This is a genomic window from Cupriavidus sp. 96C5-1 (assembly GCF_057798855.1).
The window spans coordinates 1-56705 of record NZ_JBYOJU010000055.1; the positions used below are offsets into that span (position 1 = coordinate 1).

At 64.2% G+C, this 56705-nt stretch carries 54 protein-coding genes and 5 tRNA genes (1 of these 59 running past the window's edge); 16 read left to right on the forward strand and 43 right to left on the reverse strand.

What is annotated here, in order from left to right; genetic code table 11:
- Positions 1-56 precede the first annotated feature (56 nt).
- Positions 57-1294, forward strand: a protein-coding gene (locus tag AC3FOF_RS38370; protein ID WP_488725926.1) for an IS3 family transposase whose coding sequence is annotated in 2 segments (ribosomal slippage) — positions 57-408 and positions 408-1294 — 1239 coding nt in all. Because the reading frame shifts where the segments join, the coding sequence is not laid out codon by codon here.
- A gap of 148 nt (positions 1295-1442) precedes the next feature.
- On the opposite strand, the gene AC3FOF_RS38375 is transcribed toward AC3FOF_RS38370, so the two are convergent.
- From AC3FOF_RS38375 to acs, 3 genes are all read right to left on the reverse strand, one after another.
- A tRNA-Ser gene (locus AC3FOF_RS38375) sits at positions 1443-1533 on the reverse strand.
- A gap of 60 nt (positions 1534-1593) precedes the next feature.
- Positions 1594-3645 carry a VC_2705 family sodium/solute symporter gene (locus AC3FOF_RS38380; RefSeq protein WP_488729600.1) on the reverse strand — a complete coding sequence of 684 codons (2052 nt, stop codon included), beginning with the start codon at positions 3643-3645 and terminating at the stop codon, positions 1594-1596.
- 81 nt (positions 3646-3726) lie between these two features.
- Positions 3727-5709 carry an acetate--CoA ligase gene (gene acs, locus AC3FOF_RS38385; protein WP_488729601.1) on the reverse strand — a complete coding sequence of 661 codons (1983 nt, stop codon included), beginning with the start codon at positions 5707-5709 and terminating at the stop codon, positions 3727-3729.
- A 293-nt stretch (positions 5710-6002) separates the two neighbouring features.
- On the opposite strand from acs, the gene AC3FOF_RS38390 reads away from it, so the two are divergent.
- The 3 genes from AC3FOF_RS38390 (at position 6003) to murI (ending at position 9552) form a co-directional block, all read left to right on the forward strand.
- Positions 6003-6944 carry a DMT family transporter gene (locus AC3FOF_RS38390; RefSeq protein WP_488729602.1) on the forward strand — a complete coding sequence of 314 codons (942 nt, stop codon included), beginning with the start codon at positions 6003-6005 and terminating at the stop codon, positions 6942-6944.
- A 149-nt stretch (positions 6945-7093) separates the two neighbouring features.
- On the forward strand, positions 7094-8617 hold the full coding sequence (locus AC3FOF_RS38395; protein WP_017224547.1) for a fumarate hydratase: 1524 nt from the start codon (positions 7094-7096) through the stop codon (positions 8615-8617).
- Positions 8618-8739: 122 nt separating this feature from the next.
- A complete protein-coding gene (gene murI / locus AC3FOF_RS38400; protein ID WP_488729603.1) occupies positions 8740-9552 on the forward strand; it encodes a glutamate racemase in 813 nt (270 codons plus the stop codon).
- A 39-nt stretch (positions 9553-9591) separates the two neighbouring features.
- On the opposite strand, the gene AC3FOF_RS38405 is transcribed toward murI, so the two are convergent.
- Positions 9592-11892 carry an AAA family ATPase gene (locus tag AC3FOF_RS38405; RefSeq protein ID WP_488729604.1) on the reverse strand — a complete coding sequence of 767 codons (2301 nt, stop codon included), beginning with the start codon at positions 11890-11892 and terminating at the stop codon, positions 9592-9594.
- A gap of 442 nt (positions 11893-12334) precedes the next feature.
- On the opposite strand from AC3FOF_RS38405, the gene AC3FOF_RS38410 reads away from it, so the two are divergent.
- The 4 genes from AC3FOF_RS38410 (at position 12335) to AC3FOF_RS38425 (ending at position 14794) form a co-directional block, all read left to right on the forward strand.
- Entirely contained in the window at positions 12335-12991 is a 657-nt protein-coding gene (locus tag AC3FOF_RS38410) for an energy transducer TonB (protein WP_488729605.1), read from the forward strand.
- A gap of 29 nt (positions 12992-13020) precedes the next feature.
- A complete protein-coding gene (locus tag AC3FOF_RS38415) occupies positions 13021-13755 on the forward strand; it encodes a MotA/TolQ/ExbB proton channel family protein (RefSeq protein WP_017229366.1) in 735 nt (244 codons plus the stop codon).
- Between the two features lie 29 nt (positions 13756-13784).
- Positions 13785-14198, forward strand: a complete 414-nt coding sequence (locus AC3FOF_RS38420) for an ExbD/TolR family protein (RefSeq protein ID WP_017229365.1) — start codon at positions 13785-13787, stop codon at positions 14196-14198.
- A gap of 272 nt (positions 14199-14470) precedes the next feature.
- Positions 14471-14794 carry a hemin uptake protein HemP gene (locus tag AC3FOF_RS38425; RefSeq protein ID WP_017229364.1) on the forward strand — a complete coding sequence of 108 codons (324 nt, stop codon included), beginning with the start codon at positions 14471-14473 and terminating at the stop codon, positions 14792-14794.
- A 281-nt stretch (positions 14795-15075) separates the two neighbouring features.
- On the opposite strand, the gene AC3FOF_RS38430 is transcribed toward AC3FOF_RS38425, so the two are convergent.
- From AC3FOF_RS38430 to AC3FOF_RS38440, 3 genes are all read right to left on the reverse strand, one after another.
- A complete protein-coding gene (locus AC3FOF_RS38430; RefSeq protein ID WP_017229362.1) occupies positions 15076-15483 on the reverse strand; it encodes a heme-binding protein in 408 nt (135 codons plus the stop codon).
- Between the two features lie 221 nt (positions 15484-15704).
- Positions 15705-15968 carry a hypothetical protein gene (locus tag AC3FOF_RS38435; protein ID WP_017229361.1) on the reverse strand — a complete coding sequence of 88 codons (264 nt, stop codon included), beginning with the start codon at positions 15966-15968 and terminating at the stop codon, positions 15705-15707.
- A 279-nt stretch (positions 15969-16247) separates the two neighbouring features.
- Positions 16248-16568 carry a hypothetical protein gene (locus AC3FOF_RS38440; protein ID WP_035815098.1) on the reverse strand — a complete coding sequence of 107 codons (321 nt, stop codon included), beginning with the start codon at positions 16566-16568 and terminating at the stop codon, positions 16248-16250.
- A gap of 209 nt (positions 16569-16777) precedes the next feature.
- On the opposite strand from AC3FOF_RS38440, the gene AC3FOF_RS38445 reads away from it, so the two are divergent.
- Positions 16778-16864 (forward strand) — tRNA-Leu (locus AC3FOF_RS38445).
- A 146-nt stretch (positions 16865-17010) separates the two neighbouring features.
- Here AC3FOF_RS38445 and AC3FOF_RS38450 read toward each other — a convergent pair.
- Positions 17011-18096: a putative sulfate exporter family transporter gene (locus AC3FOF_RS38450; protein ID WP_017229359.1), complete on the reverse strand. Its 1086-nt coding sequence runs from the start codon at positions 18094-18096 to the stop codon at positions 17011-17013.
- Between the two features lie 124 nt (positions 18097-18220).
- On the opposite strand from AC3FOF_RS38450, the gene AC3FOF_RS38455 reads away from it, so the two are divergent.
- Complete coding sequence (locus tag AC3FOF_RS38455) at positions 18221-19129, forward strand: LysR family transcriptional regulator (protein ID WP_276266141.1); 909 nt, start codon at positions 18221-18223, stop codon at positions 19127-19129.
- Between the two features lie 24 nt (positions 19130-19153).
- Here AC3FOF_RS38455 and AC3FOF_RS38460 read toward each other — a convergent pair whose 3' ends face one another.
- Positions 19154-20395 (reverse strand): cation:proton antiporter domain-containing protein, encoded by a 1242-nt coding sequence (locus tag AC3FOF_RS38460; RefSeq protein ID WP_488729606.1) that lies wholly within the window; start codon positions 20393-20395, stop codon positions 19154-19156.
- 441 nt (positions 20396-20836) lie between these two features.
- On the reverse strand, positions 20837-22381 hold the full coding sequence (locus AC3FOF_RS38465) for a methyl-accepting chemotaxis protein (protein WP_488729607.1): 1545 nt from the start codon (positions 22379-22381) through the stop codon (positions 20837-20839).
- A gap of 395 nt (positions 22382-22776) precedes the next feature.
- Here AC3FOF_RS38465 and AC3FOF_RS38470 point away from each other — a divergent pair, with 395 nt between their 5' ends.
- Complete coding sequence (locus AC3FOF_RS38470) at positions 22777-23109, forward strand: hypothetical protein (protein WP_488729608.1); 333 nt, start codon at positions 22777-22779, stop codon at positions 23107-23109.
- A 59-nt stretch (positions 23110-23168) separates the two neighbouring features.
- Here the strand turns inward: AC3FOF_RS38470 and AC3FOF_RS38475 are convergent.
- The 5 genes from AC3FOF_RS38475 to uvrC form a co-directional block, all read right to left on the reverse strand.
- Positions 23169-23242: transfer RNA gene (locus AC3FOF_RS38475), tRNA-Cys, on the reverse strand.
- 106 nt (positions 23243-23348) lie between these two features.
- Positions 23349-23424, reverse strand: a tRNA-Gly gene (locus AC3FOF_RS38480).
- A gap of 87 nt (positions 23425-23511) precedes the next feature.
- Positions 23512-23587, reverse strand: a tRNA-Gly gene (locus AC3FOF_RS38485).
- A gap of 167 nt (positions 23588-23754) precedes the next feature.
- Complete coding sequence (gene pgsA, locus AC3FOF_RS38490; protein WP_276266138.1) at positions 23755-24357, reverse strand: CDP-diacylglycerol--glycerol-3-phosphate 3-phosphatidyltransferase; 603 nt, start codon at positions 24355-24357, stop codon at positions 23755-23757.
- 116 nt (positions 24358-24473) lie between these two features.
- Positions 24474-26570, reverse strand: a complete 2097-nt coding sequence (gene uvrC / locus AC3FOF_RS38495; protein ID WP_488729609.1) for an excinuclease ABC subunit UvrC — start codon at positions 26568-26570, stop codon at positions 24474-24476.
- A 112-nt stretch (positions 26571-26682) separates the two neighbouring features.
- Here uvrC and earP point away from each other — a divergent pair, with 112 nt between their 5' ends.
- The gene (earP, locus tag AC3FOF_RS38500; protein WP_488729617.1) at positions 26683-27885 is read left to right on the forward strand and encodes an elongation factor P maturation arginine rhamnosyltransferase EarP; all 1203 of its coding nucleotides are present in this window, start codon (positions 26683-26685) and stop codon (positions 27883-27885) included.
- A gap of 245 nt (positions 27886-28130) precedes the next feature.
- Positions 28131-28691: an elongation factor P gene (gene efp / locus AC3FOF_RS38505; protein WP_017229351.1), complete on the forward strand. Its 561-nt coding sequence runs from the start codon at positions 28131-28133 to the stop codon at positions 28689-28691.
- Between the two features lie 107 nt (positions 28692-28798).
- Here efp and nagZ read toward each other — a convergent pair whose 3' ends face one another.
- The 23 genes from nagZ to AC3FOF_RS38620 form a co-directional block, all read right to left on the reverse strand.
- Positions 28799-29848: a beta-N-acetylhexosaminidase gene (nagZ, locus tag AC3FOF_RS38510; RefSeq protein WP_276266136.1), complete on the reverse strand. Its 1050-nt coding sequence runs from the start codon at positions 29846-29848 to the stop codon at positions 28799-28801.
- Positions 29845-30294 (reverse strand): holo-ACP synthase, encoded by a 450-nt coding sequence (gene acpS / locus AC3FOF_RS38515; protein ID WP_488729610.1) that lies wholly within the window; start codon positions 30292-30294, stop codon positions 29845-29847. Before acpS ends, nagZ begins: the two co-directional genes overlap by 4 nt.
- A complete protein-coding gene (gene pdxJ / locus AC3FOF_RS38520) occupies positions 30291-31073 on the reverse strand; it encodes a pyridoxine 5'-phosphate synthase (RefSeq protein ID WP_017229348.1) in 783 nt (260 codons plus the stop codon). Before pdxJ ends, acpS begins: the two co-directional genes overlap by 4 nt.
- A gap of 19 nt (positions 31074-31092) precedes the next feature.
- Positions 31093-31971 (reverse strand): DNA repair protein RecO, encoded by an 879-nt coding sequence (gene recO, locus AC3FOF_RS38525; protein ID WP_017229347.1) that lies wholly within the window; start codon positions 31969-31971, stop codon positions 31093-31095.
- Positions 31964-32899, reverse strand: coding sequence for a GTPase Era (era, locus tag AC3FOF_RS38530; protein ID WP_488729611.1), 936 nt, complete (start codon positions 32897-32899; stop codon positions 31964-31966). The genes recO and era overlap by 8 nt, the downstream gene beginning before the upstream one ends.
- Positions 32896-33666 (reverse strand): ribonuclease III, encoded by a 771-nt coding sequence (rnc, locus tag AC3FOF_RS38535; RefSeq protein ID WP_017229345.1) that lies wholly within the window; start codon positions 33664-33666, stop codon positions 32896-32898. The genes era and rnc overlap by 4 nt, the downstream gene beginning before the upstream one ends.
- A gap of 1 nt (position 33667) precedes the next feature.
- Complete coding sequence (locus AC3FOF_RS38540; protein WP_051078562.1) at positions 33668-34072, reverse strand: DUF4845 domain-containing protein; 405 nt, start codon at positions 34070-34072, stop codon at positions 33668-33670.
- Between the two features lie 49 nt (positions 34073-34121).
- The gene (gene lepB, locus AC3FOF_RS38545) at positions 34122-35021 is read right to left on the reverse strand and encodes a signal peptidase I (protein ID WP_017229343.1); all 900 of its coding nucleotides are present in this window, start codon (positions 35019-35021) and stop codon (positions 34122-34124) included.
- Between the two features lie 87 nt (positions 35022-35108).
- Complete coding sequence (lepA, locus tag AC3FOF_RS38550) at positions 35109-36902, reverse strand: translation elongation factor 4 (RefSeq protein ID WP_276266133.1); 1794 nt, start codon at positions 36900-36902, stop codon at positions 35109-35111.
- Between the two features lie 257 nt (positions 36903-37159).
- A complete protein-coding gene (locus AC3FOF_RS38555; protein WP_017229341.1) occupies positions 37160-37435 on the reverse strand; it encodes a glutaredoxin family protein in 276 nt (91 codons plus the stop codon).
- A gap of 14 nt (positions 37436-37449) precedes the next feature.
- Positions 37450-38898 (reverse strand): DegQ family serine endoprotease, encoded by a 1449-nt coding sequence (locus AC3FOF_RS38560; RefSeq protein WP_017229340.1) that lies wholly within the window; start codon positions 38896-38898, stop codon positions 37450-37452.
- A 152-nt stretch (positions 38899-39050) separates the two neighbouring features.
- The gene (locus tag AC3FOF_RS38565) at positions 39051-40124 is read right to left on the reverse strand and encodes a MucB/RseB C-terminal domain-containing protein (protein WP_035815106.1); all 1074 of its coding nucleotides are present in this window, start codon (positions 40122-40124) and stop codon (positions 39051-39053) included.
- Between the two features lie 8 nt (positions 40125-40132).
- Positions 40133-40768 (reverse strand): sigma-E factor negative regulatory protein, encoded by a 636-nt coding sequence (locus tag AC3FOF_RS38570; protein WP_035815093.1) that lies wholly within the window; start codon positions 40766-40768, stop codon positions 40133-40135.
- 137 nt (positions 40769-40905) lie between these two features.
- On the reverse strand, positions 40906-41505 hold the full coding sequence (gene rpoE, locus AC3FOF_RS38575; RefSeq protein WP_017229336.1) for an RNA polymerase sigma factor RpoE: 600 nt from the start codon (positions 41503-41505) through the stop codon (positions 40906-40908).
- Positions 41506-41634: 129 nt separating this feature from the next.
- The gene (locus AC3FOF_RS38580) at positions 41635-42102 is read right to left on the reverse strand and encodes a hypothetical protein (protein ID WP_017229335.1); all 468 of its coding nucleotides are present in this window, start codon (positions 42100-42102) and stop codon (positions 41635-41637) included.
- 52 nt (positions 42103-42154) lie between these two features.
- Positions 42155-43387, reverse strand: a complete 1233-nt coding sequence (gene fabF / locus AC3FOF_RS38585; RefSeq protein ID WP_017229334.1) for a beta-ketoacyl-ACP synthase II — start codon at positions 43385-43387, stop codon at positions 42155-42157.
- Between the two features lie 199 nt (positions 43388-43586).
- The gene (acpP, locus tag AC3FOF_RS38590; protein WP_008644813.1) at positions 43587-43826 is read right to left on the reverse strand and encodes an acyl carrier protein; all 240 of its coding nucleotides are present in this window, start codon (positions 43824-43826) and stop codon (positions 43587-43589) included.
- A 170-nt stretch (positions 43827-43996) separates the two neighbouring features.
- Complete coding sequence (fabG, locus tag AC3FOF_RS38595) at positions 43997-44746, reverse strand: 3-oxoacyl-ACP reductase FabG (protein ID WP_276266132.1); 750 nt, start codon at positions 44744-44746, stop codon at positions 43997-43999.
- 15 nt (positions 44747-44761) lie between these two features.
- Positions 44762-45697: an ACP S-malonyltransferase gene (gene fabD / locus AC3FOF_RS38600; protein ID WP_488729612.1), complete on the reverse strand. Its 936-nt coding sequence runs from the start codon at positions 45695-45697 to the stop codon at positions 44762-44764.
- A 72-nt stretch (positions 45698-45769) separates the two neighbouring features.
- Positions 45770-46750 carry a beta-ketoacyl-ACP synthase III gene (locus AC3FOF_RS38605; RefSeq protein WP_017229331.1) on the reverse strand — a complete coding sequence of 327 codons (981 nt, stop codon included), beginning with the start codon at positions 46748-46750 and terminating at the stop codon, positions 45770-45772.
- Between the two features lie 59 nt (positions 46751-46809).
- Positions 46810-47886, reverse strand: a complete 1077-nt coding sequence (plsX, locus tag AC3FOF_RS38610) for a phosphate acyltransferase PlsX (protein WP_035815085.1) — start codon at positions 47884-47886, stop codon at positions 46810-46812.
- A gap of 313 nt (positions 47887-48199) precedes the next feature.
- Positions 48200-48379 carry a 50S ribosomal protein L32 gene (gene rpmF, locus AC3FOF_RS38615; protein ID WP_017229329.1) on the reverse strand — a complete coding sequence of 60 codons (180 nt, stop codon included), beginning with the start codon at positions 48377-48379 and terminating at the stop codon, positions 48200-48202.
- Between the two features lie 119 nt (positions 48380-48498).
- Entirely contained in the window at positions 48499-49095 is a 597-nt protein-coding gene (locus tag AC3FOF_RS38620) for a DUF177 domain-containing protein (RefSeq protein ID WP_017229328.1), read from the reverse strand.
- 230 nt (positions 49096-49325) lie between these two features.
- Between AC3FOF_RS38620 and AC3FOF_RS38625 the strand changes: the two genes are divergently transcribed.
- Both AC3FOF_RS38625 and AC3FOF_RS38630 read left to right on the forward strand, forming a co-directional pair.
- The gene (locus AC3FOF_RS38625; RefSeq protein ID WP_017229327.1) at positions 49326-49925 is read left to right on the forward strand and encodes a Maf-like protein; all 600 of its coding nucleotides are present in this window, start codon (positions 49326-49328) and stop codon (positions 49923-49925) included.
- A 66-nt stretch (positions 49926-49991) separates the two neighbouring features.
- A complete protein-coding gene (locus AC3FOF_RS38630; protein WP_488729613.1) occupies positions 49992-50723 on the forward strand; it encodes an SAM-dependent methyltransferase in 732 nt (243 codons plus the stop codon).
- 64 nt (positions 50724-50787) lie between these two features.
- Here the strand turns inward: AC3FOF_RS38630 and AC3FOF_RS38635 are convergent, their stop codons facing one another.
- The 5 genes from AC3FOF_RS38635 to AC3FOF_RS38655 all read right to left on the reverse strand — a co-directional run bounded on the left by AC3FOF_RS38635 (position 50788) and on the right by AC3FOF_RS38655 (position 54681).
- Entirely contained in the window at positions 50788-51957 is a 1170-nt protein-coding gene (locus tag AC3FOF_RS38635) for a S49 family peptidase (RefSeq protein ID WP_488729614.1), read from the reverse strand.
- Positions 51958-52026: 69 nt separating this feature from the next.
- On the reverse strand, positions 52027-52419 hold the full coding sequence (locus AC3FOF_RS38640) for a Rieske (2Fe-2S) protein (protein WP_488729615.1): 393 nt from the start codon (positions 52417-52419) through the stop codon (positions 52027-52029).
- Positions 52412-53071 (reverse strand): HAD-IA family hydrolase, encoded by a 660-nt coding sequence (locus AC3FOF_RS38645; protein ID WP_276266127.1) that lies wholly within the window; start codon positions 53069-53071, stop codon positions 52412-52414. The genes AC3FOF_RS38640 and AC3FOF_RS38645 overlap by 8 nt, the downstream gene beginning before the upstream one ends.
- Before the next feature lie 19 nt (positions 53072-53090).
- Positions 53091-54092 carry an RluA family pseudouridine synthase gene (locus AC3FOF_RS38650; protein WP_017229322.1) on the reverse strand — a complete coding sequence of 334 codons (1002 nt, stop codon included), beginning with the start codon at positions 54090-54092 and terminating at the stop codon, positions 53091-53093.
- Positions 54093-54450: 358 nt separating this feature from the next.
- On the reverse strand, positions 54451-54681 hold the full coding sequence (locus tag AC3FOF_RS38655; RefSeq protein WP_017229321.1) for a hypothetical protein: 231 nt from the start codon (positions 54679-54681) through the stop codon (positions 54451-54453).
- A 177-nt stretch (positions 54682-54858) separates the two neighbouring features.
- On the opposite strand from AC3FOF_RS38655, the gene AC3FOF_RS38660 reads away from it, so the two are divergent.
- Positions 54859-56705 carry the 5' portion of an Rne/Rng family ribonuclease gene (locus AC3FOF_RS38660; RefSeq protein ID WP_488729616.1) on the forward strand. 1237 nt of this gene lie beyond the right edge of the window, so only the first 1847 of its 3084 coding nucleotides appear in the window; the start codon lies at positions 54859-54861; the stop codon falls past the right edge of the window.

A 56705-nucleotide genomic window follows, 5' to 3' on the forward strand; every position in this document is an offset into this window, starting at 1 on the left:
CGTGACCCGTCCTGACTAAGGTTGACACTTTCCCCCCAGACAGGAAGGAGAGTCAATTGGAAGCGGTCGAAAAGCGAACTCAGCGGGACTACAGCCTGGCTTTTAAACTAGCGGTGGTGGAGCAGGTCGAAAAAGGCGAATTGACCTACAAGCAGGCCCAACAGCGGTACGGGATCCAGGGGCGCTCGACAGTGCTGGTATGGTTACGCAAGCACGGACTACAGGACTGGAGCGGCTCGTCGTCGCGTAGAGCTGCCAGCACCGCCATGGGAAACGAAACCGACAAGCCACTGACGCCGGAGCAGCGGATCAAGGAATTGGAAGTACAGCTGAAGGAGGCGAACGAGAAGGCTCGCTTGTTTGAGGCCGTGATCGACGTGATCCAGAAGGAGCACGGGGTTCGCATCGTAAAAAAGCCCTCGGGCAGGTCCTCGCGCAAAAGCTCGTCCAAGGGCTGAGCGTCAGCAGGGCCTGCCGCTATGTCGGCATCAGCCGACAGGCATACTACAAACGCCAGCACAGTGAGCGCCTGCGGCTTGAGCGAGACGCCAAGGTTTGCGCCATGGTGACCTACACTCGCCTGCGCCAGCCGCGCTTGGGCACGCGCAAGCTTCAGCACATCTTGCGCTCACCCTTGGCTCAGGCCGGTATCCAGATCGGCCGTGACCGCTTGTTCGACATACTGCGTGCGGCTCGCTTGCTGGTGGCGCCGCAGCGGGCTTATCACAAGACCACGCATAGCCATCATCGCTTCCGGCGACATCCCAACCTGCTCAAGGATGGGCCCCAGAAGGTTGTTCCAACGGGTCCGGAACAGGTCTGGGTGGCTGACATCACGTACTTGCCGACCGCCCAGCGCTTCGTCTACCTAAGCCTGGTGACCGACGCCTACTCTCGCAAGATCGTCGGCTACCACGTGCATGACAGCCTGCAGACCGAGCAGGTGAGCCAGGCGCTGAGGATGGCGCTGCGGGGCCGCAGCACGCGCCAGCCGCTGGTTCACCACTCGGATCGCGGGATCCAGTACTGCTTGACCTACTACCAGGAGATCCATCAGCGCCATGGGCTGATTTGCTCCATGACCGATGGCTACGATTGTTACCAGAATGCCATGGCAGAACGCGTCAACGGCATTCTCAAAAGCGAGTTCTTGCTGCAGCGGCCTGCCGACCTGAAGCAGGCCGCTCGCATGGTCGAACAGTCCATCCGTATCTACAACCGCGAGCGACCGCATCAGTCGCTGAAATACAAAACGCCCAATGAGGTTCATCGGGCGTCTCTTGCTACAACTTGAACGAGCAAACCGCGTGCAGCGGGGTGTCAACCTATGTCAGGACTTGACACCGGAGCCACACCCTGCGTTGAGGCGTGAATGCCTCGGCGTATCTGCTGCGCCGGAAATGGAAAAAGCCCTTGGGAACCAAGGGCTTTTTCCATGAAACTGGCGGAGAGAGGGGGATTCGAACCCCCGATAGGCTATTAACCTATACACGCTTTCCAGGCGTGCGACTTAAACCGCTCATCCATCTCTCCGAGAAGTCCGCGATTATAGCAGGCTTGCTCAGCAAATCCAGTGTTTCTTGATGCAATCCGTTAGCCGCGTCGCAAGTAAGTCACCAGGCGGTCTATCACCGGTGCATTGCGGGGCGTCAGCAGGCTCACCAGGATGGCCACGGCAAAGCCCGCCGGGACGCCGAAGGCACCGGATGCGATCGGGTCCACGCCAAACCAGCGGTTGCCGAAGAAGCCTGTCATGCGGGTGAAGAAGGGATAGTTGACGAAAATATAGTAAACGGACACCCCGAGTCCCGCTGCCATGCCCGCGACCGCGCCGGCGGCCGTGGTGCGCCGCCAGAAGATCGCCAGCACCAGTACCGGGAAAAAGCTGGAGGCCGCCAGCGAGAACGCCGCGCCGACCAGGAAGAGGATATTGCCGGGGCGCAGCGAGGTGACATAAGAGGCAAACAGTGCCACGCCCAGCAGCACGATCTTGGCGGTGGTGACCCGCCGCTGGTGGCTCGCCGTGCGGTCGATCATATGATAGAAAACATCGTGCGAGAGCGCATTGGCGATGGTCAGGAGCAGGCCGTCGGCGGTGGACAGCGCCGCCGCCAGCGCGCCGGCGGCAACCAGCCCCGAGATCACATAGGGCAGGCCGGCGATCTCCGGTGCCGCAAGCACGATCATGTCGGGCTGGATCAGCAGCTCCGCCCACTGCACGATGCCATCGCCGTTGACATCGCGGATGCCGAACACCGGCGGATCGACCTTGCGCCACTGCACCACCCATTGCGGCAGTTCCGCATAGGGCGTGCCGACCAGGTGCTGGAGGAATTCGTACTTGACCAGCGCGGCCAGCGCCGGCGCCGACACATAGAGCAGCGCGATGAAGAACACCGCCCAGGCCACGGAGTTGCGCGACTCCTTCACCGACGGCGTTGTGTAGAGCCGGGTCAGGATATGCGGCAGGCTGGCGGTTCCCAGCATCAGGCAGAACACCAGCAATACGAAATTCAGGCGCTTGGTCTTGCGCTCCCCCTCCGAAGGGGAAGGATAGGGTTCCGTCGACGGAATGCTCGGCTGGCTGCGTGCCAGTGCTTCCTCGCGCTGCTGGTTCCATTGCTGCTGGGCCGCGGCCACGTCGCGCGGATACTCGACCCGTTCGCGCTCGACCGTCTTGATCTCGCGCAGCGGCGCATTGCGCAGGCGCAGTTCCTGGAGGCGCACGGCCAGCGCGTTACGCTCCTCGTCATACGATTGCGGCAACCTGGCGATGCGCTCCTGCATCTGGATCGCCTGCTGCCGGTAGTACTCGCGCACGGCCTGCTCCGCCGGGTCGCGCTCCATGCTGCGCTCGCGCGCGTCGATCTGCGACAGCAGCTTGCCGTAGCTCAGCTGCGGCAGCGCTTCGTGATGATGCTTCCAGGCAATCATCGAGACCGTCGCCAGGAAGGCCACGATCAGCATGATGTACTGCGCCACCTGGGTCCACGTCACTGCCCGCATGCCGCCCAGGAAAGAGCACACCAGAATACCGGCCAGGCCGAAGAACACGCCGACGGCAAACTCCACGCCGATAAAGCGCGTGACGATCAGCCCCACCCCCTGGATCTGCGCCACCAGATAGACGAAGGAGCACAGCGATGCCGCCAGCACGGCAATCGCGCGCACCGGCATATTGCCGCCGGGCTTGCCGTTGCCGTAGCGCGCCGCCAGGAAGTCGGGAATGGTGTAGCCGCCGTACTTGCGCAGATAGGGCGCGAGCAGGAAAGCCACCAGGCAATAGCCGCCGGTCCAGCCCATCACATAGGCCAGCCCTTCGTAGCCCGACGCGAACAGGATGCCGGCCAGGCCGATGAAGGACGCCGCGCTCATCCAGTCGGCCGCGATCGCCATGCCGTTGAACAAGGCCGGCACGCGCCGTCCGGCTACATAGTACTCATTGAGATCCGAGGTACGGCAGATCAGCCCGATGCACGCATAGATGGCGATGGTGACGAACAGGAAGACATAGCCAAGCCAGAGCGCATCGCCGCTGGAATGCTCCAGCAGGCTCATCATGCCGATAAAGGTGAACAGGCCGACGGTGAACAGGCCGTAGTACAACAGCAGCCGGCGGCGAAAGCGCGACTGTTCGTCGGGCATGGGAAAAGTGGTTGGACGGGCGGGGTGGATGCGGCGGGAACCTGCCGGCATGGCGCGCCGGCAGGCTGGTTTGTAGCCCCGTTATTGGGCCTGTTTCAACTGATCCAGGATGGCGGGGTTTTCCAGGGTGGAGGTGTCCTGGGTGATTTCCTCGTTCTTGGCCAGCGAGCGCAACAGGCGCCGCATGATCTTGCCGGAGCGCGTCTTGGGCAGGTTGTCGCCGAAGCGGATGTCCTTGGGCTTGGCGATCGGACCGATCTCCTTGCCCACCCAGTTGCGCAGCTCGGCGGCGATCTGCCTGGCTTCTTCCTCGTTCGGGCGCGAACGCTTGAGCACCACGAAGGCACAGATGGCTTCGCCGGTCATGTCATCCGGCCGGCCCACCACTGCGGCCTCGGCCACCATCGGGTTGGACACCAGCGCGGACTCGATTTCCATCGTGCCCATGCGGTGGCCCGAGACGTTGAGCACGTCGTCGATGCGGCCCATGATGGTGAAGTAGCCGGTGTCCTTGTCGCGGATCGAACCGTCGCCGGCAAGATAGAGCGTGCCGCCCAGCTCTTCCGGGAAGTAGCTCTTCTTGAAGCGCTCCGGGTCGCCCCAGATGGTGCGGATCATCGAGGGCCACGGGCGCTTGACCACCAGGATGCCGCCATTGCCGTTGGGCACGTCCTGCCCGGTTTCATCCACGATGGCCGCCATGATGCCCGGCAGCGGCAAGGTGCAGGAACCCGGCACCAGCGGCGTGGCGCCCGGCAGCGGCGTGATCATGTGGCCGCCGGTCTCGGTCTGCCAGAAGGTGTCGACGATCGGGCAGCGCTCGCCGCCGATATTGCGGTAGTACCACATCCACGCTTCGGGGTTGATGGGCTCGCCCACCGTGCCCAGCAGGCGCAGGCTGGACAGATCGTATTGCTTCGGATGGATCTTCTCGTCGGCCTCGGCCGCCTTGATCAGGGAGCGGATCGCGGTCGGCGCGGTGTAGAAGATGCTGACCTTGTGGCGTGCGATCATGTCCCAGAAACGGCCGGCATTGGGATAGGTCGGCACGCCCTCGAACACCACCTGGGTGGCGCCGGCGGCCAGCGGGCCGTAGGCGATATAGGTGTGCCCGGTGACCCAGCCGATGTCGGCGGTACACCAGAACAGGTCGTCGGGCTTGATGTCGAAGCTCCACTTCATCGTCATCAGCGCCCACAGCAGGTAGCCGCCGGTGCTGTGCTGCACGCCCTTGGGCTTGCCGGTGGAGCCCGAGGTATAGAGCACGAACAGCGGATGCTCGGCGCTGACGGGTTCGGCCTCGCAGGTTTCCGGCTGGCCGGCGGCGACGTCGTCCATCCAGAGGTCGCGGCCTTCGGTCCAGTTGACCTTGCCGCCGGTGCGGCGGTACACGATCACATTCCTGACCGCTTCGCAGCCACCGAGCGCCAGCGCTTCATCGGCGATGGCCTTGAGCGGCAGCGCCTTGCCACCGCGCATCTGTTCGTCGGCGGTGATCAGCGCCACCGCGCCGACGTCGACCAGCCGCTCCTGCAGCGACTTGGCGGAGAAACCGCCGAACACCACCGAATGGGTCGCGCCGATGCGGGCGCAGGCCTGCATGGCCACGACGCCCTCGACCGACATCGGGATATAGATGACGACGCGGTCGCCCTTCTTGATGCCGAGCCCCCGCAGGCCATTGGCGAACTGGCAAACCTTGGCGTGCAACTGGCGGTAGGTCACCTTGCTGACGGCGCCGTCGTCGGCCTCGAAGACGATGGCGACCTTGTCGGCGTTGCCGTTGTCCAGGTTGCGGTCCAGGCAGTTGTACGAGGCATTGAGTTCGCCGTCCTCGAACCACTTGTAAAACGGCGCGTTGCTCTCGTCGAGCACCTTGGTGAACGGCTTGTTCCAGTGCAACAGCTCGCGCGCGTGGCGGGCCCAGAAGCCTTCGTAGTCGCGCTCGGCTTCGTCGCACAGCACCTGGTAAGCCTCCATGCTGGGGATCGCGGCGTGCTTGGCGAACGACTCCGGGGGATTGAAAACGCGATGCTCCTGCATCACCGACTCGATGGCGGACATTTGTTTGTCTCCTGATATGGCCTGGCTGCTTGGCTGCCAACTTACGCGCGACGCCTTACTTAAACCTGACGCAGGCAACAGCCGGCGCCGGCGCGCTGGCTGTTGCAATGCAGCATGAAATATCGTCCCGGCGAAGCATCCGCGCATGGGATGTGCAGCCTTATCCATTAGGCTAGCACAGCTATAATGCCGCGAGCCCTTTCCCGAACATGGCGCTACGGCATTGCAGGTCGCGCGGGCCGCCGCACACACCTCCGAATCCCTGCCGCTCCCATGGCTTTCACGCAACGCACGTGCCCATCCACGCCCTCTTCCTGATCGCCGCCATGGCCCTGGTCGGCAGCAATGTCGGCCTGGGCAAGGCCATCGTGGCCTATGTGCCGATCCTGCTGTTCGCCCTGCTGCGCTTTGCCATCGCCATTGCCTGCCTGGCGCCCTGGTACCGGCCGTCACGCATGCGGATGGTGTCGCGCGGCGAGTGGCTCAACCTTTTCCTGCAGGCGTTCTTCGGCACCTTCCTGTTCACGCTGCTGATGCTGGGCGGGGTACGCCTGACCAGCGCCATGGCGGCGGGCGTGATCACCAGCACCATCCCGGCCACGGTCGCCCTGCTCTCCTGGCTGATCCTGCGCGAGCGGCTATCGCGGCGCACGGTGTTATCGGTGCTGCTGGCGGTTGCAGGCATTGCGGTGCTGAACGTGGCGCGCGGCACGGATCACGGCAGCGGCGGCGAGCGCGCGCTGCTCGGCAACCTGATGATCATGGGTGCGGTGATCTGCGAGTCGATCTATGTGATCCTCTCGCGGCGCCTGGCGCAGACGCTGGCTGCCATCGAGATCTGCGCGTACACACACCTGATCGGCGGACTGCTGATGCTGCCGCTGGGCCTGGTGCCGCTGCTGAATTTCGACGCGAGCACGGTCCCGGGGCCCATCTGGCTGATGCTGCTCTGGTACGCACTGTCGGCCAGCATCTTCTCGTTCTGGTTGTGGATGAAAGGCGTGCGCCACGTACCGGCGCAACTGGCCGGCGTGTTCACGGCGGTACTGCCGGTGGCTGCCGCCACCTATGGCATCGTCTTCCTGGGCGAGCAGCCCGGCTGGGCGCATGGCGTGGCGCTGGCGTGCGTGCTGGCCGGCATCGGGCTGGCCAGCTGGCCCGGTCCGATCGCGCGCGGCGCGTGGCGCGCCGACCGTGCCACGTCGCGCGGGGCCGACTCCGGCCACGCGGGCTGACGGGCCGCGGCCGTCGGGTGCGCGCGGTCACGCGCGGTGGCGCCGGCATCACCCGAGAGACTGTCGACAAGCGCATGCAGGCCGGCAACCCACCCCGCCTGGGTGTATCATCGCGGGTTGAATTTCCCCTCGACTGTCCTCCCCATAAAATGACTGTCATCAAGCAAGAAGACCTCATCCAGAGCGTCGCCGACTCCCTCCAGTACATCAGCTACTACCACCCGATGGACTACATCACCAGCCTGGGCCGCGCCTATGAGCTGGAGCAGAGTCCCGCCGCCAAGGATGCGATCGCGCAGATCCTGACCAACAGCCGCATGTGCGCAGAAGGCAAGCGCCCGATCTGCCAGGACACCGGCATCGTCACGATCTTCGTCAAGGTGGGCATGGACGTGCGCTGGGACGGCGCCACCATGGGGCTCTCGGACATGATCAACGAAGGCGTGCGCCGCGGCTACACCAACCCCGACAACGTGCTGCGCGCCTCCATCGTGAACCCGCCCGAAGGCGGCCGCAAGAACACCAAGGACAACACTCCCGCCGTGATCCACTATGAAGTGGTGCCCGGCAATACGGTGGACATCCAGGTGGCGGCCAAGGGCGGCGGCTCCGAGAACAAGTCGAAGTTCGTGATGCTCAACCCCTCCGACTCCATCGTCGACTGGGTGCTCAAGACCGTGCCGACCATGGGCGCCGGCTGGTGCCCGCCGGGCATGCTGGGCATCGGCATCGGCGGTACCGCCGAGAAGGCCATGGTCATGGCCAAGGAATCGCTGATGGACCCGATCGACATCCAGGATGTGATCGCACGCGGCCCGCAGGACTGGATCGAGGAACTGCGCGTCGAGCTGTACGAGAAGGTCAATGCACTGGGCATCGGCGCGCAGGGCCTGGGCGGCCTGGCCACCGTGCTCGACGTCAAGATCATGGGCTACCCGACCCACGCGGCTTCCAAGCCGGTGGCGATGATCCCGAACTGCGCGGCTACCCGCCACGTGCACTTCACGCTGGATGGCAGCGGCCCGGCCAAGCTCGAGGCCCCCGACCTGTCGGCCTGGCCGAAGGTGGAGTGGGCACCGAACACCGAAACCTCCAAGCGCGTCGACCTCAACACGCTGACGCCGGAAGAAGTCGCCTCATGGAAGCCCGGCCAGACCCTGCTGCTCAACGGCAAGATGCTGACCGGGCGCGACGCCGCGCACAAGCGCATCGCCGACATGCTGGCCAAGGGCGAGAAGCTGCCGGTGGACTTCAAGAACCGCGTGATCTACTACGTCGGTCCGGTCGACCCGGTGCGCGACGAAGCCGTCGGCCCGGCAGGACCCACCACCGCCACGCGCATGGACAAGTTCACCGAGATGATGCTGGCCGAAACCGGCCTGATCTCGATGATCGGCAAGGCCGAGCGCGGCCCGGTGGCGATCGAGGCCATCAAGAAGCACAAGTCGGCCTACCTGATGGCGGTCGGCGGCGCAGCCTACCTGGTGGCGAAGGCCATCAAGCACGCCAAGGTGGTCGGCTTCGAAGACCTCGGCATGGAAGCCATCTACGAGTTCGACGTCAAGGACATGCCCGTGACGGTGGCCGTGGACAGCGAAGGCACCTCGGTGCACAAGACCGGCCCTGCTGAATGGCAGGCCAAGATCGGCAAGATCCCGGTCGCAGCGCTGTAAAGCGTGCCGCACCGCGACAGCCATGCTGTCAGCGAAAGCCGGGTCTTCCGACCCGGCTTTTTGCTACCGGCCCTCTTGCTGGCCCGACTGTCCGACCGTCCGATTGCCTTTTTATCCTCCCCGTGAACAACGCACCCATCGGCATCTTCGATTCCGGCCTCGGCGGCCTGTCCGTATTGCGCGAAGTCCGCGCCCTGCTGCCGCATGAATCGCTGATCTACGTCGCCGACTCGAAATACGCGCCTTATGGCGAGAAACCCGAACGCTTCGTCGAAGCACGCACCCTGCAGGTTTGCGAGTGGCTGGTGGCGCAGGGCTGCAAGGCCCTGGTGATCGCCTGCAACACGGCCACCATGCATGCAGTGCAGACGCTGCGCGCGCGGCTTGCGCTACCCATCGTCGGCGTCGAGCCGGGCCTGAAGCCTGCCGCCGCGGCAAGCCGCAGCAAGGTGGTTGGCGTGCTGGCCACCAGCAATACATTGAAGAGCGCGAAGTTCGGCCGGCTGCTCGCCTCGATGGAAGGCGAGAGCCGCTTCCTGTGCGAGGCGGGCGTCGGGCTGGTTCCGCTGATCGAGCAGGGCGATGTGAACGGGCCGGCCGTGCGCGAGAAACTCACGGCCTACCTTTCACCGATGCTGGAAGCCGGCGCCGATACGCTGGTGCTTGGCTGCACCCATTACCCCTTCCTGTCCGACGCCGTGCGCGATCTGGTGGGCGACCGGCTGGCGCTGGTCGACACCGGTGACGCGATTGCACGGCAATTGCACCGCAAGCTCGCCGAGCACGGCATGGCCGCCGATGCCGGCGCCGTGCCGGTCGACCGCTACGCGTCGACCAAGGATGCCGCCCACCTGCGCGCCATGGCAGCGGCGCTGCTGCACGTGGATGCGCCGGCCGAAACCGTGGTGATCGAACCCGCGCCGGCGCTCGGCTGAGGCGGCGGCGGCGCCTTTAACCGTATCGATCCGGTCCGGCTACTGGAGAAAACCTAGTGGCCGGCGCTGCCGCACATCGGGCTTGACCGCATGTTCCTGGCGCAGTTGTGCCAGGAATTCATCGGGCGTCAGCGTTTCCTCCAGCAGCACGCACTGCCGCTTGACGGTGGCGAAATCGCCCGGCGTCAGGCAATCCAGCTTCGCCAGTTCCTCGCGCATTGCGGCATCCAGGCGGCCGGCGTCGGCGTCCAGCGCTTCCTCGATAAACATCGCGGTGCGTTGCTCCACCTTCAGCGGCAGGAAACGGATCTTGAACGAGAAGCGCCGCAGCGCCGCCTCGTCGATCCGTTCGAACAGGTTGGTGGTGCAGACGAAGATGCCGTTGAAGCGCTCCATGCCCTGCAGCATCTCGTTGACCTCAGACACTTCATAATTGCGCACCGCGTTCTGCCGGCTCTGCATGAAGCTGTCGGCCTCGTCGAGCAGCAGTATCGCGCCGTCCTCTTCGGCCCGGGCGAACATGGCGGCGATCTGCTGTTCGGTTTCGCCCACATACTTGCTCATCAGGTCGGAGGCGCGGCGGATCATCAGCGGCTGCTCCAGCGCCGCCGCGATGTGCTCCGCCAGCGCGGTCTTGCCCGTGCCGGGCGGTCCGTAGAAGCAGAGCGTCCCGCGCTGGCGCGCCTTGAGCGCCTGCACGATCTTGCCCACTTCGTAGCGGGTCTCCAGGTTGAGATAGTCCAGCCGGTAGTGCGTCACCACCGGCCGCCCTTCCACTTCCGGGCGCAAGCCCATGGCGCGATCGGCATGGTCGAGCTGTCGCAATATCAGCGCCTCCACCGGCTCGGCCACGCCGGGGCCCGCCAGCTGTACGAAGCGCGCTGCCGACTGCACCTGCGCCGGCGTCAGGGTCTTGCGCGCCGCCAGCAACGCGATGAAGGCGTCGCTCACGTCCAGCGTACCGAGGTGCTTGCGGATGATGTTTTCGCGCACCAGCGGCGGCGGGATCTTCAGCTCCAGGTGAAACTGGAAGCGGCGCAGGTAGGCCGGATCGATCTGTCGAATCGAGTTTGAAATCCAGATCACCGGCACCGGGTTCTGCTCCAGCGTCTGGTTGACCCACGCCTTGCCGTTCACCGAGCCGCGGGCGTCCTCCTGCCCGAACAGGCTGGTCAGCTCGCGCGCGCTGCCGGGGAACACGTCCTCGACCTCATCGAACAGCAGCGCCGTGCGCGGACGGCCGCGCAGGAAGGCCTGCGACACCTGCAGCGAGCGGTAGCGGTCCTTGCCCGACAGGCTGTTGCCTTCGCGGTCCAGGCAATCCACTTCGTACAGTTCGCAGCCCGCCTCGCGCGCCAGCAGGCGCGCGAACTCGGTCTTGCCGGTTCCCGGCGGACCGTAGATCAGCACATTGACGCCGCAGGCATGCTGCCGCGTGGCGTTCGCCAGCAGCGCCGACAGGTAACGTGCATCGGTCTCCACATGCGGATAGTCGCCGGTGCCCAGCGTAGGCGCCGCCGCCGGCCGCGTGAAGACCGCCATCATCTCGGCCTCGTTCGCGTAGTTGCCGAGCAGCACGTGCAGCAAGCGATCCGACAGCCGCATCAGGTCGCCGAGATCCGTCACGCTGTTCTCGGGCAAGGGCTGCTCGATCAGGTTGAGCGTCTCCAGGCGAGAACCGGGCCGTAGCGAGGCCGCCACCGCGCCCGGGCTGGCGCCGGTCAGCCCGGCCAGGATCTGGAAGGCCTCCTGGCTATGCGCCACCTTGCAGTCCACCATTACCGCGCGCAGGTCGCGCTTGTATTTGGCCAGCGCCGCGTACAGCAGCAGCTTGCGTTCGTGCTCCGGCAGGTCGAGCACATGGCTGAGCATGTCGATATTGCGCACCAGCAGCACGCGCTCGCCATCCAGGCGCGCGGCCAGCGACGCCGCCGACACATCGAACACGGCGAACATGTCCTTGGCGTGGTGCTTGACGTACTCGTCAAGGTAATAGAACAATGCGCTTTCGTCGAAGGCGCTGTTCCATTGCCCGTGCCGCTCCAGAAACTCCTCGGGCGTCAGCCGCGCGGCGCCCTTCCAGGCCGGCATATCGGCGCAGCGCGCCGCCAGAAAACGCTGGACGCGCAGCACCACGCCATAGGGCCAGACCATTTCCTGGGCACTGACGGTCAGTATGTCGTTGATGTTGCTGCGCAGATTGAAGCGCGGCCCCAGCGCGCACACCACGCGCAAGGCGAACTGGGCGCACATCCAGTCAAGCGCGGAGGTGCCTGGCGTGCCGGCGGTGGCATGCAGGAGCGTAGAGCTGTCGTCTTCGGCGAAACGGGTGAAGTCCATGGCCTGGTCCTCTCGCACGGGGGAGCGCCGTGGCCGGCGCGGCGAATTGCTCTTCTTTTCCTATGCTAGCGCGCTTTGTGGCAGATCGGACATTGCCGGCAACCCTGTGCCGTGCGAGAACGCGCATTTTGCCGCAGGGCCGGGAACACTGGGGCAACCGGCGGTCAAATCGGCGTATAAAGACGGCTGCGCGCTGACGAACCATGCGTTGCACAAAAATGCCACCAAATAAGAATCATTATCGTTTATACTTGCCCCCTGACACGCTGCCCCGAGAGCGGCGCTCCCACCGGCATCCCTGTTGAAGGAGCGTTTATCATGGAATTGCTGCTTAGCTTGCTGGTCGGTTGTGGCATCTCGCTGATCCTGTTCTATCGCAAATAGGCCCTATCGCTAATAAAAGCCGGCGCAGTGCCAGTTCGCCGACATCTGCTGTTTTCTCATGTTCGATCAACGTTTTTTAAAGATCACGCTCGCCGTCCTGCTGTTTCACGCCGGCCTGCTTTACCTGATCCAGAGCGGCCTGGGGCGCAAAATCACGGAGGCCGTGATCTCGCCGGAAATCGTCGCCCGCATCATCCCGCTCGAACCGCCCCAGAAGCCCGCCGAGACGCCAAAGCCTCAGCCGGAAGCACCGCCCAGGCAGGTCAAGATCACCAAGCCCATCCCGCCGCAGCCACAGCCGCGCCCGACGCCGACGCCGGTGGCTTCGCTGCCGCCTACGCCCAACGCCGTGGAAGCGCCGCCGGCGCCACCCGCACCGCCCGCGCCACCTGCACCCGCACCCGAGCCGCCAGCACCGGCCGCGCCGGCTGCGCCGCGCACGATCGGTGCTGGCGAGATACAGTGCGAACAACCGCCGCCCGTGTATCCGAAACAGGCACAGCGCGTGGGCGAAATGGGCAAGACCACGGTGCGCATCACGCTCGATGAGACTGCCAAGCCCGTCAAGACCGTCGTGACCGTTTCGAGCGGGTCAAGCCGCCTGGATCAGGCCGCACTGGATGCTGCCAAGCGGATCCGCTGCAAACCCTATGTGAACAATGGCCGAGCCGAGACAGTCAACGTGCTCCAGCCGTTCAACTTCGAACTCAACTGATTTCAATACCGACCTCACCAGGAACCATCATGCAGGACCTCGGACTCTCTCACCTCTGGACGCAAGGCGATTTCGTCATGCGTGCCACCGCCATCATTCTGCTCATCATGTCGCTGGCTTCGTGGATCGTGATTCTCACGAAGGCGTGGGATCTGTTCCGGCTCAAGAAGATGGCGCACGGCGCTGAAAAGCAGTTCTGGCATTCCGACGATTTCGATCATGCGCTCGAAACGCTCGGCAGCAGCGACGCCAACCCGTTCCGCACGCTCGCCGTGACCGGCAAGGAAGCCGCGCAGCACCATCGCGCCAGCCAGCCGCAATTGCACGACGTGATGGACATCTCGGACTGGATCACCCGCTCGCTCAAGAGCGCCATCGACGAGGCCGTCGCCCGCATGCAATCGGGCCTGGCCGTGCTGGCCTCGGTCGGTTCCACCGCGCCGTTCGTCGGCCTGTTCGGTACCGTGTGGGGCATCTATCACGCACTGATCGGTATCGGTGCCTCCGGCGTGCCGACCATCGACAAGGTGGCCGGCCCGGTGGGCGAGGCACTGATCATGACCGCCTTCGGCCTGGCCGTGGCCATCCCCGCGGTGCTCGGCTACAACGCGCTGAGCCGGGGCAACAAGGGCGTGATCTCGAAGCTCAACCGCTTCGCCCATGACCTGCATGCCTACTTCATCACCGGTGCCCGCGTGCGCCCGGCCAGCAACCGCGCCGGCGCCGACGACAATGGCGTGCGCCTCGCCGTCAAGAACCAGTAAGGCCGCAGCAACGCAACAAGGAAGTCATCATGGCATTCGGCACACTAGATTCGGACGATGACGAAGTAATGAGCGAAATCAACATGACGCCGCTGGTCGACGTCATGCTGGTGCTGCTGATCATCTTCATCATCACCATCCCGGTCATCAACCACGCGGTCAAGATCGACCTGCCGCGCGCGACCAACACGCCCAACGATCCCAAGCCGCAGAACATCAACGTATCGATCGACGCCGGCGGCAAGATCTTCTGGAACCAGAGCGAAGTGGACGAGCCCACGCTCGAAGCCAACATCGCCCAGGCCGCGCAACTGCAACCGCAGCCGGAACTGCACCTGCGCGCCGATCGCGCCGTGCGCTACGAGTTCGTGGCCGAGGTGATGGCCGCCGCGCAGCACGGCGGGCTGGGGAAGATTGGCTTTATTACCGAGCCAAAGCACTGACGGCGGCAGCGCGTCGCGCCATGCGGCACCGACATGCCGCATGCGCGGGAAGATCGAAAAGGGCACTCCATGGAGTGCCCTTTTCGTTTGCCGGAGCCGCTCGCGGTATGCATTGCAGCGAAGCGGGATGCTGCTATGGGACGCGCAAGCAGAGACTGAAAAAGTCTATTGTAATGATAACGGTTCTCATTTAATATGAGATCACCTTGAACCCGGTCTTGTCAGTACGCAGTCCCGCGTGCCGCCACAGACCATCGGACCGGAGCCTGCCGATGAGCACCCTGCCGCTGCCGCAACCGCATGTCACCCGCCGCCGTCTTTCCCTGCGCCGGGTCGAAGTCACACCCAACAAGTCCCATCAGGCGCGGCGCGAGAGCCCGGCCAGCGCGGCGATCGAATCGATGAAATCCGCCGTGGCTGCCTTGCCCGCCCGGCTCGAAGCCCTGGTACGCGACAGCCTGCCCGCCGCGCCGGCAGGCAACGCAGTCCCCCTGGACACGCTGATGCGCGGCAACAACCTGCTGCCGATCCTGCACAATGGCGAGGTCTATACCCTGCGCATCACGCGCTATGGCAAGCTGATCCTGACAAAATGAGATCGTCGCGTGCCCGCGTCAGCGACACGCGGAGGTTCGGCTTGCACAAGCGCCCTCCCCCGCAAGGCAATGGCCATGCAGGCGGAAACGATGTGATGACGAAAGGACGCGAGGGGGGAAGCATCTCCGGCCACCGGAACCGGCAGCCCGGCGGCGAAGCCTTTCGGCAGGCTCCGGTCTTGGGCAAGGCAATGCTTTCGATGCGCAATCAGAAACTAGCGGTGCACCAGTGAGCCAGGCTCATTGCCGCACCGCGACCTGCCTTGCTGCGCAGGCCTGGCTCAGACGCCCAGGGCGGCAATGCCGGCGCGCGCGATCTGCGCGTCTTCGGTCGATTTCACGCCAGATACGCCTACCGCGCCGACCACCTGGTCATTGACGACGATGGGCACGCCGCCCTCCAGCATGCCTTGCAGCACGGGGGCGGTCATGAACGAGTGGCGGCCGTTGTTGATCATGTCTTCATAGACCTTCGACTCGCGACGGCCCAGCGACGACGTACGTGCCTTCTCGGTGGCGATGTAGCCGGAGATCGGCGCAGCGCCGTCCAGGCGCTGCAGCGCCAGCAGGTGACCGCCATCGTCAACGATGGCAATCGAGACTGCCCATTGGTGATTCTTGGCTTCGACCTCGGCCGCGGCCAGCACCTTCTTCACATCATCTGCCGTCAGCACGGTTTTCTGCTGCATACCACTCTCCTCGAATATCAGTTCGGTGAATCAGTTCAATGAGCCGGAAGTATAGCGCGCCAGGGCCCGCGGCATGACCACGGCCGGGCCCGCCAGGCGGCCGGATCCCCGCGCACCGCCCAAGCAAAAGACCCGCACCAGGCGGGTCTTTTGCTTATGCAGAGCGTTGCTTCCTGCAAGTGCCGGCGCCCTCAGGGCCCGCGAACCTGCATAGCGCGGGTTCAGGCTCCGTCGCTGAACTGGTCGCGGCGATCGCCAACCTTGGCGCCATCGGTGAACGGGTCCACCTTGCCCATCTTGGCGCCATCGGTGAAGGGGTCCACCTTGCCCATCTTCGCGCCGTCGGTGAAGGGATCTACCTTGCCCATCTTGGCGCCGTCGGTGTAAGGGTCTGCCTTGGCGATACCGGCGGCAAATGCGGAGGCGGAGAGTGCGGACAGGGCGGTCAGTGCTGCGATCGCTACCAGGCTATTCTTGATCTTCATGGTCGGATTCACTTGGGAATACTGTGTGCTGGAGAGGGCACCAGATGTCAGAGCTTTGTGGAATCTTGTCATCACGGTGTCACAGCGAGAGTATAAGGGGAAACCCTAATAACGATATAAGCACCCGTTTGATCTGTCTCTTCAAATTTTTTGACCCCATTGGCAACGATGGAACCAATTCGCCACACCTGCCTACAGCGCCCCTTCCAGGGGGGCCACCATAGAAAAAGGCCCCGAAGGGCCCTTTCCCGTGATCTGCGCATGGCAGATCGTTCAGGCTTATCGCCAGTGGCGATGCTCGCGATGCCAGTGCCCCGGCGGCCCATAGTAGCCGCGGCCATAGTAGGCCGGACCATAGTAGGCCGGACCGTAATACACCGGGGCCGGCCGCACCACGACAGGCGGCGGACCATAGTAGACAGGCGCCGGCGCCATCACCACCGGGGGCGCGGCAACATAGGCCGGCGGCGGGTAGTAAGCCGGACCGCCGACGACAACGCCAGGCAGGCCGATGCCCACGCCAATGCTCACATGGGCCATTGCCGCACCCGATGCCAGCCCCCCGAGTAAAGCGAGTCCTGCGAGCAACCAACGTTTCATGATCCTTGCCTCTTGCAAGTCGTTATTCGATAAACCGTATTGTAGATTCCTGGGAAAATCCAGGTGAAACCGCAGGCTCAACATTGTTACCAGGCGTAACAAGCGCCACTTGCCCATGCAAGCTGCCGTATGGCCCGGCCATATCGCTGCAAACGCCGCGCGGAGCTTGCATCACCGCGCCCAACCGACCACAATACCGGGCTTGCCGTGCGGCCGTGGAGAAATTGGTAGACTCAGCAGACTTAAAATCTGCCGCCTTTACGGGCTTACGGGTTCGACCCCCGTCGGCCGCACCAGCATCCATCCCAGCGTGGTACGCCCTTCCCGGTCAGAGGGTTGCAGCCATCGCCGATGGCACGGCCCATGTTCTGGACCATGCCCCCAAGTCACTTCCCCTCTGTGCACCCGGGCCTGGCCGCCGCCAGCGCACCAGGGCGCGGGCTCAGGCCACCGCCGCGCACAGCAGCGCGCCGCTGACCATCAGGAACAAGAACAACAGCCCAGCCAGCAGCAGCGGCTTGCGCCCGGCGCGCAGCAAAGTGCCGATCCGGGTATGCAGCCCGATAGCCAGCATCGCGCAGGCCAGCAACCAGTTGTCGAAGGCCAGCAGCGAGGGCTTCCACTCCTGCGGCACAAGGCCGGCAGAATGCACCGCCATCACCGCCACGAAACCCACCGCGAACCACGGCACCGCTTTCAGGATGGCCCCCCATGGCCGCTCTGCGCTGCTCTTCTGGCCTTCCGCGCCCCCCTTCGGCCACAGCGCCAGTACCAGCAGCAGGGGACCCAGCGCCAGCACACGCACCATCTTGGTCACCACAGCGGCATCCGCAGTGGCATCGCTGACCATCTTGCCGGCCGCTATCACCTGCGCCACTTCATGCAGCGTCGCGCCGGTGTAGATGCCGAACACGCGCTCGCTGACTGCCCAGTGCAAATGCTGTGTCGCCAGCTCGAAGAGATACGGATAGAGCAGCATCCCCGCCGTGCCGAACAGGACCACGGTGGCCACCGCAACCGCGGTCTGGCGGTCATCCGTGCGCACCACAGAGGCCACCGCGATGGCCGCGGCGGCACCGCAAACCGCGCTGCCCGCGCTGACCAGGATGGCTTCGCGGCGTGTCAGCCCCAGCAGCGAGGAGCCGATCCAGATCCCCACCAGCATTGTCGATACCAGCATGACCAGCGGCACCAGCACGCCAGCCGGACCGAGGTCGATGATGGCGCCGAAGGTCAGGCGCAGGCCATACAGCGCCACGCCGAGCCGAAGCAACTGCTGGCGAGCCAGCTGCATGCCCGGCCCCAGCGGGGTCAGCCAGCGCTGGGGCAAGGTGTTGCCCGCAACCATGCCGGCAAACATCGCCAGCGTCAGCGCGCTCATGCCAAGCTTGGCGATGGCCGGGTGCGCCGAGAAGACCATGGCCAGCCAGGCGATAAAACCCAGCGGCACCAGCGTCAGGAGCCGGGTGGACCAGGAGGGCGGCGCGATGCCGAGACTGACGGCTGGGGACGACGGAGTGGATGACATGGCAAGGGTCCTGCCCCTGCGGCCTGGCGGCTTCGGGGCGTATGTTGATCATGTCCCGAGGGTACTGAGCAGGCGAAAACCTGTAAAACAGGTAATATCGCTATACATTACCTGAAATACAGATATGACCCAGCGCCCCCTTCGCCTGACCTTGCGCCAGCTCTCCGTCTTCGTCGCGGTCGCGCAGCATGGCAGCACCGTCGCCGCCGCCGACGCACTGGCAATGTCGCAATCCGCGGTCAGCGCCGCGCTGGCGGATCTCGAGGGCGCGCTGGGCGGTGCCCTGTTCGACCGGGTCGCGCGCCGGCTGAGCATCAACGAGACCGGCAGGCTGTTTTTTCCGCGTGCGCTTTCGCTGCTGGATCAGGCACATGAACTCGAGCGCTTCACCGTCCAGCCCGGCGTGCAACTGCGCATTGCCGCCAGCAATACCATCGGTAGCTATATCCTGCCGGGCCTGCTAGCGGGATTTCGCAACGCGCAAAACGGCTCTTGCGCACTCGACATGCGCATCGGCAACACGCGTGACGTTCTGCAGGCGCTGCTGCAGTTCGAGGCCGATATCGGTCTGATCGAGGGCACTTGCCACGAGCGCGACCTGCGCAGCGCGCACTGGCGCGACGATGTCATGGTGGTGGTGGTGGGCCCAGCCCATCCCCTCGCCAGGATGCCCGGCGACCTCGCCGCCCTGCGGGATGCCGACTGGGTCGTGCGCGAGCCCGGCTCGGGCACGCGGGAAATCATCGAACAACGCCTGGCGCCGCTCCTGGGGGAGTTGCGCTTTGCGCTGGAACTCGGCAATACCGAAGCGATCAAGCGCGCCGTGATGAGCGGCTTCGGCGTGAGCTGCCTCTCGCTGCAGGTCGTGGAAGACGAATTGCAGCGTGGCACGCTGGTGGCGCTGCGCGAGGGCCTGCCCGAGGTGGTCAGGCCGCTGCAGCTCGTGGTCCACCAGGACAAGTATCCCACGCAGGGCCTGCTGGCCTTTACCGAGTATCTGCGGCGCGAGGCCGTGGCGGCGGCCGGCCGCTGAGCCGCTGCGACGGGCTGCCGGCACTCAAGCCGGCTGCGGATCGCCCTCGCCCTCGCCCTCCTGCTTGGCGGTGTAGCGGTCAAGCATGTAGAACAGCAGCGGATTCAGCACGATGGACAGCAGCGCACCGGCCAGGATCAGGGCCTGGCCACGCTCCGGCAGAATCTTGAGGTAGACGCCGAGACCGGCAAGAATGAAGGAGAACTCGCCGATCTGCGCCAGGCTGACGGCGATGGTCATGCCGGTACGGGTGGAATGCCCGAACGCCCGCACGATGCAGAGGGCCGCAACCGATTTGCCCACCACGATGATGAACAGCGTAGCCAGCACACCCCAGGGATCGGTGATCAGCACCATGGGATTGAACAGCATCCCGACCGAAACGAAGAACAACACCGCGAATGCATCGCGCAGCGGCAGCGATTCCTCGGCCGCGCGATGGCTGAATTCGGATTCCGCCAGGACCATGCCAGCAAAGAAGGCGCCGAGCGCAAAGGACACGCCGAACAGGGAATAGGCACCAAAGGCCACGCCCAGTGCCGTGGCCAGCACCGCCAGCCGGAACAGCTCGCGGCTGCCGGTCCAGACGATGCGCTCCAGCATCCACGGAATGAAGCGCCGGCCGATCACCAGCATCACGGCAACGAAGGCGGCCACCTTGCCCAGGGTGGATAGCACGGTCAGCAGGATATCGCCCGAACTGGCCGAGGCGGCCCCCGAACCGGCCTCCCCGGCCGGCGCAAGCAAACCCGCGAGCGCCGGCAACAGAACCAGCGTCAGCACCATCGCCAGGTCCTCCACGATCAGCCAGCCCACCGCGATCCGCCCCTGCGGCGACTCCACCAGATTGCGCTCTTGCAAAGCCTTCAGCAGCACCACCGTGCTCGCCACCGAGAGTGCAAGCCCATAAACCAGGCCAGGCCCCCACTCCCACCCAAAGCCCCAGGCCACGCCCATGCCCAGCACGGTAGCAATGGCGATCTGCACCACCGCGCCGGGGATGGCGATCTTCTTCACCGCCATCAGGTCCTTGAGCGAGAAATGCAGGCCGACCCCGAACATCAGGAGAATCACCCCGAGCTCCGCCAGTTCGGGCGCCAGCGCCTGATCCGCGGTGTAGCCAGGCGTGTGCGGGCCGACCACGATGCCCGCGCACAGGTAGCCGATCAGCGGGGGCAGCTTGAGCCGGTTGGCCAGCGCACCCAGAATGAAGGCCAGGACAAGACCGCCGACAATGGTGCTGATAAGCGGGGTAGCGTGATGCATGCGTGCAGGGTTCCTCGTGGGTGGCCATGATGGCGTTGACTGGATAACCCCGCCCGCCCCCAAACACAGCTGCAACGGGGACACGAAGCACAGCCCCCGTAGCAGCGTGAAACGCCGGGCAGGGACCAAGGGAGCCGCACTGATTCAGGGAAAACGGGAACGGGAGTCTTGCAGCAGCGCAGGGGCTTCAGCGGGCCGCCGGTCCGTTCGGACGACGATGGCACGCCGTTCAGGCCAGATGCATCCTGAACGCCCCGCGAAGACTACGCTATGGAATGTAACACGATCGCCGCTGCGGCAATGCGAGGAATCGAAGGAGGATATGCCCGCTCATAGCGCTTCGGAGTCATCGGGCGGCGTTCGCCTGCAGCGGGGACCGGCACCGCAAGCCATTACGCGCGATCGCCATGCACGGGCGCCCGGGCGGACGGCACCGGCGCGCTAGTTCACGGTCACGCGGAAAGTCGCCACCGTATCGCGTAGCTTGTGAGCCTGTTCGTCCAGCGACTGCGCAGCGGCGGCCGCCTGCTCCACCAACGCGGCGTTCTGCTGGGTAACCTGGTCCATTTGCCCCACAGCCTGGTTGACCTGCTCGATCCCCGTACTCTGCTCCCTGGAGGCCGCGGCGATCTCGCTGATGATATCGGACACTTTCTTCACGGCCTGCTGGATCTCGCTCATGGTTCGTCCGGCATCTTCAGCCTGTGCCGAGCCCGTGCGCACGGTATCGACTGATGTGTCGATCAGATCCTTGATCTCCTTGGCGGCGCTGGACGAGCGCTGCGCCAGGCTGCGCACTTCGCCGGCCACCACCGCGAAGCCACGACCCTGCTCCCCGGCACGCGCCGCCTCCACGGCGGCATTGAGCGCCAGGATATTGGTCTGGAACGCGATGCCTTCGATCAGGTTGGTAATTTCCGCGATCCGCGTGGAACTGACGTTGATTGCGCCCATGGTATCCACCATCTGCTGTACCGCCGTGCTGCCGTGCTTCGCCACATCCGCTGCACTGTCCGCCAGGCCACTGGCCCGCCGTGCGTTGTCGGCATTCTGCCGCACCGTCGCGGTCAGTTCCTCCAGGCTGGCGGCCGACTGCTCGAGCGACGCCGCCTGCTGCTCGGTGCGCGACGACAGATCCGAATTGCCCGCCGCTATCTGATGCGCCGCAGTGCTCACTGAATCGGTCGACAGGCGCACTTCGCGCAGCGCTGATGCGACCCGCTCGATCAACTGGTTGAACGCCATCGCCGTGCGCCCGATCTCATCCTTGTGTTGCACCGAGGCACGACGGTCCAGGTCCAGCGAATCGCTGACATAGTGCAGCGTCTCCTCGATGTCCGCCAGGCTGCCATGGATGCGGCGATAGAGCGAGTAGCCCATCGCACCGCTGGCGAGTAAGGCTGCGGCAATGATCACAGAAACCAGGGTCAGCGCCAGTTCATACGCCTTTTGGTTGCTGCCGACCACTTGCTCACCCAGCCCGGCGTTATAGGCGACGTGCTCGTTGATGGCGGCGCGCAGAGCGGTAAGCGCCGCCGGCAGCGCGCCACCCGTCAGCATGCCCCGCGCTGCCCCGACATCGCCGGCCGCGAGCAGTTCCATGAAGCGCTCCCGTTCCGCACGAAAGCGCTTCATGATGGCAAGGTCGGCTTCAAGCATCCTGGCATCGGTTTCGTCGGAAATATCGCTGCGCGCATAGGCGGCAGCGATGCTGTCAAAATCCTGGTCGGCCTTCGCCAGTTCTGCCACGGCTTGCGCACGCCCACTCGCTTCCGCCGACATGGCGTAAGCATGGAGCGACGCAGGCATGCCATTGACGATGGCCCGCAGGTCGCTCAGCGAGCGCACACTGACCAGCGTGTTTTCATTGAAGTAGGTAAAGCGCCCCTGCGACTCGCGCAGTTGCCAGATACCGCCGATGCCGGCGGCAAGCATGGCGAACAAGGCCAGCGACAAGGTGACCAGTAAGCGTTGGGTGATATTCATTGCGCATTCTCGGCGCGCACGGGCGCGCCACTCCTGCAAAGAGGGATGATGGAATGACGCTTGCGGGCGGCTGGCGCACCAGTTGCCCCATCACCCGCAAGCCCAGACAAATCTGCTTTGGAAGCGCGCTTGCAACATCTCCGGATCCGGCGAGCCGTCTTTTGAACAGCCCCCTCCTACGCCTTTACGGCAGCCCGCGAAAAAGCTGAAGCAAAATCAGGAGAAAACGGGAAATAGGCGATGATATTAGGAGTAATCCTAAATTTAGAAGACGATCCGCTTGTTTCGGCGAAATCCCGGGCTCAACCCATTCGCCTTGCAAGCCGCGCCTGACCGCGATCGCGCCATCGCCGCACCCGCCCGGACGTTGAGACCACCATCGGTCATGAGGCTGAATGCGCGCAGACGAAAGCTTGAACCGTGTGCCAAGCCACAAATCCGTGGGACTTCTGGCGGATACCTCCGATGGCGGCACTTGCCTGGTCTTACGCCTCGAACGGCAGTACAACCTCGGCGTGATCTTTACCGAAGGGCCGGATGGCACGTTCTTGTCGGAAGTGGATGTACGCCTGCGGCGGCATGACAAGGTACTGGCGGCGATCCAGGCTACGGGCCCGCGTTGCCTGCTCAAGCTGCCGCCCGACTACCGTGTGGAAGCCACCTGCAAGGAACGTACGCAATACGTGATCATGGAGGCTGGCTCCATGGGGACGGGCATACGTTGGTGACTTGAGCCAGAAAGCAAAAAGCGCCACCGGTTAGGGTAGCGCTAAGTGCTTGAATATCCTGGAGGCGGGGGTCGGAATCGAACCGGCGTACACGGCTTTGCAGGCCGCTGCATGACCACTCTGCCACCCCGCCGGGTGACTTGCTGCTGGATTGTAGCCGCATTCGCCTGACCCTGCCCGGGCCGCGCCTGCGCACTACCATCACAAACAAAAAGGGAAGCGCTGCTTCCCTTTGGGACTGGAGCGGGAGACGAGGCTCGAACTCGCGACCTCAACCTTGGCAAGGTTGCGCTCTACCAACTGAGCTACTCCCGCATTTACCACCTGAACGACTTCACTACTCTTCGAGCTACCCCGGAAGCATACGGCACAGGCCGACATTTTCCGGATACAGCGGAAACCTGGAGCGGGAGACGAGGCTCGAACTCGCGACCTCAACCTTGGCAAGGTTGCGCTCTACCAACTGAGCTACTCCCGCAGGATCCTTCCAACTTCTTGCTTAAAACGCAACTTCTGCATCGATACTGCCGACAACTCGCTGCGTTTCTGCTGCTTTTCGCTTCGTTCGGTTTGTTTCGTCAGAAGCGAGAACAGGATTATTGCAAACCAGCACCCCGTTCGTCAAGCATCTTTTTCATCAAATTCTCATTTTTGTGCGGTGGCCTCCGCGCTCATGCCACTGCGCTCGCGAATCTGCGGCCACGCCAGCTTCATGTAATAGAACATGGACCACAGGGTCAGCACTGCCGCCACATAAATCAGCCATGCGCCCAGCACCGATGCGTCGACGATACCGAACAGGCTGTCGTTGAAGAGCAGCAGCGGTATCGCGATCATCTGGAACGTGGTCTTTAGCTTGCCGAGGAAATTCACCGCCACGCTCTTGGAAGCGCCGATCTGCGCCATCCACTCGCGCAGCGCCGAGATAGTGATCTCGCGCCCGATGATCACCAGCGCGATCAGGTCGGCCACCCGGCCGAGCGCCAGCAGGGACAGCAGCGCCGCAGCCACCATCAGCTTGTCGGCCACCGGATCGAGAAAAGCACCGAACGACGAAGTCTGGTTCCAGCGCCTGGCCAGGAAGCCATCCAGCCAGTCGGTGACCGCCGCAATAATGAAGAAACCGGCCGCCGTCATGTTCTTGGCATGCATTGGCAGCCAGGCCTCCGGCAGGTAGTACACACCCACCACGAGGGGAATCATGGCGACACGAAGCCAGGTCAGCAGGATCGGTATATTCAGCGGCATGGGGGCTCGGAGCGAGTCAACGGCAATGGGCAACCCCGAGATTGTCGCCTATTTCAACCGGGACCGAGCATTTCCCGCCACGCAGCCTGCGGAATTGGCCCGATCCGCCGCCCTGGTCAATGCAGCTGCCGATAGATTTCCTCGGCCAGCGCATGAGAGATGCCGTCGACGCTGGCCAGCTCGTCGATGCTGGCAGCCATCACGCCGCGCAAGCCGCCGAAGCGCGTCAGCAGCTTCTGGCGACGGCGGGCCCCGACTCCCTCGATCTCCTCCAGCCGCGAGGTGGTACGTGTCTTGGCGCGGCGCGCGCGCATGCCGGTGATGGCGAAGCGGTGCGCCTCGTCGCGGATTTGCGCGACCAGCATCAAGGCTGCGCTGCCCTGCCCCAACTCAAGTGACGGACGGCCATCGGCGAACACCAGGGTTTCCAGCCCGACCTTGCGGCCCTCGCCCTTGGCCACGCCGACCAGCAGGCCGATATCCAGGCCGAGTTCCTCGAACACCTGGCGCGCCACCTCCACCTGCCCCTTGCCGCCATCGATCAGGACCACAGTCGGCATCTGCGCCAGCGCGCCGGACGCACCGCCCTGCACGCCATCGGGACCCGCCTCCTGCGCCTGCTCCAGCAATTCCACCAGTTTCTGGTAGCGCCGCGTGAGCACCTGGCGCATGGCCGCGTAGTCGTCGCCAGGCGTGATGTCCTGGATGTTGTAGCGGCGGTATTCGGCGTTCTGCATCTCGTGATGGTGGAAGACCACGCACGAAGCCTGCGTTGCCTCGCCGGCGGTATGGCTGATGTCGAAGCACTCGACCCGCAGCAGCGCCAGGTCCTCCATATCGATGCCGATGGTTTCGGCCAGCGCGCGCGTGCGGGCTTGCTGGCTGCCCTGCTCGGCGAGGCGCCGCGACAGCGCCAGCGCCGCGCCCTGCTGGGCCATTTCGAGCCAGGCGCGGCGCTGCCCTTGCGGCTGACGGACCAGCGTGACCTTGCGTCCCGCCTGCGTCGAAAGCGCCTGCAGCAACGCGGTATCGGGAGGCACGTGACTGACCACCAGGATTGGCGGCACCGCCTGGTCCAGGTAGTGCTGGGCCAGGAAGGCGGACAAGACCTCGGCGGCAATGCGTTCGACCGGTATCCCGGCCGGCGCGGCAGCCGTCACCGCGCCCTGTCCTTCGCTTTCGCCCGCCACTCCGGCCTCCACCACTTCGCTCACACCGGCCTCGTCATCGTCGCCCCCGACGATCATCGCCCCTTCTTCGACGTGCGCGGGGAAATAGGCCTTGTCGCCCAGGTGCCGGCCGCCGCGCACCATCGCCAGGTTGACGCAGGCGCGGCCGCCCTCCACCGCCACCGCCAGGACGTCGATATCGCTGGACTGGCCCACCTCTTCCACCGCCTGCCGCTTGAGCACGGTGGACAGCGCGCCGATCTGGTCGCGCACGGCCGCGGCCTGCTCGAATTCGAGCCGGCCCGCATGCTCCTCCATCTTCGCCTGCAAGCCTTCGAGCACCTCGCTCTGGCGGCCCTGCAGGAAGCGCGCCGCGTTGCCCACGTCGCGCGCGTAGTCCGCCTCACTGATGGCGCCCACGCAAGGACCGGTGCAGCGATGGATCTGGTGCAGCAGGCACGGCCGCGTGCGGTTGGCGAAGACGGTGTCCTCGCAGGTGCGCAACTGGAACACCCGCTGCAGGATCTGCATGCTTTCGCGCACGGCGTGCGCGCTCGGGAACGGCCCGAAGTACTGGTGCTTGCGATCGGTGGCGCCCCGGTAATAGGCCATGCGCGGGAAGCGGTGACCGGTCAGCTTGACGAACGGATACGACTTGTCGTCACGGAACAGGATGTTATAGCGCGGCGCCAGCGCCTTGATCAGGTTGTTCTCCAGCAGCAGCGCCTCGGCCTCGGTGCGCACGACGGTGGTGTCGATGCGCACGATCTTGGCAACCATCATCGCGATGCGCGGCGATAGCAGCGTCTTGCTGAAATAGCTCGAGACACGCTTCTTCAGGTCGCGCGCCTTGCCCACGTAAAGGACATTGCCGTTCGCATCGAAGTAGCGGTAGACGCCGGGCAGGCCGGGCAATTGCGCAATCACCGCCTTGGCGTCGAACGGCGTCTCGGACAATGCCTCGCCCGCCTGGCCAGGCAGTGCTTCGGGCTCGGCGGCGGCCCGCGTGTCTTGATCGTGGGGTTCTGGTTCCTGCTGGGACATCGGTAGCGAATTGACCGTGAGATGGCCCGCGACGCGCGTGGCCGACGGGGCCACTTCGCAACAGGCTCTAAAATCGCAAGTTTAGAGCAATTCCTTGTCGACTCGCGCCACCATGCCCGCCCACTCCGATCGCGCCATCCGTTCCTGGGACATCTTCTGCACCGTCATCGACAATTTCGGCGATATCGGCGTCTGCTGGCGCCTGGCGCGGCAACTGGCGCAGGAGCATGGCCACGCCGTGCGCCTGTGGGTGGACGATTTCCCCAGCTTTGCGCGCCTTGCGCCCGGTCTCGATACCGGCGCAGCCCAGCAGGAGCTGGCCGGCGTGACGATCCGCCCATGGCAGCGCACGGACCAGGAAAGTGCGCAGGAAAGCGCCAGGCGCTTCGCGGGTATCACGCCGCACGACGTCGTGATCGAGTCCTTCGCCTGCGACCTGCCGGAGCCCTTCCTCGACGCCATGGCCATACGCGAGCCAAAGCCTCTCTGGATCAACCTCGAGTACCTGAGCGCGGAGCCGTGGGTCAGGGAGCATCACGGTATGACCTCGCCCCATCCGCGCCTGCCACTGCTCAAGCATTTCTTCTTCCCCGGCTTCGAGCCGGGCACCGGCGGGCTGCTGCGCGAGACGATGCTGGGTGCGCAACGCGAGCACTTCCGCTCCAGCCCCGCGGCCCAGGCCGCACTCTGGCACCGGCTGGGCTTCCAGCCTGTCGGAGGTGCCCTGAAAGTCAGTCTGTTCGCCTATCTCAACGATGCCCTGCCCGCCCTGCTGGCGCAATGGCGGGATGGGCCGGAACCGGTGCAGTGCCTGGTCCCGGCAGGCCTTGCCGCGCGGCAGGCAAGCACATGGGCTGGCGCCACCGGCTGCGAGCCTGGCAACTCGTTCTCGAGCGGCAACCTGACCCTGCAGGTGGTGCCCTTCGTGCGCCAGGAGCACTACGACGAACTGCTCTGGCTGTGCGATCTCAATTTCGTGCGGGGCGAAGATTCGTTCGTACGCGCGCAGTGGGCCGGGCGTCCCTTCGTCTGGCATATCTATCCCCAATCCGACGACGCGCACCGGATCAAGCTCGATGCCTTTCTAGCCCTTTTCCGCCAGCGGCTGGAACGAACAGGACAAACAGAGGCGGAAAATGCACTTACCAGTTTCTGGCACAGCTGGAATGGGGGCAATGAATCACCCGAATGGCCGGCATTGCGCGTACATCTGGCCACATTGGCAGACGCCGCCGAGCAGTGGCAGCGCAGCCTGCAGCACCTGGGCGACCTGGCGGCAAATCTGGCGGCCTTTTGCGAAAATCAGGTAAAATAATGGGTTGATTTGATGGCGACCGGGTCCGGAAGACGGGGGTAGCTGCGCAAACGGTTGTCCGCGGCATGGGCCGCGGCGCAAACAGCGCGGCATCTGAGCTTTAACCCTGGGCTTGAACCTGGGCTTTATAAGCCTGAGCATAAGGGGCATGGGCCGCGCGCATGGCTGCATTTTGCGCCATATGCCGGCAGCGCGCCTTCGCCACACCGAATTCCGAGACATTCTTTTTCAGGAAAACAGTTCAGATGAAAACCGCACAAGAACTCCGCGTCGGCAACGTGTTCATGATCGGCACCGACCCGATGGTCGTGCAGAAGGCTGAGTACAACAAGTCGGGCCGCAACTCCGCCGTGGTCAAGATGAAGTACAAGAACCTGCTGACGGAAGCCCCGGGCGAATCCGTCTTCAAGGCTGACGACAAGTTCGAAGTCGTGATGCTGGAGCGCCGCGAATGCACCTACTCGTACTTCGCCGACCCGATGTACGTGTTCATGGACACCGACTTCAACCAGTACGAAGTCGAGCAGGACAGCATGGGCGACTCGCTGAACTACCTCGAAGACGGCATGAACGTCGAAGTGGTGTTCTACAACGACAAGGCCATCTCGGTTGATATGCCGACCACCCTGGTCCGCGAGATCATCTACACCGAACCGGCCGTCAAGGGCGACACCTCGTCGGGCAAGGTGCTCAAGGGCGCCAAGATCAACACCGGCTTCGAACTGCAAGTGCCGCTGTTCTGCAATATCGGCGACAAGATCGAAATCGACACCCGTACCGGCGAATACCGCAGCCGCGCCAACTAAGCGCAGCTTGTTCGCCGCCATCCCCAGCGGATGGCGCAGCGGGAAAAGGGCAGCTTCGGCTGCCCTTTTGTATTTCCCGTATGCCGGACCACCCCGCCCTTCAGGTTTCAGGCTATCAGGTCATGCGCCTTGAGCACGCGCAGCGCCGCGGCGTACTCCGGCTCCTGCATCAGCTTGTTCCACTCCAGCGGCTTGCGGCGCCCGAACAGGCGGCGGATGCGGCGTTGCGACGCCTTGCCGATGGCAACGTCCAGTTCGCCCAGCAACTGGTCGGCGCGCTCCGGGTGATTGCAGATCAGCACCATGTCGCAACCTGCGCCCAGGGCGGCACGCGCCGCCTCGGTCACGGTGCCGGCCACGCTCGCGCCCTCCATGCTCAGGTCATCGCTGAAAATCACGCCTTCGAAGCCGAGCTGGGTGCGCAGGATGTCCTGCAGCCAGAAGCGCGAGAAACCGGCGGGGTGCGGGTCCACCTTCGGGTAGATCACATGCGCCGGCATCACCGACGTCAGCGCCATGCCCATCCAATCGTAGGGCCGCGCGTCCTGGGCCAGGATCTCGTCCAGCCCGCGTTCGTCGACCGGCACCGCCACGTGTGAATCCGCGGCAACGAAGCCATGTCCGGGGAAATGCTTGCCGCAGTTCGCCATGCCGGCCAGCAGCAGGCCGTGGGTCAGGTGATTGGCCAGCATCGTCACCACGCGCGGATCGGCATGGAAGGCGCGGTCGCCGATCACGGCGCTGAGGCCGTAGTCCAGGTCCAGCACCGGGGTGAAGCTCAGGTCGATATCGCAAGCGCGCAGTTCGGCCGCCAGGACATAGCCGCAGCTCACCGCGGCCTTGGTCGCCGCCAGCACATCGCGCTCCCACAGCTCGCCCAGCCGCGCCATGGCCGGCAGATGCGTGAAGCCATCGGTCTTGCAGCGCTGCACCCGGCCGCCCTCGTGATCGATGCAGATCAGCACGTCCTCGCGCACGGCGCGGATTTCGTGGGTGAGTGCCTGCAGTTGCGCGCGCGACTCGAAGTTGCGCGCGAACAGGATCACGCCGCCGGTGAGCGGATGGGAAATGCGGCGGACATCGTCCGCATCGAGGTGCTTGCCTTTGACGTCGAGTACTACCGGACCCGGCCGTTTACCGGAAATCTTCTTGATCATTTCAAATCTTCGCTAGGCTGGGGGGCGAGCGGCAGGCCGGCGCGCACATCGGCGCCGCCAAGCTCGGCGATCGCAAAGGCGACCGCATAATCGTGTTCGTCGCTGACACTGACCCGCACCGTCACACCGCGTTCCCGCAGCCAGGCGTCCAGTTCGCCATGGCAATGCGGATACGGCTCGCCGGAGGGCAGATTCAGCAGTTCCATCGCGCGCCATGTCATCGGCCAGCGCATGCCCAGCCCGACCGCCTTCGAGAAGGCCTCCTTGGCGGCAAAACGCGTGGCGAGGAAGGCGAGGCCGCGCTTCTCGGAGCGCGCCTTGCGCGCGTGGTATTTCTGGAGTTCCTGGGGACCGAGCACCTTCTCGGCAAAGCGGCCCTGCGTGCGTTCCATCACGCCCTGCACGCGGTCGATCTGGATGATGTCGGTGCCGATGCCGTAGATCACGCTGCAGCGCCCGGACGCGGATAGGTGGTGCCGAGCCGCGCCGCCACCATGATGGCCTTCATCTCGCGCACGGCGTTCTGCCAGCCGACAAAGACCGCGTGCGCGACAACGGCGTGACCGATATTCAGTTCCTTGATGCCATGCAGCGCGGCGACGGGCTGCACATTCGTGTAGTGCAGCCCATGGCCGGCATTGACCACCAGGCCGAGCCGCACGCCGGTGTCGACGCCTTCGGCCACGCGGCGCAACTCGGTAGCCTGCCCGGCCTCGGTATGTGCGTCGGCATAGCGCCCGGTGTGCAGTTCCACCACCGGCGCGCCGCAGGCGGCGGCGGCTTCGATCTGCTCGGCCTGCGCATCGATAAACAGCGAAACGCGGATGCCTGCGCCGGCAAGCTGGCCACAGGCTGCCTTCACCTGCTCGAAGCGCCCCGCCACATCCAGGCCACCTTCGGTGGTGACTTCCTCGCGCCGCTCGGGCACCAGGCAGACATCCTGCGGGCGGATCTCGCAGGCGATGTCGAGCATTTCCTGGGTGATGGCGCACTCCAGGTTCATGCGCGTGGCCAGCAGCGGGCGCAGGGCGCGCACATCGGCGTCGCGGATATGCCTGCGGTCCTCGCGCAGATGCAGCGTGATCAGGTCGGCGCCGGCCTGCTCGGCCTGCAGCGCGGCCTGGATCGGATCGGGATAGACCGTGCCGCGCGCATTGCGCAGCGTGGCCACGTGGTCGATGTTGACGCCAAGGTCGATGACGCCGGGATGCGCGTGGAAAATCATGCGAAAGGGGCTCGAAGGCTCAGAGATATTGCAGGTCGATCAGGATCTGGCGCGTCTTCAGCGGCGCGCCTTGCAGATAATAATGCAGCAGGAAGCGCATCAGGGCACGACTTTGCGTGACAGTTTGTGTCCGGCGATAGTCGTCCTGCGACATGTCGAGCAGCGTCTGCCCGGACACCACCGGCCACGACGACGGATCGCTGGCCTGCGCGCGGCGCACGCCGCGCTCGGGCTGGTAGACATAGTCCAGCCCCGGCTCGACCGTCTCGCCGGAGTTGGCGCATTGATCGAAAGCGACCGCAAAGCCGGTTTCCTGCAGCAGCACGCGCTCGAAGCCACGCAGCACCAGTCCGGCCTGTTCGCCATGCGCGAGCCGCGTCAGCGTGGCCATGTACTGGCGGAACAAGGCAACGTGGGCGTCTTCGCGGGCGCAGAAACGCAGCAGCAATTCGTTGAGATAGAAACCGGAGAGCAAGGCATCGCTCGCCAGCGGCAACAGGCCGCCGACCCACTCCGCGCGCGTCAGCGTCTTGACCTCGCCGCGTCCGCTCCATGACAGGGAGATCGGCTGGAAATGCTGCAGCACCGGGCGCAGCGCCGAATGCGGGCGCTTGGCGCCCTTGGCCACCATGGCCACGCGGCCATGATCGCGCGTGAACACGTCGAGGATCAGGCTGGTTTCGCGATAGGGCCAGGCATGCAGCACGAAGCCGGGCTGGTTGGCCACACGCAACTCGGTGCGCGCCGGCACGATGCGCAGCGCGCGATCCATCATCGCGCGCTGCTCGGCCACCTCCATGCCGGGCACGGCGCGGCTGTCCAGCAGTTCGGCTGCTTCTTCCACTACCGGATCAATGCGGCGGGCCTTCAGGGCAGGCCCGCCCGCTCTGTCATTCATAGCCGTAGGCGCGCAATCCAGCTTCGTTGTCGGCCCAGCCGCTCTTCACCTTGATAAACATCTCCAGGTAGACCTTGCCATCGAACAGCTTCTCCATATCGATGCGGGCTTCGGTGGAAATGGTCTTGAGCTTGGCACCCTTGTGGCCGATGATCATGGCCTTGTGCCCGTCACGTTCGACCAGGATGGTGGCAAACACGCGGCGCAGCCGGCCTTCGGTCTCGAACTTGTCGATGATGACCGTGCTGGTGTACGGCAACTCGTCACCGGTCCAGCGGAACACCTTCTCGCGGATGATCTCGGAAGCCAGGAAGCGCTCGCTGCGATCGGTCATGGAGTCGGCATCGTACATCGGCTCGCCTTCCGGCAGATAAGGCCGGATGATGCCCAGCAGGCGGTCGATGTGGTCGTGGGTCTTGGCCGACATCGGCACCACTTCCGCGAACTGGAACTGGTGCCCCATTTTTTCCAGGAAGGGCATCATCACCTCGGCGCGGTCCGCGCCAAGGCGATCGAGCTTGTTGGTGACCAGCAGCACCGGCACCTTCTTCGGCAGCAGCGACAGCACCTTCTCGTCGTCGGCGCCATAGTAGCCCGCCTCCACCACGAACAGCACCAGATCCACGCTCGACAGGGTCGAGGTGACGGCACGGTTGAGCGAGCGGTTCAGCGCGCTGGCATGGCGCGTCTGGAATCCCGGCGTATCGACGAACACATACTGGGCGTCATCGGTGGTCTGGATGCCGACGATGCGATGGCGCGTGGTCTGCGCCTTGCGGGAGGTGATGCTGATCTTCTGGCCAACCAGCGCATTCATCAGCGTGGACTTGCCGACGTTGGGACGCCCGACAATGGCCACGGTGCCGCAGCGGAATGCCGCAGAAGGGGTATCCGCGGCTTCTTGCCGCGGATCGTTAGATTCGGTCATTCCTTCAACCTGAGAGACAACTGGGGATCGGGCGGCACCGGTTGCTTGCGCGTCTTGCCGGTGCGCTCGGCCCGGCTGCGCTTGAGCAACTGGGGCACGAGCTTTTGCACCTCGTCGAGTGCCAGCTTGGCGGCGGCCTGCTCGGCGGCACGGCGCGACGCGCCGGTTCCGAACACCCGCACTTCCAGTTTAGGCACGGTGCACTCGACTTCAAACTGCTGGTTATGCGCGGCGCCATGTGTGGCGATCACGTTATATTGCGGCAAGGCGATCTTGTGGCCTTGCAGGTACTCCTGCAGGAGCGTCTTGGCATCCTTGCCAAGCGTGCGCGGGTCCACCTGCTCCAGGATGGGGATGTAGAGCTTGCGGATCAGGGTGCGCGCACCCTCGAAGCCGGCATCGAGGAAGACGGCGCCGACGATCGCTTCCAGCGCGTCGGCGAGAATCGAAGGACGGCGGAAACCGCCGCTCTTCAGTTCGCCCTCGCCCAGGCGCAGCGACTCGGACAGCTGCAGCATCTGTGCGATCTCATACAGCGCCTGCTGCTTGACCAGGTTCGCGCGCACGCGGGACAGATCGCCTTCGTCGAGCTTGCTGAACATGCCATACAGCATATCGGCCACGGCGCAGTTCAGCACCGAATCGCCCAGGAACTCCAGGCGTTCGTTGTGCATGGCACTATGGCTGCGGTGCGTCAGCGCCTGCTGCAGCAATTCTGGCTTGCTGAAGCGGTAGCCGAGGCGTTGCTGCAAGGCGTCGAGGTTCATGTCAGTACTGCGTTCCCGAGTAGGTAATCAAAAGGCTCAGAGGGCCGTATAGCGGCACCTCGTTGCGGTAGGAAAAGCCCACCGAGCGAATCGTGCCATTGTCATCCTCCTGGATATCCAGGTCGTCACTGCGCACGGCGGTAATACGGTCAATCTGCGCCTGCTTGTTGAAATAATCGGCCACTTCGCGCTTGTTGGATGCCTGCTGCTTCGCATAGCCGACGGCGCGCTTGATCGAAAAATACTCCACCAGGCTTGGAATCGCCCTGACCGCCGGGATCACAACGCCTCCGACGACCAGAATGACGACAAGCAGGCTGCCCAGGGAAAAACCACGCGGCCTGTTCCGTCCCGCCAGCCGTGCCTGTGCCCTGACTACCCTAACCTTTTGACCCGATTGACCCATATTGCGCTTTCCCTCGCTTGACTGGAGTGGTTATTCGCGCCGCGGGGTTCTATTTGAACGACCCCACGCGTCCGATATTGCCGAGGTTCATCCAGATCAGGAATGCCCGGCCGACAATATTCTGATCGGGCACGAAGCCCCAATACCTTGAATCCAGGCTGTTGTCGCGGTTGTCGCCCATCACGAAATAGTGACCTTGCGGCACCTTGCAGGTCAGCCCCTGCTGATTGTAAGTGCAGTTTTCGTGGAACGGGAAATCCGGATCCGCGCCTGCCACATAGGGCGGCCGGTCGGCATCGTTGAGGATGCCGTGTTCCGGCCCCTCGGGCAGCTTCTCGCGGAAGTGCTTCGAATAGGAAAGCCGTTCCTCGTCCAGGTAGTCCGGTTGCTCGCTGTATTCCGCGGGCTTGCCGTTGATGGTCAGGCGCTTGTTCTGGTAGCTCACCACATCGCCCGGCACGCCGATCACGCGCTTGATGTAGTCGAGAGACTCGTCCTTCGGGTAGCGGAACACCATCACATCGCCACGCTTCGGTTCGCTCACCGGGATGATCTTCTTGTTCAGCACCGGCAGCCTGATGCCATAGTCGTACTTGTTGACCAGGATGAAGTCGCCGATCAGCAAGGTCGGGATCATCGAGCCGGACGGAATCTTGAACGGCTCGACCACGAAGGAACGCAGGACGAACACCGCCAGGATGACCGGGAAGAAGCTTGCCGAATACTCCAGCCACCAGGGCTGGCGCAGCTTTTCCTCGGCCAGGCGGCTACGCGAGGTGTCGATCTCGCCGGCGCCGTAGCGCCCCTGGAGATCGGCCTGCCGCGCATCGAACTGCGCCAGTGCGGCCTGGGCGGAAAGCCGCCGCTGCTTCTCGAACACCAGTTTGTCGGCCACCCAGGCAATGCCCGTGATAACGACCAGCACAAAAAGTATCAGTGCAAAATTCATGACGGCTAGATTTTGGTGATGTTTTGTTTGAGTCCGCTGCGCCAACCGGCAAGGGCCTGCCGGACAATCCGGCACGGTCCTCCCGGCCTACTTGTCGCCTACCTGCAGGATTGCCAGGAACGCCTCCTGGGGAATTTCCACCGTACCCACCTGCTTCATGCGTTTCTTGCCCGCCTTCTGCTTTTCGAGCAGCTTCTTCTTACGCGAGATATCGCCGCCGTAGCACTTGGCCAGCACGTTCTTGCGCAGCGCCTTGACGTTCTCGCGGGCGATGACATTGACGCCGATCGTAGCCTGGATGGCTACGTCGTACATCTGGCGCGGGATGATCTCGCGCATCTTGGATACCACTTCGCGGCCCCGGTACTGCGAGTTGGTGCGGTGCACGATCACCGACAGGGCGTCGACCTTGTCACCGTTGATCAGGATGTCCACCTTGACCACGTCGGCGGCACGATACTCCTTGAACTCGTAGTCCATCGAGGCATAGCCGCGCGAAACCGACTTCAGGCGATCGAAGAAATCCATGACGATTTCCGCCATGGGGATCTCGTACGTGAGCTGCACCTGCTTGCCGTGATAGCTCATATTGATCTGCGTGCCGCGCTTTTGCGTGCACAGCGTCATCACCGAGCCGACGTAGTCCTGCGGCATGTACAGGTTGACGGTGACGATGGGCTCGAGAATGTTCTCGATGCGGCTCGGGTCCGGCATCTTGGCCGGGTTTTCCACGATCAGCTTGGTCTTGTCCCGCATATCGACCTCGTACACCACCGTCGGCGCGGTGGTGATGAGATCCATGTCGAACTCGCGCTCCAGGCGTTCCTGCACGATCTCCATGTGCAGCAGGCCAAGGAAGCCGCAGCGGAAACCGAAACCGAGCGCCTGCGACACTTCAGGCTCGTACTGCAGCGATGCGTCGTTGAGCTTGAGCTTCTCCAGGGATTCGCGCAGCGCCTCGTACTGGTTGGCTTCGACCGGGTACAGGCCGGCGAACACCTGCGGCTTGACTTCCTTGAAACCCGGCAGCGGCTCGGCCGCCTTGCGCGCCATGACGGTGATGGTGTCGCCCACCTTGGCGGCCTTCAATTCCTTGATGCCGGCGATAACGAAGCCCACCTGCCCCGCCTGCAACGACTCGCGCGGCAGCGACTTGGGCGAGAACACGCCGACCTGTTCGACCAGGTGCTGCGAGCCGGTGGCCATCAGCAGGACCTTGTCCTTGGGCTTGAGCGTGCCGTTGACCACGCGCACCAGCATCACCACGCCGACGTAGTTGTCGAACCACGAGTCGATGATCAGGGCCTGCAGCGGCGCATCGGGGTCGCCCTTGGGCGGCGGCACGCGGGCAATCATCGCCTCGATGACATCCTGCACGCCCAGGCCTGTCTTGGCCGAGCAAGGCGTGGCGTCGTGCGCGTCGATGCCGATCACTTCCTCGATCTCGCGGATCGCGTTGTCCGGATCGGCCGACGGCAGATCGATCTTGTTCAATACCGGCACCACTTCCACGCCGAGCTCGATCGCGGTGTAGCAGTTGGCAACGGTCTGGGCTTCCACGCCTTGCGAGGCGTCGACCACCAGCAGCGCACCTTCGCAGGCGGACAGCGAGCGGCTTACTTCATAGCTGAAGTCGACGTGCCCCGGGGTATCGATGAGATTGAGGTTATAGATCTTGCCGTCGCGCGCCTTGTAGCTCAGCGCCGCGGTCTGCGCCTTGATGGTGATGCCGCGCTCCTTCTCGATATCCATCGAGTCGAGCACCTGCGCCTCCATCTCGCGATCGGACAGGCCTCCGCAGAGTTGGATGATGCGGTCGGCCAGGGTCGATTTGCCGTGGTCGATGTGGGCGATGATCGAGAAGTTGCGGATATGGTCCATCTGATGTTCAGGGGTGCGCCAGTTCGGGCCTCGAAGTGCCCGCATGGGCACGCCGGGCGGCGCAGCAATTATGAACGACCTGGAACTGGCGCCCTGCCGGGCGCGCCCCGCTCCCGGTCGCAGGTTGGTGGCGCAGACTTTGCGCCAAAGCGCGATTTTACCGTATTTTCAAGGCCTTCCGTATGGCGAAATAGGCCGTGGATCAAGCGCCAGGGCTGCGGCCACCCAATCGGGCGCACTTTCGCCAGTCCGCCTGCCTATTCGGTCCCTTGCTGGCCCGCATGTGCGCCCAACCACACCCTCACGCGCTTCTCGTCGAGAAAGTAGTGGCACAGCGTCTCGCCGCAGCCACCCGGGCCGCCCGCCGCCAGCACGGGCACCAGTTCGCCGAACCGGGTTTCCGCCGCAGGGTCGGCATCCACGTCCACCTCATGCAGGACAAAGGAAAAATCGCGCCGGAGCGGCTCCAGCGCGATTTTCATGTCCTCGCACAGATGGCAGTAGGCCCTGCCATACAGTGTGAGCTCGCTCATGGCGATGCCGCGGCTCAGCGGGAGGACATCGTGCCCGGCCTCAGGGTCAGCACCTGCGTGGCATCGCCGCGCCGGACAAAAACGGCTGCGATCCGGCCCTTGTCCAGCCCCTTGACCAGTTCGTTGAACTGGCGCGGACTGGTCACGTCGCTATCGCCCAGGCGCAGGATGATGTCGCCCGGACGAATGCCGGCACGCTGCGCCGGGCCATCGACCTGGTCCACCTCAACCCCCGACTTGATCTTGAGCTCCTTCAGTTTCGCGTCGGGAATCTCGTTGACGATCAGGCCTAGTGCGTTGGGCTTGGCCGTGGGCGCGCTACTGTCGTCGCGCGGCGAATTGCCTCCGCGCGTCTTGATCTTGGCATCTGCATCGAGCTCGGCCACCGTGATGGAAACCTCGCGCGTCGCGCCTTTGCGCCAGAGCTGTAGCGGCACGCGCGTACCCGGCTTGATGTCGCCCACCATGCGCGGCAGGTCGGACGCCTTCTCGATGTCGCGGCCGTTGAACTTGAGGATGATGTCGCCAGCCTCGATCCCTGCCTTTTCGGCCGGGCCGCCGGGCTCGACGCTGCCCACCAGCGCGCCGCGGGCACGGCCCAGGCCCAGCGAGTCGGCGACCTCCTTGGTGACATCGCCGATCGCCACCGCGATACGCCCGCGCGTGACCTTGCCGTTCGCCTTGAGCTGCTCGGTGACCCGCATGGCTTCGTCGATCGGAATGGCGAAGGAAATCCCCATATAGCCGCCGCTGCGGCTGTAGATCTGCGAATTGATGCCGATCACCTCGCCGCGCAGATTGATCAGCGGACCGCCCGAATTGCCCGGATTCACCGCCACATCGGTCTGGATGAACGGCAGGTAGTCGCCCGTATCGCGCCCCTTGGCCGAGACGATGCCGGCGGTCACGCTGTTGTCCAGCCCGAACGGCGAACCGATGGCCAGCACCCATTCGCCCGCGCGGACCTTGTCGGAATCGCCCATAGCCAGCTTGGGCAGGCCGGTTGCATCGATCTTGAGCAGGGCCACATCGGTGCGCTTGTCCGAACCGATCAGCTTGGCCTTGAATTCGCGCTTGTCGAGCAGCGTCACGTAGATGGTGTCCGCATCGGCCACCACATGGGCATTAGTCATCACATAGCCATCCTGGCTGATGACAAAACCCGATCCCACCCCACGGCTCTGTTCTTCGCCTTGTGGCTGGCCGCGGCGCTGGCCGCCCGGAGGCGTGGGTGCGCCGGGCATGGGCACACCGAAGAAGCGGCGGAAGAATTCCGCCATTTCGTCGTCGTCCGCGCCAGGAGCGCCGCGCGAGCGCACGCGCTCGGTGGTGCGGATATTCACGACCGCCGGCCCGGTCTTTTCGACCAGATCGGCGAAATCGGGCAGGTTGTAGGACGGCGCAGCCGCCTGTGCATGGCTCAGCTCGGCGACAAACGGCGCAAAAGCGAGAATGGCAGCCATGAGCACGGTCCGAGCCAAGGCTGGAGATCTTGGTGACATCGTCGACTCCCGGGAGATCAGCGAAAAGAGGAAGAAAGCGTAGGCGGCAAGTGTCGCGGATTTGCGACGGCTGAGTGGCGGTTTCCCGCCACCCGTCATCGCCGCAACCCGGTTCAGTGGGCCTTTGGTGGTTTGTATTCTACCGCCGAGGCAAACTGCCTGACTGTGGCGGGGGGCACCTCGCCTACCACGGTGATCCAGAAATCGGCCACGCGCCGCACCACCACCTGGGTGGCGCCAAGCGAAGCCACGCCTTCGCGGCGCACTCGCTGCTCGGAAACCGGCTCGATAAACACAGACAGGCCGGTCAAGCCATCGCTATAGACCACCTGGAGCACTTCGAAGACGTTCCCGCGCGGGTTGGCCTGCGGCGCGCGCAGTTCCCCAAGCGGACGCCGGACCTCGCGAATCTTCAGGAAGCCCTTGACCGGAATCCCGATGCTCCAGCCTTCGTCGGCAATATTGGCCGGCTGGTTGGTCACCTCGTAGTGATTCCAGGATTTGGAACTCTTGATGGCGGCGAGAATGCGCTGCTTTTCAGACGGCACACCGATGTCGACCTGCGAGAACGCGACCTGCTCCAGCACCTTGCCGCCTTCGCCCAGGGTCTGGGCGCGCATCAGCAAGCCGGAATTCTTCTCGGCCCAGAGACGCACGGCATAGCGCGCCGCGTCATGCGGATCGAGCGAGAACACCTCGCATTCGACTCCCGCCACGCGCTCGCCCGGAAGCTTGCGCATGTCGTAGATATCGAGCACGTCGCTCTTGTTGGTCGCCAGCAGGGCCGGGAAACGATCCTTGGCTTCCTGCTTCTCCACCACCACCAGCTTGGCTTCGGGAATCAGGCTGTGGACGACGTCATTCTGCCGCAGCACCTCGCGCGGCTTCCCGTCGAGGGTTTCCAGCCTTTCGTACTCGTTGTTGACGAGATCGCTGTAATGCTGGATGCGCGAGGCATGCATCACGCTGCCGCGTTGATAGATCAGCGTGCCGACATAATTCTCGCGCTGGGCCGCGCGATGAATCTTGTTGAGCCAGGCCGTTGCATCGCGACGGGCCAGCGTATTGTCCAGCGGCTGCGCGGTCGCTGCGGCAGCAGTCAGACACAAGGCCAGAAAAAAGGACCTGCGAAGGGCCCTTATTCTGTGTGCGCCTGCTACGTTGGCGGGCGACCATCCTTTATGCATGTCCGGCATTATTCCTGCGAATTGTCCTGAGAGAAGTTTGCGCTGTTGGCAACGGTGCGCATGGTCGGCACAACCGCATCGGTGGCAACCGATACGCGATGGGCACGCAGATATTCGTCCAGGCGCGGATCGCGGATCATCTGCGCGTTGTCGGCGGATACCGCCACGATGCCGCCGGCCTTGGGTGCCGCAGGCTGTTCGACTCGGGCCACCACGGCGTCCGGCGTGCCGAGATCGGCGGGGCCGCGCATCTGCGGCACCACCACCCAGCTGACGGCCGCCACAGCGGCGGCGATGGCTGTACCCGGCATGACGCGGCGAACCCACGACGGCTTGAACAGCAGGCGATGCCCATCGGCAGGCCCAGCCTTGGCCACGGCGGGCACCAGAACGTGCGGTTCGCTGTCGAGACGGGCGGAAAAACGGGAGAGAAAATCATCGGTCGAGCCGGCGTGCGTCAGTTCTTCCGAACGCAGGGCATCGCCAATCAATTGATACGCGGTCCAGCTTGCCATGCCTGCCTCGCTCTTCGCCAGGTCCAGCACAGCGTTGGCTTCGTGCGGCGCCAGTTCGCCATCCATCAGCACGGAGATCTGCTCCGCCGCTTCCACTACATGAACCGACTGCTTATGAGCCTGACCCATTTCCCACCCCTAGAAAAACCATTGAACAACCGACAATCCCGTCTACTGCTTTGTCGCTTATCGATGCAGGAATAGGCTGCAACGCTGGCCGCACGACATTTTCTTTACCGCTCTTGCTACCCTTTTTGCTACTGCTGCTACCACCGCTTGCCCTCTGCCGTTCCCAGCAAAGGACGCAATTTCTCGGCAATCGCCTCGCGCGCCCGGAAAATGCGCGAGCGGACCGTACCGATCGGGCACCCCATGGCTTCCGCGATCTCCTCGTAACTGAGGCCCTCGATCTCGCGAAGGGTGATGGCGGTGCGCAATTCCTCGGGCAGAGCTTCCATCGCGCGGTTGACCGTCTCGGCCACCTGGCGGGTATGGAGCATCGACTCCGGCGTATTGATATCTCTTAGTTGCTCACCATCCGCAAAAGTTTCAGCCTCTTCGGCATCGATATCGCTGGAGGCTTCCGGACGGCGTCCCTGGGTCGCCAGGTAGTTCTTTGCCGTGTTCACCGCAATCCGGTACAACCAGGTGTAGAACGCCGACTCGCCGCGGAATTGCGGCAAGGCACGATACGCCTTGATAAAGGCGTCCTGTGCCACATCCTCCACTTCCGCCGAATCCCGGACCAAGCGCGAAATGAGCCGGATGATCTTGCGGTGGTATTTCGCCACCAACAATTCAAAGGCCCGCTTATCGCCCTGCTGGACGCGTTCAACGAGGAGCTGATCGGCTTCGCGTTCGCTCACGAATGGTTCACCTGCAGTGTATCTCTTGGTTTCGTCTTCACGACAAACGTTGTATTTTACCTACGTAGCCAGGCGCACGGTCAGTGCGGTGCAACGCATATTGTGATGGATGCTTCAGACAAGCGTGCATCAATTTGCATCACCTGTCCCCAAGCGCTCGCGCCGTGCCACGCGGAGCCTGCGTCTGAGCAAGCGCAACGCGTCGGCGTCCGCGCAGGCGCGGTTGACCAGCAGCACGCGCGGCGCATGCCCGGACACCGGCTCCAGGGCCAGCACCAGGGCCAACTCGCCCAGTTCCCAACTGGATTCCACGCGCGCTACAGCGCGGCGGCCATCGGGCAGGCCGATCGAGATAGCTGGCCGTCCCGTGCTATCCCGCCCCTGGGCCAGGCCGCAGTATGTGCATGCGGCGCCACGCCAGAGCGCGGGCCACTGGCAGGACAGCCACGCGCACAAGGCCGCGAGACCAAGCACCATCAGCCATTGCGGCAGATTCCAACCTTGCGACGAGCGCTCCAGGGCATGCACGCCCTCCCGGGCCAGCAGCGCGAACGCTGCCAGCTCGCAGGCCAGGAATAAAGCCAGGGCCCATCTCAAGGGGTGGGTCCTGACTGAAATCCAAGGGAAAGCCACCCGGCTGCCGCCGGGGTCAGACGCGACGGAAGACAAGCGTGCCGTTGGTCCCGCCGAAGCCGAAGTTGTTCTTCACGGCTACATCGATCTTCAGATCACGCGCGGTATTGGCCACGTAATCCAGGTCGCACTCAGGATCCTGGTTGAAGATATTGATGGTCGGCGGCGACACCTGATGGTGCAGGGCCAGCACGGTGAACACCGATTCGAGACCGCCAGCGCCGCCAAGCAGGTGGCCGGTCATCGACTTGGTGGAGTTGACTGCCAGCTTATAGGCGTGATCGCCAAAGGCCAGCTTGATGGCTTCAGTCTCGTTCTTGTCGCCCAGCGGAGTCGAGGTACCGTGCGCATTCAGGTAGCCGACTTCGTCCCCGTTGATGCCGGCGTCCCTGAGAGCGTTCACCATGCAGCGGCGCGGACCGTCCATGTTCGGCGCGGTCATGTGGTATGCGTCGCCGCTCATGCCGAAGCCGATCAGTTCGGCATAGATCCTGGCGCCGCGCGCTTTGGCGGACTCGTACTCCTCGAGCATCACCACGCCGGCGCCCTCGCCCAGCACGAAACCATCGCGATCCTTGTCCCACGGGCGGGAAGCGGCAGCGGGGTCGTCGTTGCGGGTCGACAGCGCCCGGGCAGCGGCGAAACCGCCGATGCCGAGCGGCGAAACCGTGGATTCGGCGCCACCGGCCAGCATCACGTCGGCATCGCCCGCCTGGATCAGGCGAGCCGCCAGGCCGATGCTGTGCAGGCCGGTGGTGCAAGCCGTCACGGCGGCCAGGTTGGGGCCCTTGAGTCCATGGATGATGGACAGGTGGCCCGAGATCATGTTGATGATCGAGCCCGGCACGAAGAACGGGGAGATCCGCCGCGGACCGCGATTGGTCAGCTCGGCATGCGTATCCTCGATCATCGGCAGGCCGCCGATGCCCGAGCCGACCAGCACGCCGATGCGGTCCGCGTTGGCTTCGGTCACTTCGTAGCCGCTATCCTTGAGCGCCTGCGAACCCGCTGCGATGCCATAGTGGATAAAGGTATCCATATGGCGGGCTTCCTTGGCCGGGATGTAGTCCTCGGCATTGAATCCCTTGACCTCGCCGGCAAAGTGCACGGCAAGCGCGGAATGATCGAATTTGGTAACGGTGGCGATGCCGGACTTGCCGGCAACCAGGTTGGCCCAGCCTTCGGCAACCGTGTTTCCGACCGGAGACACGAGGCCAAGCCCAGTGACGACGACGCGACGACGGCTCACTATGATTTCCTACGGATACGTGAAACAGAACCGGAACAAGAATCGGGGCAGGCCATCGGCCGGCACCGGGCTACGCCGACACCGGCGCAGCCAGTCCGATTGTGCTTCTTCGAACAGACGAAAGCCACAGAAAACAGCACGGCGGACCCAAGGGCCCGTCCGCCTGCCTTCTGTGGCTCGGAATCCAGATACGACAGGCTTAAGCCTTGACGTGTGCGGTGGCGTAATCGATTGCCTGTTGCACGGTCGTGATCTTCTCGGCTTCCTCATCGGGAATTTCCATGCCGAATTCATCTTCCAACGCCATCACGAGTTCAACCGTGTCGAGCGAGTCGGCGCCCAGGTCGTTCACGAACGAGGATTCGTTCTTGATGTCTGCCTCGGCCACGCCGAGTTGCTCTGCCACGATTTTCTTGACGCGTTGTTCGATATTGTCCATGTAACCCTCCAGGGAAGTTCGACAAAAAGTGGGCGCATTTTAGCAGGTTTGGGCCACAAAAATGCCCCTCGCCATCTATTGCAAGAACAGCGCCCGATCAGTTTTAAAAACAACCACTTCGCGCGGCTTCTGTCGGCTTCTCCAACGAATCCGACCACCGCGCAAGGTGATCAATTCATGTACATGCCACCATTCACATGGAGCGTCGTACCGGTAATGTAGGCCGCCTGCGGACCTGCCAGGAAGGCCACCGCATGCGCGATGTCTTCCGGCTGGCCCAGCCGGCCCAGCGGGATCTGCGTCTTCAGTGCCGCATGCTGCTCTTCCGACAACACCTTGGTCATGTCGGTATCGATAAAGCCGGGCGCCACGCAATTGACGGTGACATTGCGGCTGCCGATCTCGCGCGCCAGCGCACGGCTCATACCCTCAACGCCGGCCTTGGCCGCCGCATAGTTCATTTGCCCCGGATTGCCGGTCGAGCCGACCACCGAGGTAATGTTGATGATACGGCCACCGCGTGCCTTCATCATCGGACGCAGCACTGCGCGCGACAGGCGGAATACTGCCGTCAGGTTGGTTTCGATCACCGCGCTCCAGTCATCGTCCTTCATGCGCATGGCGAGCTGGTCCTGGGTGATACCGGCATTGTTCACCAGCACGCCGAGACCACCGTGGGCCTTGACCAGTTCGTCGATCAGCGCTTCGGAAGCCACCGCATCGTTGACGTTGAGTACGGCGCCGCGGCCCTTTCCGCCGGCCGCCGCCAGGTACTCGCTGATCGCAGCGGCACCTGCCTCGCTGGTGGCGGTACCCACCACCGTGGCGCCCTGGGCGGCCAGTTCCAGCGCAATGGCCCGGCCGATGCCGCGCGACGCGCCGGTCACCAGCGCAACCTGGTTTTCCAGAAATTTCGTCATTGCCTTGATCCTTGATTACTTCAGCAGCGCCAGCGTGTCCTGCAGCGAGGCCGGATCGAAGATCGCCCCGCCCGCCAGGTTGCCGTCGATGCGCTTGGTCATGCCGGCCAGCACCTTGCCCGGACCGCATTCGATCACGTGGGTCACGCCTTCCGCCGCCATCTTCTGCACGCACTCGACCCAGCGCACCGGCGCCGCCGCCTGGCGCACCAGCGCATCCTTGATGGCTTGCGGATCGGTGACGATGGCTACGTCGACGTTATTGACCAGCGGGATCGACGGCGCGGCAAACGTCATGCCGGCCATGCGCTCGCGCAGACGGTCCGAGGCGGGCTTGAGCAGCGAAGAATGGAACGGCGCCGACACCGGCAGCGGCAGCGCGCGCTTGGCACCGCGGGCCTTGGCCATTTCGCAGGCCTTCTCCACCGCCGCCTTGTTGCCGGCGATCACCACCTGCGAAGGCGCATTGAAGTTCACCGCCTCGACCACGCCTGCACCCGTCGCCGCTGCTTCCGCGCAAGCGGCGCGCACGTCGTCATCGGACAGGCCAAGGATGGCGGCCATGCCGCCTTCGCCCACGGGCACGGCTTCCTGCATGGCTTGCGCACGGAAGCGCACCAGCGGCACCGCTTCGGCGAACGGGATCACCCCGGCCGCCACCAGCGCGGAATACTCGCCCAGGCTGTGGCCGGCCACCAGCGCCGGAGCCGCGCCGCCGGCATCGAGCCAGGCACGGTAGATCGCCACCGCGGCGGTCAGCATCACTGGCTGGGTATTGGTCGTGAGGTTCAGTTCCTCGGCCGGGCCTTCGGCGATCAGCCGGCCCAGGTCCTGGCCGAGCGCGGAGGACGCCTCGTCCAGCGTGGCACGGACCACGGGATGATCGGCAAACGCGTTAAGCATGCCGACTGCCTGCGAGCCTTGCCCCGGGAATACAAAGGAATATTTCATCGCAATCGAATCGTAAAGATGAATACGGCAAGACCGGCGCAACGGGTCAAGCCCCTGGCGCCGGCCCGAATCTTACATGCGCAGCAGCACCGCGCCCCAGGTGAAGCCCCCGCCGACGCCTTCCATCAGCACGTGATCACCCGCGCCGATACGGCCGTCGCGCACCGCCACATCCAGCGCCAGCGGGATCGACGCGGCCGACGTATTGCCGTGCTCGTGCACCGTCGCCACCATGCGCTCGGGCGGCAGGCCCAGTTTCCTGGCCGTGCTCTGCATGATGCGGATATTGGCCTGGTGCGGGATCAGCCAGTCGACCTGCCCGGCCGGGAACTGCGCGCCAGCTAGCGCTTCACGCGCCACTTTGTCGAGCACCGTGACCGCCAGCTTGAACACTGCCTGTCCATCCATGTGCAGGAACGGGTTGCCGGTAATATTGCCGCCCGAAACATTGCCCGGCACGCACAGGATATCGACGTGGCTGCCGTCGGAGTGCATCGCCGTAGACAGGATGCCGGGCTCCTCGGAGGCCGACAGCACGACCGCGCCGGCGCCGTCGCCGAACAGCACGCAGGTGGTACGGTCGTTGAAGTCGAGAATCCGCGAGAACACTTCCGCGCCAATCACGAGCGCATTGCGGTGCGAACCGCTGCGGATGAACTTCTCGGCGGTGGCGAGCGCGTAGACGAAACCGGAACACACCGCCTGCAGGTCGAATGCCGCACAGTGATTGGTGATACCGAGCTTCTGCTGCACCAGGCAGGCCGTGCTGGGGAAAACGAAATCGGGCGTGGAGGTGGCAACGATGATCAGGTCGATGCTTTGGCGATCGATGCCGGACGCCTCAAGTGCGCGCTCCGCGGCCTTGACCGCGAGGTCGCTGCTGGTGACATCCGGTTCGGCCCAGTGGCGGGCCGAGATGCCGCTGCGCGAAAAAATCCATTCGTCGCTGGTCTCGATACCCTTCTCAGCCAGTTGCGCCGCCAGATCGTGGTTGGTGACGCGCCGCGGAGGCAAATAGCTCCCGGTTCCGGTGATTTTTGCGTAGCTTGTCATGTAATGTCGGATCGATCGTGTGGCCACGGGTCGTCGCCCGTGGCATCTACATCAAGACCTCAGGCGGCGTGCGGGCTTGGACTGGAATCCTGGGCGCCTGACTGCGGGCCGGTAGCCGGGGTGCTGTTACCTGACTTGTTGGCGAAAGCCTGAATGGTGCGAGCAATCACACCATTCCTGGCCGCATCATACCCGCGTTTGATAGCCCACTCAAAAGCGTGCGCGTCGGCAGAGCCATGACTCTTGACCACCAGCCCGCGCAGGCCGAGCAGGGACGCGCCGTTGTAGCGGGCCGGGTCCAGCCGCCGGGACAGCCGCTTGAGTACCGGCATGGCCAGTCCCGCCAGCAGCCTGGTGAACCATGAGCGGGTAAATTCTTCCTTGATCATATTGCCGATCATCTTGGCCAGCCCCTCGCTGCTCTTGAGCGCGACGTTGCCGACAAAGCCATCGCACACCACGATGTCGGTGGTGCCCTTGAAGATGTCGTTGCCCTCCACGTTGCCGTAGAAGTTGAGTTCGGAGGCACGCAGCAATTCGCCCGCGCGCTTGACCACATCGTTGCCCTTGATCACTTCCTCGCCAATATTCAGCAAGCCGACGCTAGGGCGTTCCTTATGGTCCACCACCGCCACCATGGCCTCGGCCATGCGCGCGAACTGCAGCAGGTGCTCGGGCTCGCAGTCGGCATTGGCGCCAAGGTCAAGCACGGTGGTGCCCCAGCCCTGTTCATTGGGAATGGTGGTGGCGATCGCCGGCCGCTCGATGCCCTCGAGCGTCTTCAGCACGTAGCGCGAGACCGCCATCAGCGCACCGGTGTTGCCCGCCGAGATGCAGGCGTCGGCCAGCCCTTCCTTGACCTGGGTCACAGCCACCCGCATCGAGGAGTCCTTCTTCTTGCGCAGCGCCACCTCGACTGGATCGTCCATGGTGATGACCTCGGTCGCGGTCACAACGCGCACGCGCGGATGGTCGAGCGCGTGCAGCTTCTTGAGCTGCGGCTCGATGCTGTCCCGCAAGCCGACCAGCACCACTTCGGCATCGCCATGGCTGGAGAGAAAACTGATCGCCGCCGGTACCGTCACGGAGACGCCGTGATCGCCACCCATGCAGTCGATAGCTAGTTTGATCGTCATTGTTTCCTGGTGCAGAAGCGCTTGTCGGCGTGACTTGAAAACCTGGCTCCCGGCCTGGCCGGGCTTGACCCGGACCAGCCGATGGCTACCCGACGGCACTCACGGAGCGCCCGGTGCCAGCCCCGGCGCCCGCCCTGGCCCGCCATCCATGGCCGTGGGCCTGGCTCGGGCAAGTGGCGCGATGGAGGCTGGAACCTGCGCTACGGTTTGCGCTGCGAGCGCGCAACAAAAAAGCGGCAACGATTTTGCCGCTTTTTTGTTTTTGACCTAGCAACGTGCGCGTACGAGACGCAAAGCCACGCCGAACGATCTGTCAGTCGTTCTTGGTCTTGATGACCTTGCGGCCACGATAGTAGCCGTTCGGGCTAACGTGGTGACGCAGGTGGGCTTCGCCCGTGGTCGGTTCGACTGCCAGCGGCGCTGCCGACAGATGATCGTGCGAACGGTGCATGCCGCGCTTGGACGGCGACTTCTTGTTCTGTTGAACTGCCATGATGACTCCTTCGAGAATTTTTCAATGGTAACACACGCATCCCGCACGAGGCGTAGCCGGGCCCGGCCGGATGCTGATCCTGGTGCCTTGAAACGCAGCCCGATGCCGGCGAGCCGGCTTCAGTGCTTGGTCTTCAGGCCAGCCAGCGCCGCAAAGGGCGAAGGCCGTTTTTCCTCTTCCGGCAGAACCTCGGGTTCGGGTTCCGCCTGTCCGTCCACCCCGGTCACGAGGCTTTCGTGTACCTGCGGGCAAACGTCATGCTTGGGCGCCACCGGCAAAGCCAGCAGCACTTCATCTTCAATCAGCGACAGCAGGTCGAAGCGCTTGGACCCGACGATCACGTCGATTTCGTCATCGTCCATCGGCGCAGCGTCGGCGTCTTCCTCGCTGGCCACCACTTCGAAGCACATGTCCGTAGCGATCGTCTCGGTATAAACCTGCAGGCAGCGCTGGCAATCCAGCCACACCCGTCCGTTCACGGAGAGATCGATATACAGATGCTGCGTCGGCGCCGTGCCTGGCTCGCTGGTGTCTTCCTCGACAAAACCGGTAAGCACGTAGCCGAACACCTCGTCCGGCGCCGATACTGGCGCTTGCGCTGCGGTCTCGGCTATGATGCGCGGCAAATCGCGCGCCGCAACTTCGCCGGCTGCATTCCCGCCGGCGCGGCAAAAAGCAAAGAGATCGAGCGCGCGCAGGTCAATCGGCTGGGTCATGTCTTATCGTGCCGTTTTGCCGGAGCATTCCGGGCATAGCGGCCTGGAGCGTGGTGCCGAGGGTTATTCACCATCGAAACATGTTCCTGGGGCCGCACAATACCGGTTAACACACGGAAATTGCGCCGGACTTGCTTGGCTGAAACCGAAGATTATACGACGTTTTTTCGGCCGTGGTCAAAATTTTGGAAGATGGCTATCCGGCGCTTTCCCTTTTCGCTCAATCACTTATGCCGCAAACTTCCCGCCCCACCCTGATCCTGGGCTCCAGTTCGCCCTATCGCCGCGAACTGCTGCAACGGCTGCGCATTCCATTCGAGGTGGCGGTACCAGACATCGACGAGACCCCTCTTGCCGGAGAAAGCCCGGAAGCCACCGCACTGCGGCTGTCCCGCAGTAAAGCCCAGGCTATTGCCGAGCGCCATGCGGGCGCCCTGGTGATCGGCTCTGACCAGGTAGCCACGCTGGACGGCAGGCAGATCGGCAAGCCTGGCTCGCATGAACAGGCGCTAGCACAATTGCAGCTGATGCGAGGCCGTACCGTCACCTTCCATTCCGCGCTGTGCCTGCTCGATGGCCGCAACGGCCACGCCCAGCTCGCGGATGTCCAGACCCGCGCAACCTTCCGCGAACTCCCCGACCACGAACTGGAAGCCTACCTGCGCATCGAACGCCCTTACGATGTGGCGGGCAGCGCCAAATCCGAAGGCCTCGGCATCGCCCTGCTCTCGCACATGGAATCGGACGATCCTACCGCGCTGGTGGGCCTGCCCCTGATTGCGCTGACCACCATGCTGCGCCAGGCCGGCTACCCTTTTTTCCAGGACTGAGGGCGGCCGCGCCGATGGCGCGGGCAGACAAACAAAGCAGTCGAAACAAGAGCAAGAGAACCAAGCATGAGCGGCATCCTGTACCTGATTCCCAACACCCTGGGCAAGCGCGACGAAACCGACCCCTTGCCGGACGTGATTCCGGCCGGCGTGCAGCAAATCGCCGCCGGACTGGACTACCTGGTGGCGGAAAACGCCAAGACGGCACGCGCCTTCCTCAAGAAGCTGGGCGAAACCTGCCCGCTGGCCCGGCCGATCCAGCAGATCGAGATCCGCGAACTGAACGTCAACACGCGTGACGATGCACTGGCGGCCTTGCTTGCACCAATCCGCGAGGGCCGCGACGGCGGCCTGCTGTCGGAGGCCGGTGTGCCGGCCGTGGCCGATCCCGGCGCCAACCTGGTGCGCCTGGCCCATGCCAGGGGTGTACGCGTGCGCCCGCTGGTGGGCCCCAGTTCGATCCTGCTGGCGGTGATGGGCTCGGGCCTGAACGGCCAGAGCTTTGCCTTCAACGGTTACCTGCCGGTGGACGCCGGCGAGCGCGCGCAGCGCTTGCGCGAGCTGGAGCAGCTTTCACGCAAGGCACACCAGACCCAGGTCTGGATTGAAACGCCCTACCGCAACGGCCCCTTGCTGGAAGCCATGCGCCAGCATTGCGCCGGCAGCACCATGCTGTCGATCGCGGTCGACCTGACCTTGCCAAGCGAAGCGATCGTCACGCTGCCGATTTCCGAGTGGCGGCCGGAGCGACTGGATCTGCACAAGCGGCCGGCCATTTTTTCGCTGCTGGCAGGTTGAGAGCGGGGGCATAAAACGAAAAATGGGGCATTTACGCCCCATTTTCCCGCATCTTGCACACAGATCAATGCATGGCCTGCACACGAGCGCCAAACAGCATCGTCTTCATCGCTGCCGTACCCACCGCCGCGCCAAAGCGCTTGGCGACCCGCTCTGCGATGTTCTCCTTGACGGTGTAGTCCACGATGTCTTCCGCCTTGAACAGATCGCGCGCCACATAGTCCGCGTTGCCCAGGCCGTCGGCCAGCCCCAGCTCCACGCTGCGCTCGCCCGACCAGAACAGGCCGGAGAACAGATCCGGGTCGTTCTTGAGACGATCGCCGCGGCCTTGCTTGACCACATCGATGAACTGCTGGTGGATCTGCTTGAGCATGGTCTCGGCATATTGCTTCTGCCTCGGCACCTCGGGAGAGAATGGATCGAGCATGCCCTTGTTGGCTCCGGAGGTATAAAGACGGCGCTGGACCCCCAGCTTGTCCATCAGCCCGGTGAAGCCAAAACCATCCATCAGCACGCCAATCGAGCCGACGATGCTGGCCTTGTCGACGTAGATCTTGTCCGCCGCCGCCGCCACGTAGTAACCGCCGGAAGCGCAGATTTCCTCCACCACCACGTAGAAAGGCCTGGATGGATAGAGGGTCCGCAGGCGGTGGATCTCGTCGTTGATCATGCCGGCCTGGACCGGAGAGCCGCCCGGCGAGTTGATCTTCAGGATGATGCCGGCCGCATTGGTATCGGCGAACGCGGCTTGCAGGGCGGCATTGATCGACTCGGCGCTGGCCGGCGTGCCCGCGGCAATCTCGCCATCGAGCGAGACCATCGCGGTATGGCGGCCCGAGGTGGTAATGCTGCCATCGCCCTTGAAGTCAAAAATGGCAAAGAACAGCAAGGCGAGCAGGCCGATCCCGACAAATCGGAAGAAGATGCGCCACCGGCGCGCCGCACGCTGCTCGCGCAAGGTCGCCATCAGCACCTTTTCCAGCACATCCCGCTCCCAGCCGGTCCCGGTAGGCACCGGCCCGACGTCGCGGCCGGCGAGGCGCGCCTTGCGCTGGCTGGCTTCGCGCTGTGCCGCGGCATCGCCGGCGCGCAAGTCCTGCTCCAGCGGGAAATCGGCCTGCGAGGCCGTTTCCAGCCGGTCGTCCGCGGCTCCCGGCGTCCCGGCGCCGGCAGTAGCAGACGGCTCCTGCGGCTTGCCAGATTCGTCGTGAGGCGGCTTTTGCTGTTCTGTCATGCAGTTGGCTCTTTGGCTCTTGATTAGGAATGAAGTATTGCCCAGCATCCGGCCCTGCGGGCTGCCCCGCTAGCCAGCGGGTGCTTCGTAGGGGCTTTCCGGCAACCAGTACACATTACCGTCGCGCTCTTCGATGCGCAGCTTGGATAGCGAGGCGCCGCGGCAAGGGCCGCCGACGCACAGGCCGCTGTCCGGCGCATAAATCGCGCCATGTGTCGCGCACATCAAGTATAGGCCCGAGGACTCGAAAAACTGCCCCTCCTGCCAGTCGAGCTCCATCGGCACATGGGCGCACTGGTTCAGGTAGCCATGGGCAATGCCGTCGAAACGCACCACGAAGGCGCTCACCGGCCGGCCGCCCACCGCCACCACGAAGCGCACCCCGCCGCCGCCTTCGGCCAGCTCGTCGGCCGCGCACAGGCGGCGCGCGCCAGCCCCCCTTTCTCCGCGCATGTCAGGCATGGGTCAGCAGCCAGTCCTTCAGGTCGCCGATCGAAGTGGCGCAATGCAGCGGCGCCATCGCCAGCAGGGTGTCGGCCGGATGCGCGCCATAACCGACGCCGATCCCTGCCGCGCCGGCATTGACCGCCATCTGCAGGTCATGGGTGGTATCGCCGATCATGACGGTGCGCTCCATCTCCTGGCCAAGCTCGCGGGTCAGCTCCTGCAGCATGGCGGGATGAGGCTTGGAGAAGGTCTCGTCGGCGCAGCGGGTGGCGTCGAACCAGCGCGCCAGGCCGGTCGCCTCCAGTGCTCGCTGCAGGCCGACGCGGGTCTTGCCGGTGGCCACGCCAAGGAAATAGTGCTCGGCATGCAGTGCCTCCAGCATCTCGCGCACGCCTTCGAACAGCACCAGTTCCGCGTCGCGGGTCAGGTAATGAAAGCGATAGCGTTCGGCCAGCTTGGGATAGTCGGCCGGATCGAGCGTGGGCACGGCGTACGACAGCGCATCCTTGAGCCCCAGCCCGATCACATGGCTGGCGGCGCTGTCGTCGGGCACCGGCAGGCCGAGGTCGCGGCTGGCGAGCTGGATGCACTTGGCGATGGTCGGGGTGGAATCCATCAGGGTTCCATCCCAGTCGAACACGATCAGGTCAAAGCGTTGCCTGGCCATTGGTATCCTTGTTGGCGCCTTAGTCGCGGGCGCGCTGGTTGCGGGCTTGCTGCAGGAAGGCTTCGCACTCCGGCGGCATGGGGGCAACGACAGTGATGATGTCACCACTGATCGGATGCGTGAAAGTCAGGCTGTGCGCGTGCAGGAACATGCGCTTGAGCCCGGGATTGGCGCCGCTGCGGGCCAGCGCCTTGTTGAGGGCGAAGTCGCCATATTTCTCGTCGCCGAGGATGGGGAAGCCAGAATGCGCCAGGTGGACCCGGATCTGGTGGGTCCTGCCCGTCTTCAGTTCCGCTTCCAGCAAGGTGAATCCCGGCATGACTTCCAGCCGGTTGAACACGGTATGCGAGGCAATGCCGTCGTCCTGCACGCGCACCCGGCGCTCGCCCTCGGCGGTGGTGTATTTGAATAGCGGCAGCTTCACGTGCTGCCGGGCGTTCTCGAAGTGACCGGCCACGCACGCGAAGTATCGTTTGTCCAGCGCACTGCCGCGCATCTGTTCGTGGAGGTTGACCAGCGCCGTGCGTTTCTTCGCCAGCACCAGCAGGCCCGAGGTTTCGCGGTCGAGCCGGTGCACGAGCTCAAGGAACTTGGCCTGCGGGCGCGCCCGCCGCAATTGCTCGATCACGCCGAACGCCACGCCGGAGCCACCATGCACGGCCACGCCGGCAGGCTTGTTGATCACCAGCAGGTACTCATCCTCGAAGACAACCGGGAAACTGGCCGGCGGCACGAATTTGCCGCCATCGGGTGCCGGCGCCGCCACTCGCATGGGCGGAATCCGCACGACATCGCCAAGCTGGAGGCGATAGGTGGCATCCACCCGGCCCTTGTTGACGCGCACTTCCCCCGACCTCAGGATGCGATAGACATGGCTCTTCGGCACCCCTTTCGAGAGCTTCAGGAGGAAGTTGTCGATACGCTGGCCATCGGCCTCGTCGCCAATTGTTACGTACGCCACCTGGGGCCCGGCCGCGGCGGCCCGCACCTCTTTTTCAATTTGATGGCGTAACTCATTCATTTTCAATATAATTTCCTCGCTGTCCCGGCCAAAGACCGGCAGCGCAAGTCAGGTGTAGGCGATTCGTCGTATTTTACACTTCGGGTTGCCGCCAGCCCTGCCAGCCTCCCGCTTCTTTGCGTACCACGCGAGCCCCGGGTTGGTGAATGGCAGCAAAAACGCAGCACGCACGGTACTGCCCCGCGCAGGAAGTCGCCCAAAGGCAACTTCGGCGCTGACGGCGGTCACGTGGGAATAGAGTGTTCAGGTAGAACAGAATTTGATAGCGGGTGCTCTCGCGGCATCCGCTCTGGTGAGAGAAGTCCCGCCCGCACCGGGAAACGGTGCCGCCGGCATGCTTCCGACGCCACCTGACTGGTTATACCGGCGCCCGGTCGCAGAACTCCAAGAAGTAGTAGGTGCGCCCGCCAGGAGATGTCAGGTAGCGAAGCAGCATTGCCGTGACGACAAACTTGCTCTTTGACGCGTCTTGGCCTTCCGCGGCCGGCCGCGATGCGATGGCGCCCTTTGCGCCCGCGTTGCCGCCATGCCAGCCGGAAACCCGCCGGGTCGCTGCGCAGAGCAGCACACCGGCGTTCTCTCCGACCATGCGGACGGCGCATCGACGTCGTTACCTCTCTTTCACCCGCGCCCAGCCGGCCGCGCTCATTTGCGCACCGGCGCCTTCGGCAATTCTCGCGCCACCACTCGCTCCCTCGCGTGCTCCACGGAACGCCGAGGGCACCGCTTTGCCGGTGCAATCCTCGGCATTGAGTGAGGTAATGCGATGAAACGCATGCTTTTTAACGCGACGCAACAGGAAGAATTGCGCGTCGCCATCGTCGACGGTCAGAAACTGATCGATATCGACATCGAGGCTGCCGGGCGCGAACAGCGCAAGGGCAACATCTACAAGGGTGTCATCACCCGTATCGAACCGTCGCTGGAAGCCTGCTTCGTCAACTACGGCGAAGAGCGCCACGGCTTCCTGCCCTTCAAGGAAGTGGCGCGCGCCTTCTTCAAGGAAGGCGTGGACGTGCGCAACGCGCGCATCCAGGACGCGCTGCACGAAGGCCAGGAACTGATCGTCCAGGTCGAGAAGGAAGAGCGCGGCAACAAGGGCGCGGCGCTGACCACCTTTATCTCGCTGGCCGGCCGCTACCTTGTGCTGATGCCCAACAATCCCCGCGGCGGTGGCGTTTCGCGCCGCATCGAGGGGGAGGACCGCCAGGAACTGCGCGAGACCATGGCGCAGCTGACGGTGCCCGAAGGCATGAGCACCATCGCCCGCACCGCCGGCATCGGCCGCTCGGCCGAAGAGCTCCAGTGGGACCTGAACTACCTGCTCCAACTGTGGAAGGCCATCGACGGCGCCGCCGGCGACAACAAGGCCCCGCTGCTGATCTATCTCGAATCCAGCCTGGTGATTCGCGCCATTCGCGACTATTTCCAGCCGGATATCGGCGAGATCCTGATCGATACCGACGAGATCTACGAACAGGCCCGCGCCTTCATGAGCGTGGTCATGCCCGACAACATGAACCGCGTGAAGAAGTACCGGGACGATGTTCCCCTCTTCTCGCGTTTCCAGATCGAGCACCAGATCGAATCGGCGTACTCGCGCATGGTCATGCTGCCCTCGGGCGGCGCCATCGTGATCGACCATACCGAAGCCCTGGTGTCGGTGGACGTGAACTCGGCACGCGCCACCAAGGGCGCCGACATCGAGGAAACCGCGCTACGCACCAACCTCGAAGCCGCCGATGAAATCGCCCGCCAGCTGCGCCTGCGCGACCTGGGCGGCCTGATCGTGATCGACTTTATCGACATGGAGGCCAGCAAGGCCCAGAAGGACGTGGAAACGCGCCTGAAGGACGCCCTGCGCCATGACCGCGCCCGCGTGCAGATGGGCAAAATCAGCCGCTTTGGCCTGATGGAGCTGTCGCGCCAGCGTCTGCGCCCGTCGCTGTCGGAAGGCTCGCACATCACTTGCCCGCGCTGCAATGGCACCGGTCATATCCGCGATACCGAATCCTCCGCCCTGCAGGTGCTGCGCATCATCCAGGAAGAAGGGATGAAGGAGAACACCGCCGCCATCCACTGCCAGGTGCCGGTGGAAGTGGCTGCGTTCCTGCTCAACGAGAAGCGCCAGGACATCAACCTGATCGAAATGCGCTTCAAGGTCAATGTGCTGCTGATTCCCAACAAGCACCTCGAAACCCCGCATTACAAGCTGGAGCGCCTGCGCCACGACGACCCGCGCCTGGAAGAAGGCACCGCCAGCTACAAGATGGCCGAGGCCGCCGCCAAGGAACTGGAAGCCGATACCAGCTACAGCAGCCGCAAGAAGGAAGATGCCAAGCCGCGCCAGGAAGCCGCGGTCAAGGGCATTACGCCGGAACAGCCGGCACCGGTCTCGGTACCGCGCGCCGAGCGCGCCCCCCGCCCGGAGGCCCCCGTGGCACGTCCCGCCGTACCGGCCACCCAGCCGGTGGCCAGCGGCGGCTTCATCGGCTGGCTCAAGAACCTGTTCGGCGCCAAGCCGGCCGCCCCGGCCGTCGAGCCGGCCAAGCCGGTTGACGCGGAGCCGCGTAGCGCGGAAAACCGCGCCCAGCGCGGCCCGCGCGGCGAAGG

Bases quoted from the DNA above. Each gene is read 5' to 3' on its own strand.
- AC3FOF_RS38380 (WP_488729600.1), bottom strand. From the start codon at position 3,645: ATGCCCGACGAACAGTCGCGCTTTCGCCGCCGGCTGCTGTTGTACTAC.
- acs (WP_488729601.1), bottom strand. From the start codon at position 5,709: ATGTCCGCCATCGAGTCGGTGATGCAGGAGCATCGCGTTTTCAATCCC.
- AC3FOF_RS38395 (WP_017224547.1), top strand. From the start codon at position 7,094: ATGACTGTCATCAAGCAAGAAGACCTCATCCAGAGCGTCGCCGACTCC.
- AC3FOF_RS38405 (WP_488729604.1), bottom strand. From the start codon at position 11,892: ATGGACTTCACCCGTTTCGCCGAAGACGACAGCTCTACGCTCCTGCAT.
- AC3FOF_RS38410 (WP_488729605.1), top strand. From the start codon at position 12,335: ATGTTCGATCAACGTTTTTTAAAGATCACGCTCGCCGTCCTGCTGTTT.
- AC3FOF_RS38415 (WP_017229366.1), top strand. From the start codon at position 13,021: ATGCAGGACCTCGGACTCTCTCACCTCTGGACGCAAGGCGATTTCGTC.
- AC3FOF_RS38420 (WP_017229365.1), top strand. From the start codon at position 13,785: ATGGCATTCGGCACACTAGATTCGGACGATGACGAAGTAATGAGCGAA.
- AC3FOF_RS38425 (WP_017229364.1), top strand. From the start codon at position 14,471: ATGAGCACCCTGCCGCTGCCGCAACCGCATGTCACCCGCCGCCGTCTT.
- AC3FOF_RS38430 (WP_017229362.1), bottom strand. From the start codon at position 15,483: ATGCAGCAGAAAACCGTGCTGACGGCAGATGATGTGAAGAAGGTGCTG.
- AC3FOF_RS38435 (WP_017229361.1), bottom strand. From the start codon at position 15,968: ATGAAGATCAAGAATAGCCTGGTAGCGATCGCAGCACTGACCGCCCTG.
- AC3FOF_RS38440 (WP_035815098.1), bottom strand. From the start codon at position 16,568: ATGAAACGTTGGTTGCTCGCAGGACTCGCTTTACTCGGGGGGCTGGCA.
- AC3FOF_RS38450 (WP_017229359.1), bottom strand. From the start codon at position 18,096: ATGTCATCCACTCCGTCGTCCCCAGCCGTCAGTCTCGGCATCGCGCCG.
- AC3FOF_RS38455 (WP_276266141.1), top strand. From the start codon at position 18,221: ATGACCCAGCGCCCCCTTCGCCTGACCTTGCGCCAGCTCTCCGTCTTC.
- AC3FOF_RS38460 (WP_488729606.1), bottom strand. From the start codon at position 20,395: ATGCATCACGCTACCCCGCTTATCAGCACCATTGTCGGCGGTCTTGTC.
- AC3FOF_RS38465 (WP_488729607.1), bottom strand. From the start codon at position 22,381: ATGAATATCACCCAACGCTTACTGGTCACCTTGTCGCTGGCCTTGTTC.
- AC3FOF_RS38470 (WP_488729608.1), top strand. From the start codon at position 22,777: ATGCGCGCAGACGAAAGCTTGAACCGTGTGCCAAGCCACAAATCCGTG.
- pgsA (WP_276266138.1), bottom strand. From the start codon at position 24,357: ATGCCGCTGAATATACCGATCCTGCTGACCTGGCTTCGTGTCGCCATG.
- uvrC (WP_488729609.1), bottom strand. From the start codon at position 26,570: ATGTCCCAGCAGGAACCAGAACCCCACGATCAAGACACGCGGGCCGCC.
- earP (WP_488729617.1), top strand. From the start codon at position 26,683: ATGCCCGCCCACTCCGATCGCGCCATCCGTTCCTGGGACATCTTCTGC.
- efp (WP_017229351.1), top strand. From the start codon at position 28,131: ATGAAAACCGCACAAGAACTCCGCGTCGGCAACGTGTTCATGATCGGC.
- nagZ (WP_276266136.1), bottom strand. From the start codon at position 29,848: ATGATCAAGAAGATTTCCGGTAAACGGCCGGGTCCGGTAGTACTCGAC.
- pdxJ (WP_017229348.1), bottom strand. From the start codon at position 31,073: ATGATTTTCCACGCGCATCCCGGCGTCATCGACCTTGGCGTCAACATC.
- recO (WP_017229347.1), bottom strand. From the start codon at position 31,971: ATGAATGACAGAGCGGGCGGGCCTGCCCTGAAGGCCCGCCGCATTGAT.
- era (WP_488729611.1), bottom strand. From the start codon at position 32,899: ATGACCGAATCTAACGATCCGCGGCAAGAAGCCGCGGATACCCCTTCT.
- rnc (WP_017229345.1), bottom strand. From the start codon at position 33,666: ATGAACCTCGACGCCTTGCAGCAACGCCTCGGCTACCGCTTCAGCAAG.
- AC3FOF_RS38540 (WP_051078562.1), bottom strand. From the start codon at position 34,072: ATGGGTCAATCGGGTCAAAAGGTTAGGGTAGTCAGGGCACAGGCACGG.
- lepB (WP_017229343.1), bottom strand. From the start codon at position 35,021: ATGAATTTTGCACTGATACTTTTTGTGCTGGTCGTTATCACGGGCATT.
- lepA (WP_276266133.1), bottom strand. From the start codon at position 36,902: ATGGACCATATCCGCAACTTCTCGATCATCGCCCACATCGACCACGGC.
- AC3FOF_RS38555 (WP_017229341.1), bottom strand. From the start codon at position 37,435: ATGAGCGAGCTCACACTGTATGGCAGGGCCTACTGCCATCTGTGCGAG.
- AC3FOF_RS38560 (WP_017229340.1), bottom strand. From the start codon at position 38,898: ATGGCTGCCATTCTCGCTTTTGCGCCGTTTGTCGCCGAGCTGAGCCAT.
- AC3FOF_RS38565 (WP_035815106.1), bottom strand. From the start codon at position 40,124: ATGCATAAAGGATGGTCGCCCGCCAACGTAGCAGGCGCACACAGAATA.
- AC3FOF_RS38570 (WP_035815093.1), bottom strand. From the start codon at position 40,768: ATGGGTCAGGCTCATAAGCAGTCGGTTCATGTAGTGGAAGCGGCGGAG.
- acpP (WP_008644813.1), bottom strand. From the start codon at position 43,826: ATGGACAATATCGAACAACGCGTCAAGAAAATCGTGGCAGAGCAACTC.
- fabG (WP_276266132.1), bottom strand. From the start codon at position 44,746: ATGACGAAATTTCTGGAAAACCAGGTTGCGCTGGTGACCGGCGCGTCG.
- fabD (WP_488729612.1), bottom strand. From the start codon at position 45,697: ATGAAATATTCCTTTGTATTCCCGGGGCAAGGCTCGCAGGCAGTCGGC.
- AC3FOF_RS38605 (WP_017229331.1), bottom strand. From the start codon at position 46,750: ATGACAAGCTACGCAAAAATCACCGGAACCGGGAGCTATTTGCCTCCG.
- plsX (WP_035815085.1), bottom strand. From the start codon at position 47,886: ATGACGATCAAACTAGCTATCGACTGCATGGGTGGCGATCACGGCGTC.
- rpmF (WP_017229329.1), bottom strand. From the start codon at position 48,379: ATGGCAGTTCAACAGAACAAGAAGTCGCCGTCCAAGCGCGGCATGCAC.
- AC3FOF_RS38620 (WP_017229328.1), bottom strand. From the start codon at position 49,095: ATGACCCAGCCGATTGACCTGCGCGCGCTCGATCTCTTTGCTTTTTGC.
- AC3FOF_RS38625 (WP_017229327.1), top strand. From the start codon at position 49,326: ATGCCGCAAACTTCCCGCCCCACCCTGATCCTGGGCTCCAGTTCGCCC.
- AC3FOF_RS38630 (WP_488729613.1), top strand. From the start codon at position 49,992: ATGAGCGGCATCCTGTACCTGATTCCCAACACCCTGGGCAAGCGCGAC.
- AC3FOF_RS38635 (WP_488729614.1), bottom strand. From the start codon at position 51,957: ATGACAGAACAGCAAAAGCCGCCTCACGACGAATCTGGCAAGCCGCAG.
- AC3FOF_RS38640 (WP_488729615.1), bottom strand. From the start codon at position 52,419: ATGCCTGACATGCGCGGAGAAAGGGGGGCTGGCGCGCGCCGCCTGTGC.
- AC3FOF_RS38645 (WP_276266127.1), bottom strand. From the start codon at position 53,071: ATGGCCAGGCAACGCTTTGACCTGATCGTGTTCGACTGGGATGGAACC.
- AC3FOF_RS38650 (WP_017229322.1), bottom strand. From the start codon at position 54,092: ATGAATGAGTTACGCCATCAAATTGAAAAAGAGGTGCGGGCCGCCGCG.
- AC3FOF_RS38655 (WP_017229321.1), bottom strand. From the start codon at position 54,681: ATGGTCGGAGAGAACGCCGGTGTGCTGCTCTGCGCAGCGACCCGGCGG.